Origin of the sequence: Paractinoplanes rhizophilus, from assembly GCF_042664765.1 — a bacterium.
Taxonomy (GTDB): Bacteria; Actinomycetota; Actinomycetes; order Mycobacteriales; family Micromonosporaceae; genus Actinoplanes; species Actinoplanes rhizophilus.
Genome location: NZ_JBHTBJ010000008.1, coordinates 55,200 through 112,870, shown reverse-complemented (window position 1 = coordinate 112,870; position 57,671 = coordinate 55,200). Strand labels below are relative to the sequence as shown.

Here is a 57,671-nt window from a genome sequence, read left to right as displayed (position 1 = left end):
CGCCATCGCTGATCGTCTCGGCATCGGCCACCGGCTCGTACGTGACCCGATCCCCCACCAGCCACAGATCCCGGACCTCACCGTCGGGCAGCACCGCCCCACGCACATGAAACGCCATGCGTAAGTCCTACCCGATCGAAGGTCCCTCCCGCTCGGCGAGGCGGTACTCGTTGAGCAGCTTGGTCAGGGCCGGCACATCGACGGTCGCCGGGAACGGCACGTCGGTCGAGAAGACCTTGTTCGTGCTGGTCACGATCTCGTACTGCTTGTCCTCGCCGAGCCGGAACTCGGTCAGGACCACACCGCCGCGGAAAGTTGGATCGACGACCCAGTAGCTTTCGACCCCCGCGCCGGCGAAGACCTTTGCCTTCGCGTGCATGTCCCGGAAATGAGACGTCGGCGAGATGACCTCGGCGAGAAGCAACGCGCCCGAGATCGGCGCCGGGCTACGCAGACCGCCTGCCATCCGAGCCACCACCACGTCCGTGCGCGGCTCGTTCAGCGGGTCGACCTCGAGCGACACGTCGATCACGGCTCGATAGCCGGATGGACAATGTGGACGCAGGGCGCTGACCAACTCGTGGCAGACGTCCCGATGAAAGACAGTGGGGGACGGCAAGAGGAGCCTTCCGTCGATCAACTCGTAACGAAGATCCTTCGGAAGGCTCGCCAGGTCGTCGACGGTCCAGTCCTGCTTCTCATCCAGCAGGCTCGGCAGCTGCAGGGCCGCGGTCATCGGGACCTCCTCAGGGGGTGTCACGAGACTACCCTACCCATGACTAGATCACCAGTCGCCCTCAGCGCTTGTCGTCGTCGTCCTTCTTGGGCTTCATCAGCTTGTTGAAGTCGAGGTTGGGCAGCTTGAAACCGCCCGGCGCGCCGCCGCCCAGGGCGTTCGGGTCGAAGCCGGGCGGGAGCTGCGGCATGCCGCCGGGGAAGCCCGCGGGCAGGCCGCCACCGCCGGCGCCGGCGCGGGGGCGGGACGAGCCGCCCTTCGTACCCTTGCGCTTGTTCTTCGGGCTCTTGGTGGCCTTGCGGCGGGCGCCGGGCAGGCCCATCATGCCGCCCATCTGCTTCATCATCTTCTGCGCGTCGGCGAAGCGGTTGAGCAGCTGGTTGACGTCCATCACCGTGACGCCCGAGCCGTTGGCGATGCGGGCGCGGCGGGAGCCGTTGATGATTTTGGGGTTGGTGCGCTCGCCGGGAGTCATCGACCGGATGATCGCGGTGACCCGGTCGAAGTGGGAGTCGTCGAGCTCGTCGAGCTGGGACTTCATCTGTCCCATGCCGGGCATCATGCCGAGAATGTTGGCGATCGGGCCCATCCGGCGCACGGCGATCAGCTGCTCGAGGAAGTCCTCCAGGGTGAACTGCTCGCCACCGAGCAGCTTGGAGGTCATCTTCTCCTTCTGCTCGTCGTCGAAGGCCTGCTCGGCCTGCTCGATGAGGGTGAGCACGTCGCCCATGCCGAGGATGCGGCTGGCCATCCGGTCGGGGTGGAAGAGGTCGAAGTCCTCGAGCTTCTCACCGGTCGACGCGAAGAGGATGGGCTCGCCGGTGACGTGCCGGACCGAGAGCGCGGCGCCGCCGCGGGCGTCGCCGTCGAGCTTGGAAAGCACCACGCCGGTGATGCCGACGCCGTCGCGGAACGCCTCGGCGGTCTGCACCGCGTCCTGGCCGACCATGGCGTCGATGACGAAGATGACCTCGTCGGGGTTGACCGCGGCGCGGATGTCGCGGGCCTGCTGCATCATCTCGGCGTCGATGCCGAGGCGGCCGGCGGTGTCGACGATGACGATGTCCTTGGCGTGGCGCTCCGCGTACCCGATCGAGTCCTTCGCCACCTGGACCGGGTCGCCGACGCCGTTGCCGGGCTGCGGAGCGTAGACCTCGACGCCGGCCCGGCCGCCGAGCACCTGGAGCTGGTTGACCGCGTTGGGCCGCTGCAGGTCGGCCGCGACGAGCAGCGGCTGATGCCCCTGGCCCGCGAGCCAGCGGGACAGCTTGCCGGCCAGCGTGGTCTTACCGGAACCCTGCAGGCCGGCCAGCATGATCACGGTCGGCGGGGTCTTGGCGAACTGGAGCCGCCGGCCCTCGCCGCCGAGGATGTTGATGAGCTCCTCGTGGACGATCTTGATGATCTGCTGGGCCGGGTTGAGCGCCTGGGAGACCTCGGCGCCGCGGGCCCGCTCCTTGACGTTGAAGACGAACGCCTTGACCACGGGCAGCGCGACGTCCGCCTCGAGCAGCGCGAGACGGATCTCGCGAGCGGTGGCGTCGATGTCGGCATCGGTGAGCCGGCCCTTGCCGCGGAGCTTGGTGAAAATCCCGGACAGGCGGTCACTCAAAGTGTCAAACACGTGCGACTTCCCCGGTGGTCAGAATGAAAGCGATGGCCCCAAGCCTAGCCGCCCGGGTGGACGCTCACCGGTTGCGCATGCGGTACGTCTTCTGAGCGGCCTCGATGCGCCGCTGGGTGCGGGTGCCGGGCGCGATCGACTTCTTGACCCGGCCGTAGACGTAGAGGCCGCCGCCGACCACGAGCGCGCCCACGATCAGGTAGAACAGCGCCGGCCCGAGCAGCGAGGAAACCACCCAGCCCACCACGATCACGCCGGCGAGAAGAGCCACCAGAAACGCCACAGCCTTGCCCATCGGGTCCTCCCCCAAGATGCCTGGACCTCCACCATGCCTCAGCGGGGCAACTCTGCCCATAGGCGGTAACCCTGAGCGCACCCGTAGGGGTCGGTATCGCCGGTTTTCGCACGTCACTGCCGGCAAAAGACGTATACCGGCGATATCAGGCGTCACCCCGACACCGCAACCTGGAGTTCCGGAGCCGCGTTGAGGGTCACAGACCCTCGACGGACCCCGGCGGAAGGACGACGGCGTGCCTCTACGGCGGATCCTGCGACACACCCCCTGGCCGGTGCGGCGGCGGATGATGGCCGTGGCCCAGCACAAGCTGCTGCGCTATCTGCCGGCCGATCGCCGTCTGGCGACGGCACGGCGGGTGGTTCCGCTGGAAGGTGCCGCCCATCGAAGGTCTGTCACGGCCCGCGTCACCGACCGGGCAACACCGGCGGGTGTACGGCGGGAGAACCTCGACCGGGTGGTGACCGCGCTCGCCATGGCGGGCATCGAGTGGTTCCGGGTGCCGGTCGAATCGCTCACGGGCTCGGCCGTGGCCGTACGCGAAGAGGACCGCGACCGGGTGATCGAGCTGCTCGAAACGCTGAGCGCGAGTGACGCCGGGCTGCTCGAAGTGATCCGGCCGGACGGCCGGCCCGGCCGGCGCGGCCGGCGGCAGGCCTCGGTGCTGCGGCTGAGCCGGCCGGTGACCGACCCGGGCCGGACCTTGATGTACGGCCCGGAGTACGGCTGCGAGATCGAGTTCTGGCGGACCGTGGACGGCAACCTGGTCGGGCCGCGCAGCAACCCGGTCTCCGATGTGGTTCCGGCCGGCGAGCCCTTCGTGGACGCGCCCGAGGCGGTCTTCGGATCGTTCAGCTCGCCCGCCGACCCGGCCTCCTACCGCACCCGCGAGATCTTCACGATGGTCAGCCCGGACCGGGTCGCCTTCCCGATCGACGTGGTCTACACCTGGGTGGACGGCAACGACCCGGCCTGGCTCGAGCGCAAGGCCGCCGCGCTGCGCGAGAACGGCTGGGTGACCGAGGTCAGCGGGCAGGCCGCCAACGACTCGCGGTTCGCCTCGCGCGACGAGCTGCGGTACTCGCTGCGAGCGCTGCACTCGTTCGCGCCCTGGGTGCGGCACATCTACCTGGTCACCGACGATCAGGTGCCGGCCTGGCTGGACACCACCCGGGCGGACCTCACGGTGGTGAGCCACCGCGAGATCTTCGGCGACACCGGGCGGCTGCCGACCTTCAACTCGCAGGCCATCGAGTCGCGGCTGCACCGGATCCCAGGGCTGGCCGAGCACTTCCTGTACCTCAACGACGACGTCTTCCTGGCCCGCCCGGTGCCGCCGGAGATGTTCTTCACGCCGGGCGGGCTGACCCGGTTCTTCCCGTCGGCGGCGCTGGTCGACTCGGCGCCCCGGCAGGACACCGACCCGCCGGCGAACTCGGCCGGCAAGAACAACCGGAAGCTGATCCAGCAGGCGTTCGGGCGGGTGCTGACCCGCAAGATGAAGCACACGCCGCACCCGTCGCGGCGCAGCGTGCTGGCCGAGATCGAGCTGCGGTTCGCCGAGCACGTGACCGCCACGGCGAGCCATCAGTTCCGGCATCCCGAGGACGTCTCGCTGCTGTCGTCGCTGCAGCAGTACTACTCGTACCTGACCGGGCGGGCCGCGCCCGGCGAGATCCGATACATGTACACGGACCTGGCCGACCCGGCCACGCCGATGCGGCTGGCGCGGGTGCTGCACGACCGGCACATGGACGCGTTCTGCCTCAACGACACCGACTCGTCGCCGTCCGCCGTCGCCGAGCAGGCCGCCTTGCTGGCCGAGTTCCTGCCGGCGTACCTGCCGTTCCCGTCGCCGTACGAGCTGGCCACCCCGCGGGCGCTCGAGGCGCCCCGGCAGGTCGTGGCCCGGCAGAGCTCGCGCTTGCCGGAGCAGGCGCATTCCGACATCCCGCTCCCGTCCGCGTAGCCCCCCTCGAGAGGATTTATCATGGAATTTGATGTTGTAGTGCTCGGATTGGGCTATGTGGGGCTTCCGCTCGCCCAGCAGGCCACCCGGGCCGGCCTGCGGGTGCTGGGCTTCGACGTCGACGCCCGCGTGGTCGACTCGCTGGCGGCCGGCCGCTCGCACGTCGACGATCTCTCCGACGCCGAGGTCGCCGAGATGCTGGCCGGCGGCTTCCGCGCCACCACCGACGAGTCGCTGATCGCGTCGGCCGGCACCGCGGTCATCTGCGTGCCCACCCCGCTCGCCGAGGGCGACGGCCCCGACCTGCGCGCCGTCGTCGGCGCCACCGAGGCGATCGGCCGCAACCTGAGTCCCGGCATGCTGGTCGTCCTCGAGTCGACGACCTACCCCGGCACCACCGACGAGGTCGTCCGGCCAATGCTCGAGAAGCTCTCCGGCCGCACCGCCGGCATCGATTTCCACCTGGCCTTCTCGCCCGAGCGGATCGACCCCGGCAACGAGCGCTTCGGCCCGCGCAACACGCCCAAGGTGGTCGGCGGCCACACCCGCCAGTGCGCCGACCGGGCCGCGGAGTTCTACGGCCGGTTCGTGGACACCGTCGTGCGCACCCGGGGCACCCGCGAGGCGGAGACGGCGAAACTGCTGGAGAACACGTACCGGCACGTCAACATCGCGCTGGTCAACGAGATGGCCCGGTTCTGCCACGAGCTCGACATCGACCTGTGGGACGTCATCCGGGCCGCCGCCACCAAGCCGTTCGGCTTCCAGGCCTTCTATCCCGGGCCGGGCGTGGGCGGGCACTGCATCCCGATCGACCCCAACTACCTGTCGCACAACGTCCGCAGCAAGCTCGGCTACCCGTTCCGCTTCGTCGAGCTGGCCCAGGAGATCAACGCGACCATGCCCGGGTACGTGGCCCGCCGCGCCCAGAACCTGCTCAACGCGGACGGCCAAGCGGTGCACGGCGCCACGGTCCTGCTGCTCGGCGTCACCTACAAGGCGAACATCGCCGACCAGCGCGAGTCGCCGGCCACGCCGCTGGCCCGCCATCTGGCCCAGTTGGGCGCGACAGTGCTCTACCACGACCCGTACGTGCCGTCCTGGACCGCCGGCGACGTCGAGGTGACCCGCACCGACGACCTCGAGGGCGCGGCCGCCGCGGCCGACCTGGTGATCCTGGTGCAGCACCACCGCGAGTACGACGCCGACCACCTGGCCCGGATCGCGAAGCGCTTCTTCGACACCCGCGGCGTGACGACGGCTCGCGAGGCGCACCGTCTCTGACCTTGTGGACAGCGGCGGGGAAATGTCGTACCCGAGTGCTTTGCTGGCCCCACCCGAACGGGTGGGGCCGGTTGCGGTCACGTGAGCGGATCGCGAAAAGTCCAGCGTGAGTTCAGCGTGTAGTTCAGCGCCGGGATCGCCACCAGCGCCACCGCCTGCACCAGCGGATAGGGTGCCGCCAGCACCTCGGTGCCGAGCCAGAGCACCACGGTGTTGAGCGCGAGCGCCGCCGTGGTCACCGTGAGAAATTTGCCGCCGGCCACTGCATGGCCGGCGTTCGAGCGGAAAACCCAGGACCGCTGCAACACGTACGAGACCACGATGCTCGCCACGAATCCGGCCGTGGACGCCGCCACCGGCCGGACGTGCAGGCCCTCGGCCAGCGCCAGCCCGACCCCGAAATGGGTGAGGGCGCTGGCGCCGCCGCTGACGGCGTAGCGGAGAAGCCGGGCGATCACTTGCGCTCGGCCACCAGCTGCTCGGGCACGTCGGCGACGGCCCGCGCCGACTTCTCCTGCACGAGATACCGTGGCCGGGCCCGCACCTCCTCGTGGATCCGGGCCAGGTACTCCCCGATCACGCCCAGCCCGAGCAGCACGAACGTGCCCATCACGAGCAGCAGCAGGATGACGGTCGGGAAGCCGGCCACCGACCCGCCGCGCAGCCACTTGATGAGCGTCTGCGCCCCCAGCAGCACCGCGAAGGCCGCGAAGGCCAGCCCGCCCAGCGTCACCAGGTGCAGCGGCGCCGAGGTGAACGAGGTGAGCCCGTTGACCGCGAGCCGGAACAGCGACCGGACCGTCCAGCGGGACGCGCCGCCCTCCCGGTGGTCGATGTCCACCTCGATCGTGCTGCGCCGGAACCCGATCCAGCTGGACGTGCCGCGGAAGAACGAGGAATGCTCGGGCATCCGCAGCAGCGCGTCCAGCGCCGGCCGCGACAGCAGCCGGAAATCGGTGGCGTCGACCAGGTCGACCTGGGTGAGCCGGGTGAACGCCCGGTTGAACAGCTTGCCGCCGAGCCGGCCGACCAGTCCCTGCCCGGTGCGGTTGCGCTTGACCGCCTCGACCACGTGCGCGCCGTCCCGCCAGCGTTGCACCATCGCCGGGATCGCCGACGGCGGGTGCTGCAGGTCGGAATCGATGACCACGACCGCGTCCCCGGCCGCGTGCTCGAGCCCGGCCAGCACGGCCGGTTCCTTGCCGAAGTTGCGGGAGAGCTGGATGCCGCGTACCCGCTCGTCGGCCAGCGAGTGCCGGACGATGCGGTCCCACGAGTCGTCGGTCGAGCCATCGTCGACCAGCACCAGCTCGTAGCGCAGGCGAGCGTCGCCGAGCACCTGGCCGAGCCGGCGCACGAAGCGGTCGACGCCCGGACCCTCGTTGTAGATCGGCGCCACCACCGACAACAGCGGGCTCATCGCGGCGCCTCCTGGCAGGCCGGCGCCACCACCTACCGCCGCCGGGCTCATCGCGGCGCCTCGCTGCAGAAGCGGCGCCCGGCCAGCTGCCGGGTCGCCCGGTCGAGACTCATGTCGAAGCGCTCCACTTCCCGCCGGTCGGCCACCCCGTGGTGGTTTCCGGCCGAGCTCCGGATGAAGGCGGCGCGCAGGGCACAGCGGCGGGAATCGCCCGCCGGCGTCCGGTCGAAGCCGGCCACCTCCTGCGCGATCCGGTCATAGAGGTACGGGTACCGGCCGCGGTCGCTCGCGTCCCGGAAGTCCTTGTTGGCCGCCGCCGAGACGGTGCCGGCCACCACGAGCACCGCCAGCGCCACGACGACGAAGCGCCGCCAGAAGGCGAGCACGAGTACGCTGCCGGCGACCGTGGTCAGCCCGCTGTCCCGCCAACCCTGGCCCCACCGGCCCGCGGCCGCCGCGGTCTGGACATCGGCGTTGAGCGCGGCGAGGGTTCCGGCGAGCACCAGCAGCACCGCCGCGACGCCGGCCAGCGCCAGCGCCTGCCCCCGGTCGAGGCCCGGCAGGCCGCGCAATCCACCAAGGGTTCGCCAGGCCAGCAGCGCCAGCGCGACGAACGCGAGCGCCGGCAGCGCCGCGGCCACGTGCGGGAACTCCCCGCCGGTGGCGCGCTGCCACATCAGCGGCGGCAGCCACGAGACGAGCCGGTCGGGCAGGGCGGCGGCCGCTCCGCCGTACGCGATGTCGGAACCCACGTAGCAGCCACCGCCCGCGCAGCGTTCCCGGATGATCAGCCGGACCGGCACGAAGACCGGCAGGAAGCCCACCCAGAGCAGCCCGGCGAAGCGGATCGGCGCGCTGCGCAGCAGCGCCCGCCGGCCGAGGCCGAGCACCAGCCGGCCACGCAGCAGCACGGCCACGGTGGCGAGCGGTACGGCCAGGTAGGCCAACTCGTTGAAGGCGGCCAGCCCCGCCCCGGCCAGCACCACGAGCACGCCCGCGCGGCGCGCCCGGCAGGCCCAGGCCGCGATCGCGAGCACCAGCGCGCTGGTGGTCAGGTAGAGCCCGCCGAAGAGCACGGTCGTGCTGAGCCGGCCGGCCGCGACCAGCCCGGCCGCGATCGCGAACGGCAGCAGCGCCGAGACCACCGAGGGCGGCCCGCCGAACAACCGCGCCCGCCGGGCGGTGACCGCCTCGACGAGCACCACCGCCGCGATCGTCAGCACGATCGCGGCCGCGAACGAGACGACCCGCAGCCCGATGGTGGCCGGCAGGCCGAGCAGGCCGGTGAGCGCGAACGCGGCGACGTCCAGCGACCACTCCAGCATCCGGCCGAGCGGGCGGAAGTTCCCCCGGTCCAGGTACTGCGGCACCGACGTGACCGCCTCGGTGACCAGCCGCCACGGGTGGGCGACCCACCGGCCGCCACCGTTGTAGACGTTGAACCGGTGGTCGGCCGAGAAGGTCAGCGTGACCAGCGGCGCCAGCACCACGAGCGGCGCGAGCACGCAGCGCCACAGCAGCGCCCGCCACGGCCGGCGCGGGGCCGGCGCATCCGGCGAAGACCCCGCCGGGGCGGTCTGCCGCGGCACCTCGATGATCTCGGTCGTCACGAAAAAGCAACGACCGCGCCGAGTCGAAAGTTGCGAGCGGCGCGTTGGGTGGAGGTGCGCAACGTAGCGGACCTGGCCGTCCTCGAACCCGTCGCGCCCGGTCGCGACCAGGCGCCGGTCGACACCCAGCCCTCGTTCCGGCCGGACATCGAGGGGTTGCGCGCGGTGGCCGTGCTCCTCGTGGTGGCCGCGCACGCCGGCGTGCCCGGGCTGTCCGGCGGCTACGTGGGCGTGGACGTCTTCTTCGTCATCTCCGGCTTCCTCATCACGTCGCTGCTGCTGCGCGAGGCCGGCCGGCGCGGGCGCATCTCGGTGCTGGGCTTCTATCGGCGCCGCGCGGTCCGGCTGCTGCCCGCGGCCGCCGTCGTCCTGGTCGCCACGCTCATCGCGGCCCGCATCTGGCTGCCCACGGTGCGGCTCGGCGAATACTGCCGGGACGCGCTGTCGGCCGCCGCGTACGTCGCGAACTTGCGCTTCGCCGCGATCGGCACCGACTACCTGAGCGCCGACCGGCCGCCCTCGCCGTTCCAGCACTTCTGGTCGCTCGCCGTCGAGGAGCAGTTCTATCTGGTCTGGCCGCTGCTGATCCTGGCCGCCGCGCACCTGTGGCGGCGGCGTCGTCCGCTGGCGACGGTGCTGGCCGTGCTCGTGGTTGTCTCGTTCGTGCTGAGCGTCACCGAGACGGCCCGCTCGGCGCCGTGGGCGTACTTCGGCCCGCACACCCGCGCGTGGGAGCTCGGCGCGGGCGCGCTGCTGGCCCTGGGCATCGTGCGCCTGCACCGGACGCCGAAGGCCCTCGCGTGGGCCGGCCTGGCTGCGATCGTGGTGGCGGCCGTAGTTTTCGACGACGCCACCGCCTACCCCGGATGGCGCGCCCTGCTTCCGGTCGCCGGCGCGGTGGCGGTGATCGCGGCCGGCGGCAACCGGCTCCTCGAGCTCCGTCCGATGCAGACGGTCGGGCGCCTGTCGTACGGCTGGTATCTCTGGCACTGGCCGGTGCTGCTGATCGTGCCGATCGGCAGCGGCGTGGCCAAGGCGCTCCTGGCGCTGGGCCTGGCCTGGGCGACCTACCGCTGGGTCGAGAACCCGCTGCGGCACCGGCCCGCGCTACGAGCCGCGGGTCTGAGCTTCGGCGCGGCCCTGTCCGCCACCGTCGGGGTCGTCGCGGTGACGCTCGCCCTGCTGCCGCACGCCGTGCCGGCCGGCGCCCGCCGCGCCGACCTCCGCCAGACGCTCGCCTCGTCGGCGCACCCCGCACAGGATCTGGCCGCGGCGATCGAGGCGAGCCGCCGCCTCGGCCCGCTGCCCGCGAACCTGACTCCCGCCCTCACCAGGGCCGCCCGCGACCGCCCTCGCGTCTGGACCGACGGCTGCCACGCCGACGTCCCGGTCACCACCGCGCCCGCGGGCTGCTTCTATGGCGACCCGGCCGGCACCGAGACGGTCGTCCTCTTCGGCGATTCCCACGCGGCCCAGTGGTTTCCCGCGCTCGACCGGCTCGCCACCGAGCGCCGCTGGCGGCTGGTCGAGCTCACCAAGACCTCCTGCTCGGCCGCCGACGTGCCGCTCTGGCACGACACCCTCAAGCGCGAATACACCGAGTGCACCGCGTTCCACCGCTCGGCGATCGCCCGCATCACCGCGCTGCGCCCGGCCCTCGTCGTCGTCGGCTCAAGCTTCAACTACCGCCCCGCCCACCCGGCCGCCGATCTTGCCGGCCAGTGGCGCGCCGCCTGGGACCGCACCTTCGCCGAGCTCCGCGGCAGCGGCGCGCGGGTGGCCGCCATCGCCGACACCCCCTACATGGGCGGCTCGGTCCCCGAATGCCTCGCCGAGCCCGCGAACGCCGGCCACGCCGCCAACTGCACCCGCAGCCGGCGATCGACGGTGCGTGGCCCGGAGCAACGCCGGGTCTTCTTCGGGTACGACGTGATCGACCCGACCCCGTGGTTCTGCACCGACGCGTGCCCCGCGGTCATCGGCAACCTGCTCGTCTACCGCGACTCCAACCACATGACTACTACGTACGCGCGCGCCCTCGCCCCGCTGTTGGGGGCGCGCCTGCGCTGAGCTGATCCGTAGATAACGTCGACGACGTGAGACATGGCAGGACTTTGCAGGTCAGCGGGTTGTAGAGGCCCTGCCAGCTTGTTCGCCAAGCCCAAAGGGGTCTGCGAAGCCGTGCTCGTACTTGCCTAACCACCACCATCGGGTGACAGACGCGCTACCCCATTTACACAGCCCCACGGCAGCCCCGAAGGGGCGCGGACAATTTTGCTCTGCTCACCCGTGGGCAGCGTCCACGTCACGCCATCGCTGTGGACATTCCCCGATTTCTGTCGTACCCAGGTGGTCTACTCGGCCCCACCCAGTGCCGGGGCGGGGGATGGACTGTGGGCGGCTGCGGAGATCGATTAGCTGCTTGGTTTCGGAGGTCGAAGTTCGCAGGGCTCCGCCCCGCACCCCGGCCATCGCTGCGGAGATCTCTCTGGCGATGGTTGCGGTGGGGGCGTGGGTGATCTCGTTGCGCCGACACCGGAAGGCGATCACACCGGTGGCTGGGGTGCAAGCACACCCCGCTTGCACCCCAGCCACCGGCGCGATATTGCCGAGGGTGCCGTCGCAAGGAGATCACCCACTCAGGCGGGGGCTGTGGGGCGGCATTGCAAGCCGGATACCCTCCGGCCCGTCGCGCTGAGGCCGCGGGATCCCGCGATGTGGTGGGTTCTTCCAGTCCGTAGGAGGCCGTCCTGCATGCCGGCGGCGCGTCCCGGGAACTGGGCGAGCGGTCCATTTCATGAGATCACTAACCGTAAATATCGGGTATGTCGGGAGCAGTTGATGTCGGGCGGCCGAAGAATGGTGAGTATCTGCTTAACCCACACCGGAAATCATCAAGATCTCGCGTTGTCCCGCTGCCGGCGCGGGCTGAGGCTGGGCAGGCAGCCGGGCCGCGCGCCGACTGCGGTTGTGGACCAGACGGCGTATGCAGCGCATGGGTGAGCAGAGCAAACGGGTCAGCGCAGCAGGTCGGCCAGGGTCGGCGGCTGGGCGCGGTCGACGATCACCGTGCGGGCGGTCTCGTGGTCGCGGTAGAGGCGGGACAAGCGCTGGGTCAGCACGTCGTCCCACGGCTTGTCCGGGCGGTGCCGCTCCCAGGTGGCCCGGTCCGGCAGGTACTCGATGAGCACGCCTAGGTCCCGCAGCAGCGCGAACGACGGGCAGTCGGTGACCACGACCGGGCGGTGGTCGGGGCTGACCAGCAGGCGCTGCCGCAGGGTCAGCACGAACTCGCGGACCGCCGCGATGTCCAGCCCGATCGCCACGTACAGGTGGGCGGGCGGACGCTGGGCGGCGGCGGGCGCGCGCCGTACCTCCGAGGGCCGGCCGCCGGGCCGGCGGCGACGCATCCGCCGCACCACCGCGCGGGTCAGGCGCGGCACCGTGTGCACCGGGTCCTTCACGAGCGACACCAGGCCGAGGCCGAGCCGGTAGGACTCGCTCTGGCGCAGCCGCTCCAGGCGCTTGCGCTCGCGGTCGCGCTCCTTGCGCGCGGTCTCGGCGTTCTCCTGCTCCTCGGCGAGCCGCACCTCGAGCGAGCGCATCCGGCCGGCCATGGCGGCCAGCTCCCAGCGGGCCCGCTCAGGCGCGTCCAGCACCACCCGGTGCGACGGGATCTTGACCTCGTGCACGTCAGCCTCCGTGTCGGCGGGGCCGCAGCCCGCTCAGCCACGCGGCGGCGGGGCCGCCGCCGTTCTCGAACGCCAGTTCCTGGCAGCGGTGCGCCAGGCCGGCCCGCACCTCGGGGCGCGCGGCCTGGTCGAGCACCTCCTCGAGCTCGCCGGTCGACGGATCCTCGACGGCCAGCGCCACGCCGGTGGCGGCGGCGAAGCGGGCCCGGCCGATCTGGTCGTCGAGCCGGGTGGACGCGTTGGGCAGGAACACGGTGGGCACGGCGAAGCCGATCTGCTCGTGGAACGAGTTGTAGCCGGACGCGCTGACCGCGAGGTCGAAGGCGCGCAGGTAGCGGCTCACCGGGTAGAGCTTGACCGCCTTGGCGCCGGCCACCCGCGGCAGCGGCGTGGTGGCGATCGTCGACTCGGCCAGCACCAGCTGGAAGCCACGCTCGGTGAGGTGCTGGCAGATCCGGGCGACCGGCGACGAGATGTCGTTGATGTTCCCGGCCCCGAGCTGGATCAGCGCGGCGGGCCGCTCGTCCAGCTCCAGGAAGGCGCGCGCCGCGGACCGGGTGAGCAGCTCGCTGTCGTCGAGGAAGGTGATCGGCTCGACCTGCACGGCGTTGGGCCGGTCGGCGACGGTCGGGCCCTCGTCGACGACCGCCGCGAACTCGCCGGGCTCGAGGATGTGGTCGAAGACCTTGCCCTCGGTGATCCAGTCCCCGCCGACGCCCCGCTGCCACATGGCCCGGCGCACCCACACCCAGACGATGCCGGGATGGTCGCGGACCGCCTCGACGATCCCGGCGTGCGGCAGGCAGTCGACCGCGACCACGGCCGGCTCGTGCAGGTCGATGAGGTGGGCCAGGCGGTCGCGCAGCAGCGCGGTCCAGCGCGGCTGCGCGGCCTGCAGCACCTTGCGGGACGGGATGTACTCGGTGAGGAACCCCTCGCCGTGGGCGACCGAGGCGGCGTACGACTGGGTGGCGATCACCGCGGTGTGGTCGGCGGGCAGCCGGCGGGCGATCGCCATCAGCCGGGAGAGGTGACCCATCCCGGCGCCGTTGTCGCTGACCATCAGCACCCGGCGCGCGGCGGGCGGAGCCGGGCGCACCGCCGGCCCGGCGGGCGGGGAGATCTTCGGCCGGATGCCCAGGGCGGCCAGGCGGGTCAGGTGCGACTGGTGCCCGTAGCGGTGCTCGGCGAACTCGCGGGCGCGGCTCGCCACCGCGCGGTAGCGGGCCGGGTCGGCGTACAGGTCGCGGACCAGGCCGGCCACCCCGGCCGGGGTGGTGTAAAGCGCGGCGTCGGCGAAGGTGGGCCGGAAATGCTCGCCGATGATCACCGGTACGCCGCTGGCCATCGCCTCGAGGATCGTCCGGCCGAACGCCTCGACCAGGTCGGGGTCGTGGAAGTAGACGAAGAAGTCGATGGTGCGCAGGAACTCCTCGGGCGACTCGGCGCCGAACGGGACCACATCCCAGTTCTCCGGCCGGTGCCCGATCCGCCGTACGGCGATGTCGCCGCCGCCCAGCACCCGCACGCGGCACGACTCGGCCGGATAGGCCTGCAGGATCTCGTCCGGGTCGAGCGGCCACTTCACCGGGTCGCCGCGCCCGTGCCGGCCGATCACCGGCACGTCGCCGACGAAGCCGTCCCGGTCGCGCCACCAGTGCGCCACGTCGATGATCTCGTGCCAGTCGGCGCCGGCGAGCCGGGCGTCCGGTTCGACCTGCCGCACCTGGTCGCGCACCTGGGAGCTGATCGGCGCCCACTCCACCCGGGGACCGAAGTAGCGGTGCACCCGGTCGCGGACGGCCGCGAAGTCGTAGTAGCGGTAGGGGTTGCCCGCGTCGCCCGGCGGCTGGTTGATGACCATGACGGTCCGCTCGGCGCGCACCACCGGCACCACCGACAGGTCCGCGGTGAAGATCCGGGGCTGGCGTACGAGCAGCAGCTTGCACCGCACCGGTTCGTCGTCCCGGGCCAGCGTGGCCACGCCGTCGCGCAGCAGGTCGCTGATCCGCGGGCTGAACGGCAGCGCCTTGGGCTGGTGCGGCGACGGCACGTGCACGAGCACCGTGGACAGGGCCGCCTCGGCCTGGGCGTGCACCTCGGCGGCGATGCTGGCCGAGGTGCCGCCGGGATAGCGGAAGTCCGACAGGATCGCCACGTCGTAAGTGGTCGCGGGCACGTTGTGGATCTCCCTTGGTCGGCGCATTCGGCTCCCGAACACCCAACGAGAGACCGGCGTGCACCGTGACGGCAACCGGCGGCCGGTAGCCAACCGTCCGGCAACCCAGAGGCCCCGGCAAGGCAACCGCCGCGGCGTCAAGCGGGCTCGTCCGGGGCCGAACTTGGTCGGTGAACGCGGCGGTAGCAGCCGCGAGCCCACCACCGAAAGGCAGCTCACTCGATGCGTACCAAGATCTCCCGGCGTCTGGCCCTGATCGCGATGATCCCCGCCACCCTGCTCGGCCTGGTCATGGTGGCCGCACCGGCGAGCGCCGCGGTGGTGAGCGAGGCCAAGCTGCAGGGCGACGTCGCCTACCTGACCAACAAGCAGCGCCTGCTGCACGGCTGCAAGTCGATCCACATCGACGCCCGGCTGACCAAAGCCGCCCGCGCGCACAGCGGCTACATGGCCAAGACCGGCGCGTTCAGCCACACCGGCGCCGGCCGCTCGACGTTCGTCAGCCGGGTCAAGGCCGCGCACTACCCGCGGCCGGCCGGCGAGAACATCGCGTACGGCTTCCGCACCGGCGTCGACGTCGTGAAGGCGTGGATGGCCTCGCCGGGGCACCGCGCCAACATCCTCAACTGCAAGGCCAAGACCATCGGCGTCGGCGCCGTCTACGCGAGGTCCGGCAACGTGTACTACACCCAGGAGTTCGGCTACTGAGCTACTGCGGAGTCAGCTGGCGCACCATGCGCCGGTAGGAAAGAACCGCGTGCCGGCCGGGGGCCTCACCTTCTTGGGTGAGGCCCTCGATCGTCTCCATCCACCGGCGCAGCGCCGCCTGCTCGTCGTGCCGGTGCGCGTCGTCGAAGACCACCGTCGCCGCGTCGGCGAGCTTGTCCTCCAGCACGCGCATTGCCGGGTACCGGGCGTCCGGCCCGGTCTTCTCCGGCGGCCCGTCGATCAGCAGCAGGTCCACCTCGCGCAGGTCGGCCAGCGCGTCGGTGTCGTACCAGGGGAAGCTGCGGCCGTCGAGCAGCACCGGGCGCAGCGGGGCGTCGCGCACCTCGGCCACCTCGGTGAGCCCGTGCGCGGCCAGCGCGGCCCTGGTCTTCTCGGCGTAGCCGGGATCGTGGTCGAGCGAGACCAGCCGGCCCCCGGTCTTCTCCAGCGCGTAGGCGATCCAGACCGTGGACGTGCCGCTGCCCAGCTCCAGCACGAGCCGGGGCCGGCGGGTGCGGACCAGCTGCACCAGGTCGAGCAGGTCGGTGGGGTTCAGCGCGAACCCGCCGGACGTCGGCATCGGCGCCCGCGGCGTGAAGCCCTGGAACAACTGCACCAGCGCCTCGATCTCGCCGGTCTGCGCGCGCAGCAGCCGATCGGTGCCGTTGGCCGCGGCCTTCTGCTGCGCGGCCAGCGTGTCCACCAGCTCCCGGTGCCGGTCGCCCGCGGTGAGCAGCATCTCCTCCACCGCGCCGAGCAGCCGGCGCTGGGTGTGGTCGAGCACCTGCCGCACGTCGCGCTGCGCGGCCCGGTGCGCCCCGAGCAGCCCGGTCAGCCGGCGGGCGAGCAGGAGCAGGCCGCCGAGCACCCCGCACAGGAAGACGCCGAGGACGGTGAGCGCGAGGCCGAGGTGCCCGGTGAGGGCGCTCGCGGCGTCGGCGGCGCAGAGGACGGCCGCGGCGGCCAGCAGGCCCGCCTGACGGCGGTTGAGTTTCCGCAATCGGCTCATCATCACACCTCGTCAACGCCCGCACCCTCAGCGGGTTACGGGACAGAACGGCTGCCCGGCGCGCTGCCGCGCCGCGGCGTCGAACGCCTTGTCGAACCGGCGGGCCAGGGTCGTGCCGCCGGGGTTGAGCGCGAAGAACTCGGCGCGCAGCGCGCAGCGGCGGGCCGCGCCGGCCGGGGTCCGGTCGAAGTCGGCGACCGCCAAGGCGAGGCGGTCGTCGAGCCGCGCGACCGGCGACTCCTGCACGGTGTCCCGGAAGCGCTTGTTGGTCGTGGCGGAGACCGCGGCCCCGGCCACCAGCAGGGCGATCAGGGCGCCCAGCAGCGGCCGGCGCGGGCGGGCCAGGTGGGCGGCGGCCACGGTCAGCAGGGCGCCGCCGGGCGCGACGACGGCGGTGTCCCGCCAGCCCTGTCCCCAGCGGTGCGCAGCGACGAGCTGCTGCACGTCGGCGCTGAGCGAGGCCAGTGCCGCGCCCAGCACGACCAGGGTCAGGGCGACCGTCGCCAGGGCGGTGGCGGCCGGGCGGCCGACCGTCCCGAGGCGGCGCAGGTCGCGGGTGGCGACCCAGCCGAGGGCGGCGAGGGCGGCCAGCGCGAGACCGAGCACCACGGCGGAGAGCTCGCCGCCCCCGCGTACCGCGCTCTGCCACTGCAGCGGCGGCAGCCAGGCGATGACGCGTACGGGAAAGGCTTCTGCCACCGCGGAGCTCACGGCGATGTCGGAGCCGTGGTAGCACGGGCCTTCGCCGCAGTAGCGCTGAATGACCACCCGGACCGCGACGAAGACCGGCAGGAAACCCACCCACAGCAGGCCCAGCGCGCGGGCCGGCGGGGACGCGAGAACGGTCCGCCAGTCCCGGCCCAGCACCCATCGGCCGCGGGCCGCCACCACGACCGTGGCCAGCGGCAGGGCGAGGTAGGTGAGCTCGTTGAACGCGGCCAGCGCCGCCCCGCCCGCCAGCAGCGGCCCGATCTGCCATCCGCGAAGCCTCGCCAGGCGCGGCACCGCGGCCGCGATCAGCAGGACCAGCGCGGCGGTCGTGAAGTAGAGGCCGCCGAAGAGCACCACCGGGCTGGACCGGCCGGCCGCCACCAGGACCGCGCCGACCGCGAACGGCGTTACGGCGGCCACTGTGGACGGTGGCGCGCGGAACAGCCGGCCGCCGGACACCACGCTCTCGGCCAGCACCAGCACGGCCACCCCGAGCAGCATCGCCGCCGCCAGCGACACCGCGCGCAGGCCCACGTTCGCGGGCAGGCCGAACACGTCGCCCAGCGCGTACGCGGCCAGGTCGGCCAGCTTCTCCAGCATCCGGCCGAGCGGCCGGAAGTTGCCGTTGCGCAGGTAGCCCGGCAGCGACTCGAGCGTGTGCGGCACGATCCGCGCGGGGTCGTCCCGGAACAGCCCGCCGTGCCAGTACACGTTGTACTTGTGGTCGGCGGTCGGGGCGAGGGCGATCAGCGGGGCGAGCACGACCATCGGCACGAGCGCGGCGCGCGTCAGGGCGCGACGCCACAACGCGCCGATCGGTGGTCCCTCGACGACGAAGCGCATCGCGATGCGGGGTTTCGGAATGACCGCGGTCATACGGCGGCCAACGAGGCCGCACCGGGTCAGTTACTCAGCAGGCGGGCCAGCGTGGGCGGATCGCGCGGGTCGACCACCACCGCGCCGCACGCCCGATGGTCCCGGCAGAGCTGGGCGATCCGGCCCGCGAGCAGCGCCTCCCAGTCGGCGCCGGGATCGTGCCGGCGCCAGGTCTCCGGGTCCGGCAGGTACTCGAGCACCACGCCCGGCACCTGCAGGCCGCGCAGCGCCGGCTGGTCGGTCACCATGACCGGCAGATGGTCGCCGTCCACCACGATCCGCTGCCGCAGCGCGCGCACGAGCCCGTGCGACGCGTCCCGGTCCAGCCCGACCGCGACGTAGACCCGGGCCGGCACCGGTCCGGCGGGCAGCCCGCGGCGCGGCGCGGCGGGCCGGCCCCGGCGGATCCGCCGCAGGACGGCGATCGGGTCGGTGAGGGCCCGGCCGATCCGGTACGCACGGCTGCCCCGCAGCGCCGCCATCAGCCGCCGATGCCGATCCCGTTCCTCGAGCGCGGCGTCCCGCTCGGCCTCGACCGAGCGCAGTCGCCCGGTGAGGGTGGCCACCTCCCAGCGGGCCAGCGCGAGGTCATCGGCTTCCGGCACGGTCCACCTCCTCGTGCCGCCCGCGGCAGAACCCGGCGAGCCACGCGGCGGCGTCCGCGGCGCCGTTGCCGAAGGACAGCTCGGCGCAGCGCCGGCTCAGCGCCTCGCGCGCCGCGGGGTCGGCGAGCTTCGCCAGCTCGACCCCGGCCGCCTCGTCGTCGGTGGCGTAGCGGGCCGCCCCGGCCGCCGCCGCGAACCGGGCCCGGGCCAGCTCGTCGTCCCAGGCGGCCGGGTCGGGCACGAACACGGTCGGCACCCGCGCGCCGAGCAGCTCGTGGAAGCTCGTGTAGTCGGCCCGGGAGACGGCGACGGTGACGTCCTCGAGGCCGGCGTCCCCGGCCGGCGCGAAGCCCGGCAGGTCGGCGTCGACGCCCCGGCACAGCAGCGTCGGCTCGCCGGGGCGTCGCACGATCCGGGCCGGCAGGTCGGTGATCGGGTCCACGGTGGACACCCCGTGCCGGGAGGTGGTGGTCCAGCCCTCGTCGCCGGCCGCCGCGAACTCGCCGGGTTCGAGGATGCCGGCGAAGGACAACCCGCGGGCGGCCCACTCGCCGCCGGTCCCGCGCCGCCACATGGCCGGGCGCAGCCACAGCCACCGGGTCGCCGGGGTCTGCTCGATCGCGCCGAGGATCCCGTCGTGCGGCAGGCCGCCGACCAGCACCGCGCGCGGGCCGTACAGCTCGACGAGGTGGCGCAGCCGGTCGCGGACGAAGGCGGGCCAGCGGGCCGGCGGCACCCCGAGGTCGGCGGCGCCGGGGAGGTACTCGGTGAGCAGGCCGGCCGCGTGCGCCTCGGCGACGCTCGCGGTGCCGACCACGACCGCCTCGAGGTCGCGCGGCAGGCGGCGGGCGATGGCCGTGAAGCGGGCCACGTCGTCGCCGACCATCAGGACCCGGCGACTCCTGCGGACGATGCGGGCCGGTCGCGCCGGCGTCTTCGGCAAACCGCGCGGCATCACGCCCAGCGAGGCCAGCCGGGCGATGTGCGAGGCGCTGCCGAAGTTGTCGGTGACGAACCGCCGGGCCCGCTCGACCTGGGCGTCGTACGCGTCCCGGTCGTGATGCAGCCGCCGCACCACCTCCCGTACCCCGGCCGGCTCGCAGTAGATCGCCGCCTCGCCGAAGACGGCCCGGAAATGCGGCCCGACGATGACCGGCACCCCGCTGGCCATCGCCTCGAGGATGGTCCGCCCGAACGCCTCCTTCCAGACCGGGTCGTGGAAGTAGACGAAGAAGTCGAGCCCGGCCAGGAAGTCCCGGGGCGACTCGGCGCCGAACTCGATCACCTCCCATGAGCGCGGCGTCCGGCCGAGCCGGTGCACGCCGATCTCGCCGCCGCCGAGGATGCGCACCTTGAAGTCCGGCGAGTCCGGGTAGGCCTGCAGCAGCTCACCCGGGTCGCGCGGCCATTTCACCGGGTCCGGCCGGCCGTGCCGGCCGATCACCGGCACGTCGCCCGGCTCGCGGCGGTGCTCGGCCCGCCAGTCGGCGACGTCGATGATCTCGTGCCAATCGGTGTCCGGCAGCGCCGCCGAGGGCGCGACCTGCAGCACGTTGTCGCGCACCTGGGTGCTGATCGGCGCCCACACGGCCGCGCCGCCGAAGAGCCGCTCGACCCGCTCGCGCACCTCGTCGAAGACGTAGTAGCACTGGGCGTGCCGCTCGTCGCCGGGCGGCTGGTTGAGCACGACGATGGTGTGCCCGGCCCGGATCCGGGGCACGGCGGCCGGCTCCTCGGTGAAGATCCGGGGCTGGCGGATCAGCAGCACCCGGGCGGTGATCTCGGCGCCGTCGTCGTGCGCGAGGTCGGCCAGGCCCTCGCGCAGGCAGGCGACGATCCGTTCCTGGAACGGCCGGGCGTGCTTGAGGTGCGGCGACGGCAGGTGGCAGAGCACGGTGGACAGTCCGGCGGCGGCCTGGGCGCGCACCTCGGCCACGATGCTCGCCGAATTGCCGCCCGGGTACCGCAGATCGGACAGGATCGCGACGTCGTACTGGGGCACGCGGGGACAAACGATGGGAACCAAGGGGGCGATACGGACAATTCACCCGAGTCTCTCGGTCGTTAAGAACATCGAGACGCTAGGAGGACTCGATGCCGGAACCGCACCCGCTCGCCGTCGCCGCCCTGCAGGCCCGATCGGTCGCCGCCCGCGCGCCGCTGGCCCGCGCCGCCGCGGCGGCCGGGGATCCCTGGGCGGAGGGCGAGCTGGCCCGGGTGATCGCGTTGCAGGACCTGCGCCCGGACGACCGGGCCGAGGCCCTGGCGATCCTGGCCCGGTTGCGGTGCGCCGGGACCATCGCGCCCGCGCATCAGGGGCTGCACTGCCAGCTGGCGTACGCGGTCGGCGACCACACCCTGGCCCGGACGCTGCTGTCGGAGTACCCCGGCGTCGCCGAGCCCATCCGCACGGCGGTCGAGCTCGATCTGCGCCCCGGCGACTGGGCCGGGCGGTTCGCGGCCCTGCTGCCGCACCCCGCGGTCCGGGTCGCCGAGGGCCCCGGCCCCGCGCTCGACCGGCTGGTCACCGGCGCCGCCCAGCGCATCGGCCACCCCGCCCGGATCACCACCGTCGTCACCACCTGGCGGCCCGGCCAGGCGCTGCTCACCGCCGTGCGCTCGCTGGCCGCGCAGACCTGGACCAACCACGAGATCCTGCTGATCGACGACGGCTCGCCGGCCGAGTTCGACCCGGTGCTGCGGGCCGCGACCGCGCTCGACCCGCGGGTGCGACTGATCCGGATGGTCGCCAACGGCGGCACCTACGTGGCCCGCAACGCCGGGCTGGACGCCGCCACCGGCGACTTCGTCACGTTCCAGGACTCCGACGACTGGTCGCACCCGCTGCGGCTGGAGCGCCAGGTCGCGCCGCTGCTCGCCGACGAGGCGATCTTCTCGACCACCTCGACCGGCATGCGGGTCACCCCCGAGCTGGTGCTCACCCGGGTCGGCGTGGAGCAGACCCGGTCGTACAACCTGTCGTCGCTGATGATCCGGCGGGCCGCCGCGCTGAACCGGGTCGGCTACCTCGACCCGGTGCGCAAGGGCGCCGACGCCGAGTACGTCGAGCGGGCCCGCGCCGTCTTCGGCCGACCCGCCACCGCACATCTCGGCGGCGCCCCGCTGGCCCTGATCCGGCTCGGCGACGACTCGCTCTCCAGCGCCGACTACCGGCCCGGCTGGATGCACCCGGCCCGCCGCTCGTACCTGTCGGCGTTCCAGGCCTGGCACACCAAGATCAAGAACGACAAGGCCGATCCCAAGGCGGCCCGGGCGTTCGCCGCGCCGCGCCGGATCCGCGGCGAGAGCGGCCCGCGCGCGTACGACGTGGTGCTGGCCGGGGACTGGACCACGGCCGGGGGCGCCGGGGCGGCCGGCATCGGGCAGCTGCGGGCGCTGCGGGACAAGAAGCTGCGCGCCGCCCTGCTGCACCTCGACGTGCTGGCCCACCTGCGCCAGGGCCCGCGCAACCTGGACCCGGCCGTGCAGGATCTGATCAACTCGGGCGAGCTGACCCAGGTCGAGCTCACCGACGACGTCCGCGCCCGGCTGGTGGTGGCCCGCTCGGCCCGGGTGCTGCAGCACGCGCCCGACCTGCCCAGCGGGATCCGCGCCCAGCGGGTGGTGATCGAGTCGGCCACCGTCTCGCGCTCGGCCGCCGCGTCCAGCCGCCGGTTGTTCGGCCGCCGGCCGCTCTGGGCGCCGGCCGGGCCGGACGGCCGCCGCCTGCTCACCGCCGCGCTGGCCGAGGACCCGCTGGCCGACGGCGCGCCGGGCGACCAGCTCACGGCGGTCGACCTGCCGGGCACGGTCGACCCGGCGCAGTGGCGGCTCGACCGGCGCGGGCCGCGGGCGGACCGGCCGGTGGTGGGCCGCCGCTGCCGGGGCGGGCGGGCCGAGTGGCAGCGGCTGCGCGGCGAGATCCCGGACGGCGCCCGGGTCGACGTACGCCTGCTCGACGCCGACGGCACCGCACCCCGCTCGTTCGGCCGGGCCGGCGCGCCGCGCTCCTGGCTCGTCTACGGCCCAGCCGAGGTGAGCCTCCGCTCGTTCCTCTACCAGGTCGACTTCTACCTGCACCTGCCTCGCCCGGACGCGCCCGCCGACCCGGATCCCGACCTGCTGGCCGCGCTGGCCTCCGGCTGCGTGGTGCTGCTGCCCTACCGCTACGCCGCGACCTTCGGCGACGCCGCCGTCTACTGCGAGGCGAACGAGGTGCCGGAGACGGTGCGGCTGCTGCACGCGGACCGGGCCTCGCTGCGGGCGCAGGCGTCCCGCGGCCCCGAGTTCGTCCGCCGCCACCATCCCCACGAGGTGTACGCCGACCGGGCGGCCCAGTTGGCAACCCAAGGGCACCCGGCCCGCGGGTAAACCGGGCGGGCGCACGGCCGATCTGAGCAGGCGTACGACCGATCGGCCGGCCCCCGCCGGCAGATGCCGCGGGAGGATCCCCTGACTCCGCGGCCCCGCGACCCCGCCGTCCCCCGCGGCGGGGTCGCGCTTCTATGTGGCGGACGTGGTCCGGCGGCCCGCGAGCGCCGTCCAGCGGCCGGCGAGCTTGCGGTCCTCGGCGAGGCCGAACCCGCCCTGCCGCGGCGCCACCCGGGTGGGCGCCTCGTCGACCACCACGGTGCCCTCGTCCGCGAGGCGGCGGCCCAGCACGTGCAGCGCCGGGGACACCGCGTCCGGGCCGGGTGCTGCGGTGCCGTCCACCACGAGCAGGTCGATGTCCTGCAGGCCGTCCAGCGCGTCGACGTCGTACCAGTCAACGGTTTTGCCCTCGACGGACAGCTCGGCCAGCGGCACGTGCCGGACCTCGACGGCCGTGAGGCCGTGCTCGCGCAACGCCGCCTCGGCCTGATCCGCCCGGGCCCGATCGTGATCCACGACGACCAGCCGCCCGCCGGACGGGGCCAGCGCGTAACCGAGCCACACCGCCGCCGGCCCACTGCCCAGCGCCACGGTCAGCGCCGGGCGGCGGCTCGACGCGACGGTGTGCAGGCCGAGCAGGTCGCTGGGGTTGAGCGCGCCGCCGGTCGGCATCGGGGCGCGCGGCGTGACCCGCTGGAAGAGCTGGAACAGCGCCTCGATCTCCCGGCTCTGCTCGCGCAGCAGCAGCTCGGCGCCGCGCCCGGTGAGACGCTCGGCCCGCGACAGCGACTCGGTGAGCTCCTGATGACGGTCGCCGGCGGCCAGCCGTTCCTTCTCCACCGCGGCGATCACCCGGCGCTGCAGCTGCTCGACGAGCAGCCGCAGGTCGCGCACGGCCTCGCGGTTGGCGCGGCCGACGCCGGCCACCCGCCGGGTCAGGTGGATCACCCCGGCCGGCACCGCCACCAGCAGCAACGCGAGCAGGCTGGTGGCGAGCGCGGCCCGGCCCGCGGCCGAGGCCACCGCGACCCCGGCGCCGATCGCCGCCGCGAGCACCAACCCGGCAACCTGCCGGCGAGGGAGCCCCAGAACGGCCCTGACCAGCTTCTTCAGCTTGGTTTTCACCCGTCCGGCCACCCCGCCACCCTGGAAACGACTAAAGGCACACTCCGCCTAACGCGGGCGAAACGGCCACCGTTACGGGAAGCATCTCCATGATCCGCTCGACGAAGCCGGCCGGATCATGCGCGCGGGCGACCACCGCACGGGCCCGGCGACTCTGCTCGGCGAACAGCGCCGGGTCGGCCCGGTACCGCGCGATCAGCGGCCCGGCCTCCGACCGGCCGCAGTAGACGGCGGCGTCCCCGTACAGCCCGGCATACCGCTCGGGCATCACCACCACGCAGCCCATCGCAGCCGCCTCCATCGCCGGCCGCGAATACCACTCGGCGCTCTCCGGCGGCGGGAAGTGCAGGTAGAAGTCGAGCTGGTGGAGGAAGGCGCGCGGACCCAGGTCGCTCGCCTCGTAACCGAGCCAGGTGCGGCGCAGCGGCGCCTCGATCGAGCCGCGAGGCCGGTCGGGCAGGCGCACCCGCAGGTCGGCGTCGGGCAGGCGGCGGCAGACCGAGAGCGATTCGCCCAGGTCCGGCGGCCAGTTGGCGGCGTCGCAGAGATCGGTGCCGGCGAGCGGCGGGCCGGGGGCGGCTCCGGCTCGCTCCGCGACCCATCCGCCGGGCGCCAGCGCGGTGGGCCAGTCACGCATTTCCCGGGTACGGACGAAAGCCCGCACCCCCGGATCCTGCGGCACCCAGCCGGGGTCCGCGCCGAAGAGCCGGCGCGCCGCCTCGCTGCAGGTCTCCTGGTCGTAGCGCCGGTCGTGCCCGTCGCTGCGCACCGGCGCCCGGTCGGCGACCACCACGGTCCGTCCGCCGCGGACCCGGCTCTGCTGACCGAGCGCGAACTGCAGCACCGCCGCCTGCCGCACGACGATCAGGCCGGCCTCGACCGGGTCCGGCAACGCGACCCGGTCCACCACGCCGTCGTTGATCATGTCCTGCACCGGCGCGCACAGCGGCTGCCGCTTGAGATGGACCGCGCGGTACGACTCCAGTTGCAGCACCGCGACCCGCAGCCCGGCCGCGGCCAGCGCCCGCAGCTCGTCGATCGCGGTGCGCTGGGCGCTCTCCAGGAACCGCCAGTCCGCCACCATGACGACGTCGTACGACTTCTCCGAAACGTCGCCCAGGAGGTGACCGGGCGCCGGGAAGGGCCGCCCCGACCCGTCGGCCGGCCGTACCGGCGACGCCGTCCCGTCCGCGATCCGCTGGTGCCACCGCAGGTACGCCGAGCTGTACGCCACCCGCGCCGGGTGCATCCAGTTCGGCTTGATCTCCGAGCGGGACAGCGAGTTCGCGCTCAGCCGGATCAGCGCCAGCGGCGGCCCGTCGACGTGCCGCACCCGCCGCGCCCCGAACGCGGCCTGGATCCGACCGATGTACTCGCTGTCGGCGGCCTTGCGCACCCGATCGAACCAGCCGACCCGGCCGAGCACCGCGGTGCGGCGGAACACCAGCGACGACGGGTTGAACCGGCCGCTGCGCACCCCGGGCCGGCTGAGCATGAGCTGGTCGGTCACGGCCAGCCCGTCCGAGGTGGTGGCGACCAGCCGGCGGTCCTCGAGCATCGGCCGCACCTGCAGCTCGAGCCGGCGCGGGTGGGACCAGTCGTCGGAGTCCTGGAACGCCGCGAACTCGCCGCCGGCCGCGTCCAGCCCGGCGTTGCGGGCCGCGTACGTGCCGGCGTTGACGGCGAGCTTGACCAGCCGGATCCGGTCGCCGAGCGCGGCCGCGGCCCGCAGCACCTCGTCGTACTCCGGCGGCGACGCGTCATCGACCAGCACGATCTCCACGTTGGCCCAGCTCTGGGCGAGGATCGACCGGACCGCCGTGAGCAGTCCCCGGTCCGGCCGGTAGGACGTCACCACCACCGACACCCGGTGCGCGGCCTCGACCCGCTCGACGGCCGGCGCGGCCAGCCGGTCGAACGGCACGCCCTCGCCCGCGCCCACGGTCGGCCCGGGCGCCGGCAGCATCGCCTGGAAGGCCCGCGACCAGGGCTCCGGCTCCCCGTAGCCGGCGAACGGGTTGATCAGGTCGGCCCGCAGGCAGGCCAGCGCCGGGTCGTTGATCTTGCGGTATCCCCGCAGCAGCTCGCGGGCCCGATCGGGCCCCTCGTCGGCCAGCGCCAGCTGAACGTGCAGCGCCTGGTTGGCCGGATTGAGCGCCCGGCCGCCGACCGCGCGCCGGATCAGCTCGTAGACCGCGAGCGCGTCGACCCGGTCGGTGGGCAGCAGCTCCTGCTGCGCGAGCGTCTGCGCCACCGCGGCCAGCAACGGCGGATTCACCCGCCGGCGGATCTTCCGCAGCCACCGCCGGTCGCCGGCCCGGGCCGCGGTCAGCAGCTCGTCGAGCGTGCCGGCGTCGCCCAGCGCCGCTCGCGCCTGCAGCTGCCGGGCGGCCAGCGAGCGGTTGCGGGTGACGGTGGCGGTCAGCGCCAGCCGCAGCCGCGGGCCGATCGCCCGGATGTGATCATCGAGCAGACCGGATAGGTGGGATTCCACGCCCCGACCAACGGCGACGGCGCTCTTTGGTTACACCGCGGCCAGCCTCTTTGGTCACACCGCGGCCAGCACGGCCGCCTCGACCCGATCCCGTTCGGCCTGGTCGGCCCACGTCCCGACCAGATAGAACGCGTCCACCACGTCACCGCCGAGGGTGGAGATCCGGGCCGCGCGCACCTCGGCGCCGGCCTCGTCGAGCGCGCTCGCCACCCGGTAGAGCAGCCCGGGCGAGTCGGCCGCGCGCAGCTCCAGCACCGCCGCGTCGGTCGCCGCGTCACGCTGCCAGACCACTCGCGGCGAGGCGGTGCCGCCGCGGGCGCTCATCGCCCGGGCCCGCACCCGCTGGGTGACCGAGACGTCCCCGCCCGCGACCCGGCGCAAATCGGCGGCGAGCGCCAGCGGGTCGTACGGCGAGCCGTAGCGCGGCTGGGTGAGGAACTCGACGATGGCCCGGCCGCCGACCGTGGACGTGTTCGCGCCGGCCACGTCGAGCCGGTGCAGGGCCAGGCACGCGGCGACCTGGCCGAGCAGGCCGCGCCGGTCGGCGGCGGCCACCGCCACCCGGTCGCCGTCCAGGTGCACGGCCGGCAGGTCGCCGTCGAGCAGCTCGGGGTCGGGCGCCGGCGGCTCGGGCAGCTCGCCGGTGTCCAGCGCGGCGTGCGCCCGCTCGACCAGCTCGGCCATTAGCCGGCCCTTCCAGTCCGACCAGGCGGCCGGGCCGGTGGCGCGCGAGTCGGCGCGGGACAGCGCGTGCAGCAGATCGAGGGTGGCCGGGTCGCCGACCTGGCCGGCCACGGTCGAGATGGTCACCGGGTCGCTCAGGTCGCGCCGGGTGGCCACCTCGGGCAGCAGCAGGTGCAGGCGCACCAGCTTCTCGATCGTGGCGACGTCGGCCGGCGGCAGGCCGATCCGGGTGGCGATCTCGGCGGCGATCGGGGCGCCGACGACGCTGTGATCCCCGGGCAGGCCCTTGCCGACGTCATGCAGGAAGGCGCCGATCAGCAGCAGGTCGGGCCGATCCACCTCGCGGGCGTACGCGGTGGCCTCGTAGGCGGCCTGCACCAGGTGCCGGTCGAGGGTGAAGCGGTGCACCGGGTGGTGCTGCGGCAGGCTGCGCATCCGGGCCCACTCGGGCAGCCAGGCGTCGATCAGCCCGTACCGGTCGCAGGCCTCCCAGGTGGGCAGCAGGCCGGGCCCGGAGCCGAGCAGCGAGACCAGCGCGGCGCGGGCGGCCGGCGGCCAGGGGTTGGGCAGCGGCGGGCTGAACGCGGCGAGCCACTCGCTGGTGGCGCGGGCGATCGGCAGCCGCACGGTGGCGGCCGCGGCGGCCACGCGCAGCGAGAGGGCCGGGTCGGGCACCGGCCCGATGGCGGTACGCGCCAGCACCAGCTCGCCGTCCTGCTCGACCACGTCGCGGGCGACCGGGCGGCGGATCGGCAACCCGCCCGCGGCCCCGCGCCGGCGGCCGGCGGTGAGCCGGTCGACCGCCCGCCAGGCGTCGTCGACCGCGTGCGCGACGGTGCGCGCGTCGCCGGCCACCCGGCGCAGCAGCGCGTCCCCGTCGTCGAGCTCGAGCAGCTCGCCGACCGCGCCGCGCTCCTGGGCGACCAGCCGGTCGACCCGGCGGGCGACGGCGAGGTGCAGGGCGTCCCGGGTGTCCAGCAGCCGCAGGTTGGCGGCGCGCACCGCGGGGCGCATGGTGTCGGCGACGCCGGCCCGGCCGATGCCGCGCAGGATCGTGACGTCGCGCAGCCCGCCGGCCGCCTCCTTGAGGTCGCCCTCGAGCAGGAAGGCGAGCTCGCCGTGGCTCGCCCAGCGGGCGGCGGTGAGCTCCTTGAGCTGCGGCATCAGGCGTACGGCGGTGCGCCGCCACTGGTCGCCGGCGGCCGCGATCAGCTCGCCGGAGAGGGCGGCGTCGCCGGCGATGTGCCGGGCGTCGAGCAGGCCGAGGGCGACCTTCACGTCGTCGTGCGCCACCGACAGCGCCTCCGGCAGCGTGCGCACGGAGTGGTCGAGGCCGAGCCGGGCGTCCCAGATCGGATACCAGAGGCCGGAGGCGATCCGGTCGATCCCGGCGGTGCCGTTGTGCAGCAGCACCAGGTCGAGATCGCTGTACGGCGCGCAGTCGCGCCGGCCGAGCCCGCCCACCGCGACCAGGCTCACCCCGGGCAGGTGGGCCGGGAAGACCTGGGTGAGCCAGGCGTCGAGCGCCGCCGCCCGGTCGGCCCGGGCGGCAGCGCCGATGTGATCGCGTAGTTTGTCGAGCGAACCGCCGACCGGCACCGACGGCGGGGCCGGCGGCTCGCTGGACATGTCGGTCATCCTCAGAGCGCGTCGAGGCCGCGCTCGCCGGTACGGACCCGGACGACCTCCTCGACGGCGGTCACCCAGACCTTCCCGTCGCCGATCTTGCCGGTCCGCGCCGAGGTGACGACGGCGTCGACGATCTTGTCAACGTCGATCTCGTCGGTAACCACCTCGACCTTGATCTTGGGCAGGAACTCCACCGTGTACTCGGCGCCCCGGTACACCTCGGTGTGGCCCTTCTGCCGCCCGTACCCCTGCACCTCGCTCACGGTCAGGCCGGTCACGCCAAGGGCGTGCAGCGCCTCTTTCACCGCGTCGAGCTGGTACGGCTTGATGACCGCGGTCACCAGCTTCATGCTCAGTCCCTCTCTCGGAGCAGTCATACGGGTATCTAACCGGCAACCTTCTGGCTGACGTCCGCCTTGCCGTCGGCGTCGACCTGCTTCCCGGCGCCGAGGCCGGCCATCGCGAACGCGCTGCCGCCCGAGCCGCCGGCCGGGGTGAAGTCGTACGCGGTCTCACCGTGGTCGGCGATGTCGATGCCGCCGACCTCGGCCTCCTCGCTGACCCGGAAGACCTTGAGGGCCTTGAGGACCAGGGCGAGGATCGCGGCGATCGCGAACGAGTAGATGGTGACCGAGATGCTGCCGACGAACTGCCGGCCGAGCTGGGTGGCGCCGCCCCCGTAGAACAGGCCCTCGCTCGCCCCGAGCCCGTCGGTGATCGCGCTGTTCACCTGGGTGGTGGCGAAGAAGCCGATGGCCAGCGAGCCGACCCATCCGCCGACGAAGTGGACGCCGACCACGTCGAGCGAGTCGTCGTAGCCGAGCCGGTACTTGAGGCCGACGGCGAGCGCGCAGGCCGCGCCGGCGATGATGCCGATCAGGGCGGCCGGCAGCGGGGCGACGAAGCCACAGGCCGGGGTGATGGCGACCAGGCCGGCGACCGCGCCGGAGGACGCGCCGACCAGGGTCGGCTTGCCGTCGCGCAGCCACTCCACGATGCACCAGCCGCAGAGCGCGGCGGCCGTGGCGAGCTGCGTGTTCACGAAGGCGACCGCGGTGGTGCTGTCGACGGTCAGCTCGGAGCCGGCGTTGAAGCCGAACCAGCCGAACCACAGCAGGCCGGCGCCGAGGGCGACGAACGGGACGTTGTGCGGGCGCATGTTCTCCCGCGGCCAGCCGATGCGCTTGCCCAGCACCAGCGCGACGCCGAGAGCGGCCGCACCGGCGTTGATGTGCACCGCGGTGCCACCGGCGAAGTCGAGCGCGTGCAGGTTGGCGCCGATCCAGCCGCCGCCCCAGACCCAGTGCGCGACCGGGACGTAGACCAGCGTGAACCAGCCGAACGCGAACAGCACCCAGCCGCCGAACTTGAGGCGGTCGGAGAGGGCGCCGCTGATCAGCGCGACGGTGATGATGGCGAACATCATCTGGAACGCCATGAAGACGTACGTGGGGATGCCGGTCTCGCCCCAGATCTCCGAAGTCCAGGTCGTGCCCGAGCCCCAGTACTGCGTGAAGCTGCCGAAGAACTTGTTCAGGCCGTCGCTGCCGTTCGAGCCGAACGCCAGCGTGAAGCCGTACAGGGCCCACAGGACGGAGATGAGCCCGATCGACGAGAAGCTCATCATCATCATGTTCAACATGCCCTTGTTCCGGTTGAGGCCACCGTAGAACAGCGCCAGACCGGGGGTCATAAGCAGAACGAGCGCAGACGACAGGAGCAACCAGGCGGTATTGCCGGTATCGATCTCCACGCTGCCTCCTCTCGGATTATTGGTGTCCTCCCACACGACCCACAGGGCAGCGTCGCCAGTCGGCCGGTTCGGGCAGAAGACTTCCGGTCGGAGGTTTCACGCACGGTCTACGCGCGATTTCCGGCGCGTGACGGGTTGTTTCGTACGTGTGAAGAAACTCTCACAGGCACGGCGCCGAACCCGCCGAAATAGGGTCAATACCCCTAACGAAGCGCGTATTCGAGAGTGTGGCGCTCGTAATCGAGCAGCCGCAGGTCGCGCATCGGGCGGCGCAGGTGGCCCTTGTGCACGATCCGCACGAAGGCCGGGTCGCCGGCCGCCGCCATCCGCCGGATGCCCTCGACGTGGTCGACGATCCGCTTGCGGATGGTGCGGACCAGCCGGTGCCGGTCGCGCGGGATCAGCCCGTACGCGTCCGCGAACAGCCGCAGCCGGCGCGGCCGGTTCGGCCGCTTCCAGCCCAGGGTGTACGAGTCGCGGTCGCTGAACAGCGGCACCCAGGTCCACGCCGCGTAGGCCACGTCGTAGATGCGGGCGCCCGGCGAGGCCAGGTCGAAGTCGATCAGGGCGAGCGTGCCGTCCGGCCGCCAGACCACGTTGTGCGGGGCCGCGTCGTGGTGGCAGATCACCTCGGTGTCCGGCGGGGGCGGCCCGAACGAGCGCCACACCGCGTTCGGCGGCGGGACGAAGCCGTACTGCGCGTCGTGGAACATGCGCAGCATGGTCGCGACGGTGACCAGCGCCTCCTCGGTCACCCAGTGCGGGGCCAGCGGGTACTCACCGCACTCGCCGTCGAGGTACGACAGGACCTCGCGGCCCTTCTCGTCCACGCCGAGCGCGTGCGGCGACCCGGTGAAGCCCACCCGCTCGAGGTGGTTGAGCAGCGCGTGCACGGCCGGCGTCCACGGCCCGGTGTTCCGCCGGACGGTGTCGCCGACCCTCGAGACCGTGCTGACGTTGCCGCCGTGCAGCGGAATCTCCCGCACCGGCTCCTGCGCCACCCACGGCCCCCTCAGGTCGGACAACTCAGCTTCCGAGCCTAACCGTCGGAGCCAAGCAGCGCCTCGACGAACGCGGCCGGCTCGAACGGCGCCAGGTCGTCCGGACCCTCGCCGAGACCCACCAGCTTGACGGGAATCCCCAGCTTGCGCTGCACGGCGATGACGATGCCGCCCTTCGCCGTGCCGTCGAGCTTGGTGAGCACGACCCCGGTCACATCCACCACTTCAGTGAACACGCGGGCCTGCTCCAGACCGTTCTGCCCGGTCGTGGCGTCCAGGATCAGCAGGGTCTCGTCGACCGGGCCGTGCTTCTCCACCACCCGCTTGACCTTGCCGAGCTCGTCCATGAGGCCGACCTTGTTCTGCAGCCGGCCGGCCGTGTCGATCACCACGGTGTCCACGCCGGTCTCGATGCCCAGCTTGACCGCGTCGAACGCCACGCTCGCCGGGTCGCCGCCCTCGGGGCCGCGCACGGTCTCAGCGCCCACCCGCTCGCCCCAGGTCTGCAGCTGGTCGGCCGCGGCGGCGCGGAAGGTGTCGGCCGCGCCGAACAGCACGGTCCGCCCGTCGGCGATCAGCACCCGGCCGATCTTGCCGCAGGTCGTGGTCTTGCCGGCGCCGTTCACGCCGACCACCAGCAGCACCGCCGGGCGGCCGTCGTGCGGCGTGGTCTTGAGGCTACGGTCGAAGCCCGGCTCCAGCGCCTCGGTCAGCTCCTCGGCCAGCTGCGCGCGGACCTCGGCCACCGTGCGGGTGCCGAGCACCCGTACCCGCTCGCGCAGCCGGGCGACGATCACCTGGGTGGCCTCGACGCCGACGTCCGCCGAGATCAGGCTGTCCTCGATCTCCTCCCAGGCGTCCTCGTCGAGGTGGTCGCGGGAGAGCACGCTGAGCAGGCCACGGCCCAGGACGCTCTGCGAGCGGGACAGCCGGGCCCGCAGCCGCACGAGGCGGCCGGCCGTCGGCTCGGGCTTCTCGATCTCCTTGACCGGCGGGGCCTCGACCAGCGGCGGCAGCTCCTCGTCGGCCTCCGCGGGCACGATCAGCTCCGGCGCCTCGGCCTCCGCCTCGGCCGGCGGGCGCTCGAGAGTGGTCGTCGGCGCCCCGCCCACCGGCGGCAGCTCACGGCGGCGCACCCGGGGCACGACCAGACCGACGACGCCGGCCACCAGGACGACGAGCAGGATGACTGCGGCGACCACGTATTCCATGGCTCAAATCCTGACAGACGAGCCGTCCGCGCGTGGCGTGGGCCGGGCAGTGGCGAGATCCGGCACATCTGGCGGAGGATGAGGGCCCCTGATCGGAAGGCTCCGCGTCCAGTGACCGCACATCTGCTCATCGGCCCTCTCCTGCGGCGCGTCGTCGGCACCCGAGCCACGATCTGGGTGGAAACGACGGCGCCGGCCACCGTCCGGGTCGAGGTCGAGGGGGGCGGCGCCGGCTCCGCGGCGACATTTTCCGCGTACGGGCATCACTACGCGCTCGTGATCGTGTCGGGGCTGGTCCCGGACACGGCCGGCGCCTACCGGGTCTTCCTCGACGACCGTCAGGTGTGGCCCGCGGCCGGCTCGCCGTACCCGCCATCGGTGATCCGCACGCGCGCCGCGGAAGCGGACGACGGCCCGGTCCGATTGATCTTCGGGTCGTGTCGCGAAGCGACGCCGCACTCCACGGCCCGGCGCCTGCCGCCCGACGCCCTGGACGCCTACGCCCGCCGCATGATGGCCGGCGGTCCCGTCCCCGACCTGGTCGTCCTGCTGGGCGATCAGGTGTACGCCGACAACACCTCGGCCAAGGTCAAGCGCTTCCTGCGCCGCCGCCGGGCGGCCGGCCACCAGGGCCCGCAGGACCAGGTGGTGACGTTCGACGAGTACACGAAGCTGTACCTGGAATCGTGGCGCGATCCGGAGATCCGCTGGCTGCTCTCCACCGTGCCCAGCGTGATGATCTTCGACGACCACGAGCTGATCGACGACTGGAACACGTCGCTCTCCTGGCGCGAGGACATGGCCGCCCAGCCCTGGTGGATCGAGCGGATCACCGGCGGCCTGGCCTCGTACTGGGTCTACCAGCACGTGGGCAACCTCTCGCCCGACGATCTCGAGGCCGACCCGCTCTACCCCAAGGTGACCGCCGCCGAGGATGCCACCGTCCTGCTGCACGACTTCGGCCGCACGGTCGACACCGCGAGCGTCGACCGGTACCGGTGGAGCTTCGCCCTCGACCTCGGCCGCACCCGCCTGGTGATGCTCGACAACCGCTGCAACCGGGTCCTGGTCCCGGGCGGCCGCGAGATGCTGCCGGCGAGTGAGTGGAAGTGGTTCGTCGACCAGGCGCACGGCGACTACGACCACCTGGTGGTCGGCTCGTCGCTCCCGTGGCTGATGCCGCCCGCCATCCACCACCTCGAGGCGTGGAACGAGCGCCGCGCCGACTCGTCCTCGCCCCGGGTCGCGGCCCGCGCCGAGAAGATCCGGCGGACGTTCGACCTGGAGCACTGGGCCGCGTTCGGCCGCTCCTTCGCCGCGCTGGGCGAGCTGTTCCGGCACCTGGCCGCGGGCTCGTCCGAGGGCGGCCGCGTCGGCAACGGCCCCGCGTACAACGCCCCCGCGACGATCAGCGTCCTCTCCGGCGACGTGCACCACTCGTACGTCGCCCGGGCCGAGCTCGGCACGACGACCCCGGTCATGCAGCTGACCTGCTCGCCGGTGCACAACCAGGTGCCGGCCCCGATGCGCCCGCTGATGCGGTTCAGCTGGTCCCGGGTGGCCGCCAAGGGCGTGCGGGGCCTGGCCCGCGCGGCCGGCGTGTCACGCCCCGCGTGGCGCTGGACCCGCCTGGCCGGCCCGTACTTCGGCAACGCGGTGAGCACCCTGCGGCTGGCCGGCCGCACCGCCACGGTCACGGTCGAGGGCACGACCAAGGAGGGCGAGCTCTTTTCGGTGGCCGAGGTGACGTATCCCCGGCAAGATGACCACCGATGACTACCTGGACCGCACCCACACCCCGACGCGAGAGCGAGCCCTTCACCGGCCCCGAGCGGCCGATGCTGCAGGGCTGGCTCGACTGGCACCGGCAGACCCTGCTGACCAAGTGCGCCGGCCTGACCGCCGACCAGCTGAAGACGGCCGCCGTCGAGCCGTCCAACCTCACGCTGCTCGGCCTGGTCCGCCACATGACCGAGGTCGAGCGCAGCTGGTTCCGCAGGCGCGCCGCCGGCCAGACCCTCCCCGACGACCTCTACAGCTCCGCCGACAACGTCGACGGCGACTTCGACAACGTGGCCGACGCCGACGCCGAGGCCGACCTGAAGGCGTTCGAGGCCGAGCTTCCCCTGGCCGACCAGGCGGTGGCCGGCCTTCCGCTCGAGCACGAGTTCATCTCGAGCCGCGGCAACACCCTGAGCCTGCGCTGGGTCTACCTCCACATGATCGAGGAGTACGCCCGCCACAACGGCCACGCCGACCTGATCCGCGAGCGCATAGACGGCGCCACCGGCGACTGACCCCACATCCCGCTCCCGGCGCCCCTCCCGCGCTGCGCTCTTCCGCGCTGCGCTCTTCCCCGCTGCGCTCCCTCCCTCGCGGGCGCGTTGCGATCTTGATGAGCTGCCGTTCGCGCAGCGCTGCAATTCACCATTGATGAATTGCAGCAGGGTGTGAATGGGAGCAGGTGTGAGCGATGCCCAAGGTGGGCGGGGCCGCCGGTCCAAGTTGAAGACTTCCCGCTGACTCCGAACGCCGAATCATCAAGATCTGGCAGCACCCAGCGCCGGTGGCGCTCGGCTACTCCGGGAGGCCGAGGGCCTTCTTGAGCAGCTCGACGTGGTGCGGGCCGGTCCATCGGTAGGCGGACAGGCCCGCCGCCCGGGCGCCGCGGACGACGCGGTCGTCGTCGTCCACGAACAGGACGTGCTCGGGCTTGGTCTCGATCAGGCGGCACGCCTCGGTGAAGAACTCCGGCGCCGGCTTGTGGACCTTCAGCTCCCACGAGCTGATCACGACGTCGACCTCGGCGGTCAGGCCCAGCGAGTCGAGGTCGGGGCGCAGCCGGTCGGTGGCGTTGGTGGCGATGCCCACCTTGCGGCCGCCGGCCCGCACCTCGCGGACGAACGCCAGCGCCTCGGGGTCGGCCTCGCCCCGGTACGACTGCCAGCGCGCGACGGCCTCGGCCGCCTTCGCCTCTTCCAGGGGAAGACGATCGGCGACCAGGCGCATCCACTCGGCGTCGCTGATCTCGCCGGCCACGGCGGGGCGGTAGATGTCCCACGACATCGCCGTCTCCAGCAGCGCGGCCGGCTTGAGGCCGTACTCGACCTCGACGGCGATCATCGGGGCCGGGTCCCAGCGGCGCAGCACGCCGTCCAGGTCGATGAGCAGGGCCTGGGCGCGCTCGCGCGACATGTGGCTAGTCCTCTACTTCCTTCTTGAGGCGCTGGCTGATCACCTGGGTGACGCCGGATCGCATGGTGACGCCGTACAGCGCGTCGGCGACCTCCATGGTCCGCTTCTGGTGCGTGATGATCAGCAGCTGGCTGCGCTCCCGCAGCTGCTCGAAGAGCGTAATCAACCGGCCCAGGTTGACGTCGTCGAGGGCGGCCTCGACCTCGTCCATGATGTAGAAGGGCGAGGGGCGGGCGCGGAAGATCGCGCACAGCATGGCCACCGCGGTCAGCGAGCGCTCGCCGCCGGAGAGCAGCGACAGCCTCTTGATCTTCTTGCCCGGCGGGCGGGCCTCGACCTCGACGCCGGTGGTCAGCATGTCCTCCGGGTCGGTGAGCACGAGCCGGCCCTCGCCGCCGGGGAACAGCACCTGGAAGACGAGCTGGAACTCCCTGGCCGTGTCCTCGAACGCCGACGTGAACACCTCGAGGATCCGGTCGTCGACGTCCTTGACCACGGTGAGCAGGTCTTTGCGGGTGGCTTTGAGGTCTTCCAGCTGGTCGGAGAGGAACTTGAAGCGCTCCTCGAGGGCGGCGAACTCCTCCAGCGCCAGCGGGTTGACCTTGCCGAGCAATTGGAGGTCGCGCTCCGCCTTGTTGGCGCGCTTCTCCTGGGTCGGCCGATGAAAAGGAGCGGGCTCGGGTACGGGTTTGCCGTCCTTCTCCGCCTGGGCGGTCTCGGCGGCGCTCGGCGGCACGAGCTGGTCGGGCCCGTACTCGCTGATCAGCGTGTCCACGTCGAGCGAGAAGTCCTCGGCGGCCTTGGCCTCGAGCTGCTCGATGCGCATCCGCTGCTCGGCCCGGGCCATCTCGTCGCGGTGCACCTCGCTGGTGAGCCGCTCCAGCTCGGCGCCGAGGCGCTTGGCGCTCGCGCGTACCTCTTGGAGCTCGGCCTCGCGGGCGGTGCGCGCCTGGGCCAGCTCGTCGCGGGCCTCGACCGCCGCGGCCAGCGACACCTCGACCCGCCGCATGGCGGTGGCCGCGCCGAGGGCGACCGCCTTGGCGATCTCGGCGCCGCGGGCCCGGGCGGCCCGGCGGGCCGCGGCCCGTTCGCGGGCCTGCCGCTCGGCGTTGGCCTGGCGCATGAGCGAATCGGCGCGGCCCGCGATCGACGAGACCCGCTCCTCCGCCGTACGCACGGCCAAGCGCACTTCCATCTCGTTCTGCCGGGACTGCGGGACCAGCGCGGCCAGCCGGTCGCGTTCCTCGGTGGAGGGTTCCTCGTCGAGCGGGGTGGACTCGGCCAGCGACAGCCGCTCCTCCAGCTCGGCCAGGCGCATCAGGTCGGTCTCGCGGGCGCCCTCGGCCTTCTGCCGCGCGGCGCCGAGACGCTCGCTCTCGGCCTTGGCCGAGCGGGCGGCCGCCCCGAGCTCGGCCAGCCGGCGGGCGGCGGCGTTGCGCTCGCCCTCGGCCGCGCGCTTGGCGGCGGCCGCGACGTTCACCGCCTCCTTGCGCTCGGCGGCCTCGGCCCGCGCGTCGACCAGCTGGGCCTTGACCTCGCGGATCGTCTCCTCGGCCGCGGCCCGGCCGGCCTTCGCCTCGTCGACGGCGGCCTGCACCTCGATGTAGCTGGTGGCCTTGCCGGAGCCGCCGGCCGCCGCGAACGCGCCGAGCACGTCGCCGTCGGGCGTCACGGCGCGCAGCTCGGCGTTCCGCGCGACGACCGCCGCCGCGGCGGCGAGGTCGGGCACCAGCACCACGTCGCGCAGGGCCCGGTTGAGCGCCGGGCGGACCTGCTCGGGACAGTCGATCACCTCGGGCGCCCAGATGGCGCCGCCGGGCAGCTGCGGGCGCAGCGACTCGAGCGAGCCGCGCATGCCGGGCGCCGCGGGCGAGGCCACGACGAGCGCGGCGCGGCCGGCGTCGGCGATCTTGAGCGAGCGCATCGCCTCGATCGCCTCGTCCACACCGGAGAGCGCCACCGCGTCGGCGAGCGTGCCCAGCGCGGCCGCGACCGCCGCCTCGTAGCCGCTGCGGACGGTGAGCATCGAGGCGAGGCTGCCGAGCATGCCGGGCACCTCGCCGGACTTCGCGAGCAGCGCGCCCGCGCCGTCCTTGCGCCGCAGGCCGAGCGCCAGGGCCTCCTCGCGCGCCTTCCAGCTGGCCGCGTCCTTCTCCGCGGCCCGCTCGGCGTCGCTCAGCTCGCGCACCACCGCGTTGGCCCGGTCGAGCGCGGCCACCGCCTCGGCGTGCCGCTCGTCGAGCTCGACGTTGTCGCGGTCGGCCTCGGTGGACTCCGCGGCGACCGCGTCCACCTCGGCCTGAGCGGCCTCGGCGCGCATCAGGGCGTCGGTGTGGGCCGCGGCGAGGCGCTCGATCTCCTCGGCCGCCCCTTCCGTACGAGCCCGGGCGGCGTTGACGTTTCCGGTGAGCTTGGCCAGCCCCTCGCGGCGATCGGCGATCGCCTTGGCCGCCGCCCGCAGCGCGCCCTCGGCCGCCGCCAGCTCCCGCTCGAGCTCCTGCCGGTGCTCGACCGCCTCGGCCAGCCGCATCTGGTCCTCGGTGAGGGCCTCGCGCAGCTCCTCCTCCTGCTCGCGCACCCGCTCGGCCTCGGCGACCAGCTGATCGGGGTCGCGGCCGGGCCGCTCGTCGTCCGGGGTGGCGGCGAGGTGCCGCAGCCGCTCGCTGGCGAGTTGCTCGGTCGAGCGGAAGCGCTCCTGCAGCGCGGACAGCTTGTACCAGGTGTCCTGGGCCGCCTGCAGCAGCGGAGCGTCCTCGGCGTGCGCGAACTCGAGGTCGGCGAGCAGCCGCTGGATCTCCCGGTTCTCCTGCTCGACCTGTTCGCGGCGCTCCCGCATCGCCGACTCGTCGGCGATCTCCTTGTCCAACGTGGTGCGCAGCGTGTGCAAGTCGTCGGCGAGCAGCCGGAGCCGGGCGTCGCGCAGGTCGGCCTGGATGCCGGCGGCGCGGCGGGCCACCTCGGCCTGCTTGCCCAGCGGCTTGAGCTGGCGGCGCAGCTCGGCGGTGAGGTCGGTCAGCCGGTTGAGGTTGACCTGCATGGCGTCCAGCTTGCGGATCGCCTTTTCCTTGCGCTTGCGATGTTTCAGTACGCCCGCGGCCTCCTCGATGAAGGCGCGGCGGTCCTCGGGCTTGGCGTGCAGCATCGCGTCGAGCCGGCCCTGGCCCACGATGATGTGCATCTCGCGGCCGATGCCCGAGTCGCTCAGCAGTTCCTGGATGTCGAGCAGGCGGCAGGCGTTGCCGTTGATCTCGTACTCGCTGGCGCCGTCGCGGAACATGCGGCGGGTGATCGAGACCTCGGTGTACTCGATCGGCAGGGCGCCGTCGTTGTTGTCGATCGTGAGCGTCACCTCGGCGCGGCCCAGCGGCGCCCGGCCGGCGGTGCCGGCGAAGATGACGTCCTCCATCTTGCCGCCGCGCAGCGCCTTGGCGCCCTGCTCGCCGAGGACCCAGGCGATGGCGTCGACGACGTTGGACTTGCCGGAGCCGTTGGGGCCCACCACACAGGTGATGCCCGGCTCCAGGCGCAGCGTCGTGGCGGAGGCGAAGGACTTGAAGCCCTTGACCGTCAGGCTCTTGAGGTGCACGGATCTCCGAGGGTCGGCAACAGTGGTGCTGGGTGCAGGCTACCCGTAGGCCGGGCGCGCGGCCCGGCACGCCGCGCTCGGCAGGGGCGTCGCCCTGCAAATCGGACAAAAAGATGCGCGCCGCCACGGCGTGGAGGCGCGCTGTTCGGAATGCGTTTTGGGTGCTGAGGGGGGAGTCGGCCACCGGGTGCCGGCGGCCGGTGGAACTCAGGTCAGCGCCGGCTCGGTCAGCCGCAGGATGTCGTCCGCTTCCGCGGCGGCAGCCGCGAGACGATCATTCTCCGCCCGCAGGCGGGTGACCTCGAACTCCAGAGCCTGCACCCTGGAACGCAGTCGGGTGACCTCGTCGAGCAGGCGCCGATCGGGCGCCGCACCTACGTGGCCGAAGAGGGCCTTCGCCATGGTGACTCCTTGAGAAGCACTGCTTCTTCTTGGGTGTTGTTGAAACCGCGCGCTCTCACCGCGCGCCCAGCGTGCGCCAGCTCCATGCACACGGGCACGCGTGGGCACAGAATCGTGCACCCTCGAAACGTGCTAGGTGCAGATGGCTCACGCCTAGCCGGAGTGGAAACCCGAAGCTGGGCACCCCAAAACCAGGCATGATTGGGCGCGACTGGCGACACCTCCATAGTCCGCCGATACCCACGCTCCGTCAAGCCGTGCGGCCGTCGTCCCGGTGCCAGGCTCAGTGAATCTTGCCACCTTGACAGTCTCCACCAGCGCTTACGTTTCCCTTGGCCGCTCCGGCCCCCGATGCGCCGGTGCGTACGGTCAGTTTTCGCGCGGCCGGCCCGGGTGGCAAGAGACCGCCGCTGCCGATCCGGGCCATGAGGCGGCACGGAGTCGACCCGTCGGGCAAGCCCGCGCCCGCCTGCTGCCAACCGGCGCCGGGCGTCGGTGGCGAGGCATCCGGCGCCACCCATTCGGAGGGTTTTGGGTGATCCCCCTTGTCCAGTGATTTTCCTATCTTTCGGACAATTCCGGCGGCAAATCGGATAAAAGTCGCGTAATTCTGTCGCCTACCCGACAGGCTCTCGTAACTTTCCCGGGCTGTCTCGTTGCCTCCTTCGTGAAATCGACCCCGTCGCACGAGCGCGTCTGCCTGCTCACCGGCGGCGGGTACCCGTACCGGCGGGACGCGCTGAGCGGGTGGTGCCGGACCCTGGTCCAGGGGCTGCGCCGCTTCCGCTTCGACCTGCTGACCGTCACGGACCGCGAACCGCCGTCCGCACCCGCGTACCCGCTGCCGCTCAATGTCGGCTCGGCCTCGGCCGTGCAGATCAACCGCGAGCCCGCCCGCGAGCGCCGCCGCGGCGACAGCAACGAGAGCGGCCGGGGCGCGGCCCACCTGCTCTGCCGCGGGCTGCTCGACGCGGACCGGTTCGCGGCCGGGCTGCGCGGCCTGGCCGAGCTCGCCACCGAGCGGCCCGACCCGCTGACCGGGGTGCCCCTCGCCGACCTGCTCATGGACGCCTGGCGGATCGGGCCGGACGCGCCGGACGACCCGCCGCTGCCCCGGCTCGGCCACCGCGACGCCCGCACGGCCGCCACGCTGCTCAAACACGCGCTCGGCGCGCTGGTCGTGCCGCTGCCGGAGACCGACCTCATCCATTGCGTGGGCGGGACGACGCCGCTGCTGGCCGCGCTGGCCGGCCGGTGGCGGACCGGGGCGCCGCTGCTGCTCACCGAGGCCCGGGCGCCGGTGGCCCGGCACCGGCCGGCCGAGGATCGGCTGTCGCCCGCGGTGCGCGCGGTGCTGCGCCGGTTCCGGGCCGCGGTCGCCCGCATCGGGTACGCCGAGGCGGGGCTGATCGCGCCGCTGAGCGCGTACCACCACGGCCACGCGCTGCGGCACGGCGCCGAGGCGGCCCGGCTCGTGCAGGTGCCGGCCGGGGTGGACCCGTCGGAGTATCCGGGCGCGGCCGAGCCGGCCAGCGAGCCGGCCGTGGTCTGGGCGGGCAGCGGCGGGCCGGACAGCGGGCTCGCTCCGCTGCTGGCCGCGTTCGAGCAGGTGGCCGCGGCCCAGCCCGGGACGGTGCTGCACCTGGTCGGCGTCACGCCCGCGCACGTGGACTTCTGTGCGGAGCAGATCGAGCGCACCGGGCTGGGCCGGGCGGTGCGGCTGCATCCGCTGCCGGCCGATCCCCGCGACCGGTACACCGCCGGGCACGTCGTGGCGCACGTGCCGGGGCCGGCCGACCCGCCGTACCGGCTGATCGAGGCCATGATGTCGGGCCGCGCGGTGGTCGGGGTCGACGTCGGGCCGGCCGCCGAGACGCTGGGCGACGCCGGCGTGCTGGTCCAGCCGGACGACCCGGCCGAGCTGGCGATCGCCATCGTCGGGCTGCTCCGCGCGCCGGCCCGGCGCCGCCAGCTGGGCGACGCGGCGCGGCGGCGGGCGCTGCTGCACTTCACCACCGACCGCGTGGTACGGGTGTACGGCGCGCTCTACACCGATCTGGCGGCGCTTCCGCCGGCGCCGGCCTTCGAGCTCGCCCTCGCCGTCCCGGCGCCCCGGGCGGCCCTCCCGGCCACCCTGCGCTGGCTGACCCCGGCCGGCGCGTCCCCCGCCGACGCCACTTGGGCGAACGCCACCCGGGCCGAGGGCGGTGGGACCGACGACGCCGGAGCCCACGCCGCCCGAGCCGACGACGCCCACGCCCACGCCGCCCAAGCCGACGGCACGCATGCGCACGCTGCACGAGCCGACGACGACGCGGGTGGGCGACGCGGTCGGCACGCGGCGAGAACGGCGCCGCCGGCCCCTGGCGGCCCGTTGCCCGGCGGCTCCGAGGATCCCTTCGCGGCCATGCCGCCTCCCGGCCACGTCGCCGATCCGGCGGCGATCGCCCTGGACGTCTTCCCGCCCCGGCCGGGCCACGAGGCACCGGCGGGCCAGCAAGAGCGAGCAGGCCAAGCGCTAGCGGGCCAAGCGCTGGCGGGCCAAGCGCGAGCCGGCCAACACGAGCGATCCGGCCGAGAAGAGCGAGCCGGCCAACACGAGCGAGCCGGCCGAGAAGAGCTGGCGGGCCGACACGAGCGAGCGGGTCGGGAAGCGCCGGGCGAGGTTGTGGGCGAGCCCGAGAAAGCGCTCGCCGGTGCGTCGCCGGCGTGGCCCATGTTCCGGAAGGGTGGTAACGAGCTGTGACGGTCACTCCCCGACGAGCGGCCAGCACGTCGCGCGCGACGCGCACCCGGGTCCGCCGGGCGGGTGCCGCGGGCGCGGGCCGGCATGCTACCGCCGTACGCGTCAACCGGCCGCGGCATGCCGCGGAGCCGCCACCGGACCTCGGCGAAATCGCCGCACCTGCCCTGGATTCCGCCCGCCGGGGCGCGCGACGTGCCCCGGCCCGGCGCGCCTACCTCGGCGCCGCCTTCCTCCGCTGCGCGCTGTATCTCGCGCCGCTGAGCGTGGCCATCGCCGCCGGTGGATCGCTCGGTCAGGTCGCCTGGCCGGTGCCGCTGACGACGCTGCTGCTCGGCTGGACCGCCGCTCAGGCGCTGACCTGCGCGGGGGTGACGGTGGCCCGGCGCGCCGGCGTCTCGGCCGCGTGCCGGCTCGTCGCGGCCGGCTTCGGCGCGGTGGCGGGACTCTGGTGCGCCCTGGTGTGGATCGCGCCCGCCCCGCTGCTCGGACCGCACCGCGGGCTGGCCCTGGTCGTCGGGCTGGGCGGGCTGGCCACGCTCGCGACCGTCACCGCGACGCTGGTCACCCGGGCCGAGGCCGCGGTCGTGCGCTGGTGCGTGCCGTGCTGGCTGCTCGCCGCCGCCACCCTCGCCGGGACGGCCGGTGCGCCGGTGTCCGGACTGCCGATCGGCACGCTGCTTCCGGCGGCGATCGTGGTGGCGCTGGTCCGCGCGTTCCGCCCGGCGATGCTGCCGGGAAGCCGCCGGCGGTTCCGGCTCACCGGGCCCGAGGTGCGGCGCGCCGGCGGCTACCTGGTCATCGGCGCCTCCCAGGCGATCTGCGTGGGCCTGATCTGGCGGGCCGGGCCGTCCGGCTCGACCGCGCCGTTCTGGCTTCCGCTGCTGCTGGCGGTGCCGATCCTGGAGGCCCTGATCGGGTGGAACACCGAGGCCGGGCACGATCCGGGCGCGCGCCGCGGCGTCACCGCCGTCACCCTGGCCGGGCTGCTCCCGCCGCTGGCCATCGGCGGCGCGCTGGCGCTGGCCGCCGACGAGACCGCCGCCACCGAGGAGGTGCTCGCGCTCGCCGGTGGCACTCTGCTCGGCGGCGTCTTCGCCATCACGTACCTGCTCGCCGCCCGCGGCCGCACCGGCATCGCCGCCGCCGTCGCGATCGCGCCGCCGCTGCTCACCCCCGCGCTGAAGACATTGGCCGCCGGCCTGCTGCCGGATGCCGTCGGCGCGCTGGCCGTCACCCACGTGGCCGGCCTGCTCGCCGTCGCCCTGACCGCCCGCGACCATCGGAGAGCACCGTGAAGACCCTGTTCCCCCCGTACGCGCACCCGTCGCCCGAGCTGGCCCTGGACGCCGAGACCTGGATCGTCCGGGACCTGCCCGGCGAGCGCCGCACCCTGCACCAGTCGCTGGGCCGCATCGACCTCGACTGGGGCAGCCGGTCGCTGGCCGACGTGCTGGCCGACGTGGACGCCTGGCGGGCCGACGGCGTCGAGGGGTTGTTCCTCGACCGCGCGCCGGCCGGGTCGGGCGGGGTCGGGCCGGTCGCGCTGACCGTCCGGCTGGCCGCCCGGCGCGGGCTGCACCGGGTGGTGCTGAACCCGGGGGTGCCCACCCATCCGCTCTACCGGGATCTGGGCGTGCGGATCTGCACCTTCGAGGGGCCGTGGTCGGCCTATCAGAGCTGGGACGGCGACGGGGTACGCCCGGGCGACGGGCACATCGTGCACGGGGTGCCGCCGGCGCTGCTGACCGCGGCCCGCCGGTTGATGGGCCGGCGGGGCGCCGGATTCGGGCTCGCCACCGACGCGAGCCCGTACGTCAGCGCGTACGTGGGCGGGGCTGGCACCGAGGGCAACTGAACGAGCTGCGGTTCATGAACTGCTCGCGGCGGATCGGGGTGCCGCAGCGGTGGCACGGCTCGCCCTCCCGGCCGTACGCGTCGAGCGACCGGTCGAAGTAGCCGCTCTCGCCGTTCACGTTCACATAGAGCGCGTCGAAGCTTGTCCCGCCGGCCACGATGGCTTCGCCGAGCACGTCGCGGACGTGCGCGAGCAGCCGCCGCGCGGCCGGCCGGGTCAGCTGGTCGGTGGCCCGGTTGCCGTGCAGCTGGGCCCGCCAGAGCGCCTCGTCGGCGTAGATGTTGCCCACCCCGCTGATCAGCGTCTGGTCGAGCAGCGCCCGCTTGACCTCGGTGTGCTTGCCGCGCAGCCGGGCCACGAACGCCTCGTCGTCGAAGAGCGGGTCCATCGGGTCACGGGCGATGTGGGCGATCTCGCCGGGCAGCTCGGCGCCGCCCTCGGAGACCGACAGGCCGCCGAACGTCCGCTGGTCGACGAAGCGCAGCTGCGGCCCGCCGTCGGTGAACGTGAACCGGACCCGCAGGTGCTTCTCGTCCTCGGCGTCGGCCGGCCGCATCAGCAGCTGGCCGCTCATCCCAAGGTGGCCGATGATCGCGTCGCCGGAGTCGAGCGGCAGCCACAGGTATTTGCCGCGGCGGGCGACGTCGAGGATGGTCCGGCCGGTCAGCATGGCGATGAAGTGCGCGTCGCCGGGCAGGTGGCGGCGGATCGCGCGGGGGTGGTGCACCTCGACGGCCGCGATGGTCCGGCCGGCCACCCACTTGGCCAGGCCCTGCCGGACGGTCTCGACCTCGGGCAGCTCGGGCACGTTGGCCTCCTCTAGCGGGCAGAGCCCTTACAACGTGTAGGGCCAGACGACGACCAGGTAGGCGCCGTACCACAGGCCGAACGCCGCCCACGCCGCGATCGACAGCACCGCGACCCGGGGACGGGCGCGGGCGGCCGCGACGGCGGCGGGAAGCAGCGTCAAGAGTACGGGCAACAGCAGGCGCGGCTTCGAGTGGTAGAAGCCGGCCTGGCCGTACACCAGCACCATGGCCACGATCCCGTAGACCGCCAGCGGCAGCCACGGCTTCCCGGCCAGCGCGACCCCGGCCGCGGCCAGCGCCACCAGCAGGATCAGCGCCACGCTCACCGGAACCCAGCTGTCGCCCGAGCCGAGCGTCCGGCCCAGGAAGGTCAGCGTGCTCCGGCCGAAGTCGAACGACGTGCCCCAGCCGGCGGTCTGGATGCGGAACCAGGCGCTCGGGTCGCCGACCCGCCAGCCCACCCAGGCCAGGAACAGCGGCACGCCGGCGAGCGCCACCGCGGCCGCGCCGAGCGGCTGCCACACCTTCCGGCGGGACTCGCGGACCGCCATGATCGCGGCGACGGCCAGGGCGAGCCCGGCGGCGGCGCCGGTCGGCCGGGTGAGCGCCGCGCCCAGGCCGAGCAGCCCGGCAGCCCACCAGACCTGGCGGTGCGCCGCGACCAGCATGCCGGCCACCAGGCCGAGGAAAAGCGCTTCCGAGTACGCCATGGACAGCACCACCGACGCCGGCGCGCTGCAGCAGATCGCGACCAGCGCCCAGCCGGCCCGCTTGTCGTACAGCGTCGTGCCGAGCAGGTGCAGCGCGACCGCGGCGCCGATCGAGGCGATCCAGCTGACCGTGATCGCGGCGGTCTCGGGGCTGAGGCCGAGCGCGTCGGCGCCCCGGATGAGCATCGGATAGAGCGGGAAGAAGGCGAGCCCGTTGCCTTGCAGCTGACCGTCGGGATCGTACGTGTAGCCGTGCGGGTAGCCGTTCACCGCGACGCGCAGGAACCAGCCGGCGTCCCAGACCAGCAGCTGGCCGCGCAGCGTGCGGTCGCTGTGCGAGGCGTGCCCGAGCCAGGCCAGCATGATCAGCTGCCCGATCCGGGTCAGCGCGAAGATCGCGACGGCGGTGAGCACGCCCTGCCAGGCGCCGGCCAGGTCCCACAGGCGAGGTCGCCGCTCGACGCGCTCTGCCACGGCCAGGCTCACTGCTGTTCGGGCTTCTCGTCCCCGGTCGCTTCCTGGCCCCGCTCGTTCAGCGTGCGCCAGGCGGCCGCGGCGGCCCGCTGCTCGGCCTGCTTCTTGCTGCGGCCGTCCGAGCCGCCGTACCGCTCGCCGGCCACCACCACCCAGGCCGTGAAGGTCTTGGCGTGGTCGGGCCCGGAGTCCTCGATCAGGTAGTCGGGCACGCCCAGGCCGAGGGCCGCGGTCAGCTCCTGCAGGCTGGTCTTCCAGTCGAGCGCCGCGCCGCGTCCGGCCGACTCGGCCATCAGCGGGTCGAACAGCCGGTGGATCACCTCGCCCGCCACGTCCAGGCCGTGCTCGAGGTAGATCGCGCCGAGCAGCGCCTCGAGGGTGTCGGCGAGGATGCTGGCCTTGTCGCGCCCGCCGGTGGTCTCCTCGCCCTTGCCGAGCAGCAGGTGCGGGCCGAGCCCCTGCGGCCCGAGACCCCGGGCCACGTCGGCGAGCGCGTGCATGTTGACCACGCTGGCGCGCAGCTTGGCGAGCTGGCCCTCGGGCAGGTCCGGGTGGTTGTGGTACAGCGCCGACGTGATCACCACGCCGAGCACCGAGTCGCCGAGGAACTCCAGCCGCTCGTTCGTCGGCAGACCACCATTCTCGTACGCGTACGAGCGGTGAGTGAGCGCCCGCTCGAGCAGGGCCGGCTCGAAGGGGACGCCGAACGCCTCCTCGAGCGGTAGGGTCGACGGCCGGCGACGCTTGTCACTCATGGGGTCACCTCGTTGTGCGGGATCAAATCGGCCATCGCCGCGACGGCGGAGCGACGATGCATCCGCGCGGCGAACGCTATGCCATCGGCCAGGTCGCCGCCGGACGCGGCCCCGTGGCAGACGACGACGGTGCCGGCGACCCCGAGCAGCAGGGCCGCCCGGGGTGGGACGGCAGCGGGGTCCCCGCCGGGCGGGCCGAGCCGCGCGTACGCGGTCTCCAGGCCCTTGAGCAGGATATTTCCGGTGAAGCCATCGGTCACCACGACGTCGGCCGCCGTGCCGGTCACCACGTCGTGGCCCTCGACCAGCCCGGCATACCGGGCGCCGGCCGGCAGGTCGGTCTCGGCGAACAGCTGCGGGACGGCGCGGCGAAGCCGGTCGCCCTTGCCGCGCTCGGTGCCGATGGTCAGCAGGCCGACCCGGGGCTCGGTCACCCCGTGCGCGACGGCGGCGTAGGCGGCGCCGAGGCGGGCATGCGTGATCAGGGTGTGCTCGTCCGGGTCGACCGCGGAGCCGACGTCGAGCAGCACGAGGCGGCCGGCGGCGGTGGGCAGCACCGCGGCGAGCGGCGGGCGGCGGACCGCGGGCCAGCGGCCGAGGGCGCGAGCGGACGAGACCACGATCGCGGCGGTGTTGCCGGCCGACACGACGGCGTCGGCCAGGCCGTCCGCGACGGCGCGCAGCGAGGCGCGGGCCGCGTCGTCGGGGTGCAGCTCCACGGCCGGCATGGGCAGGGTGCCCACCCGGTCGCGCTGGGCCGGTTCGACGGCAGCCAGAACCGCGTCGGCGGCATCGTGCGGGCCGACCAGAATCAGGTGGAGGGACGGATCGTCCTGGAAGGCGCGCAGAGCGCCGTCAACCACGACGGCGGGAGCGTGGTCCCCGCCGAGGAGGTCGACGGCGATCCGCGCGGTCACCGGCTCCGTGGAGGGAGCCGGCGAACCGGTGGCTCGCCGTTGCCCAGGTGCGACCCGCCCGACAATCGGGCGCGTCACTCCGCGAGGCTCAGACCTCGAGGACCTGACGACCGTTGTAGGTGCCGCAGACCGAGCAGGCCGTGTGCGGCAGCTTCGGCGACTTGCACTGCGGGCACGCCTGGGTCGCGACCGCGGTCGCCTTCCAGTTCGCCCGGCGGGACCGGGTGTTGCTGCGCGACATCTTGCGCTTGGGGACGGCCACGGTAGCTACTCCTCGTTACTTGTGAGATTGCGCAAAGCGGCCCAGCGCGGATCGACGTCCTCGTGGCTGTGATCGGCCGGAAGGTCGTCGAAATGCACCCCGCACTCGGGGCACAGGCCGGGGCAGTCGGGACGGCAGAGCGGGTTGGTCGGCAGTGTGAGCACCACCGCGTCCAGTACCGCCGGCTCGAGGTCGATCAGGTCGCCCTGCATGCGGCCCACCTCGTCCTCGTCGGTCGTCTCCTCCGTGGTGCTGTCCTCGTACGCGAACAGCTCCGCGAGGGGGACGTCGAAGGACTCGCCGATCTCGTTGAGGCAGCGGCCGCACTCGCCGGTGAGCGAGCCGCGGACCCGGCCCGAGACGTACACCCCCTCGGAGACCGACGTGAGCACGAGATCGAGCTCGACGTCCGACTTCTCGGGGACCCTGATCAGCTCCACGCCGAAGTCCGGTGGCGCCGCGATCACCCGTTTCAGGGCACGCGTCGCACCAGGCTGCCGTGGAAGTTTCGTCGTGTCGAGGACGAACGGCTGCCTGGGGTCGAGGTGACTCTGCGGTGACTTGGGCATCATGAACTCTCAGCCATGGGAAGGCCGACGAAAAAGGTTACCTGACCAGGGCCCGTAGCGTCGAATCGGGTGTTAACTGTGCTGGCTGCGCTCGATCGCGCGTGCGCCGCTGGAGGTTGATGAGTTCGACCGGCGATCGACGACGGCTTCGCCGGCGGCGATTGCGGGCCAAACTCATCAACGCGGCAACGCGCTCCTCGCTAGAAGGGCAGCGGGCGCTCGGTGTCCTCGCCCTGGAAGGTGCCGATCTCCCGGAGCGCGTGCATCTTGTCGCGGCCACGCTCTATCGAGGCTAGCGCGCGCGTCAGGAACTGCTCGAAGTTGGCCAGCGCGGTGTCGACGTAGTCGTCGACCTCCTCGCGCAGCCGCTGGGCCTCGGTGCGGGCCTCGGCGATGATCCGGGCGCCCTCGTGCTCGGCCGAGACGGTGATCTCGTTGACCGAGACCAGGCGGGCGTGTTCGGTCTCACCCTCGCTGATGATCCGGTCGGCCTCCCGGCGGCCGGCCTCGATGATCCGGTCGCGCTCGTCGAGAACGGCGGCCGCCTTGCGGATCTCGGACGGCAGCGAGGAGCGCAGGGCGTCCAGCATGTCGATCATTTCGGCCCGGTCGTACATGAAGTTCTGCCGCGACATCGGGACGGAGCGCGCTTCTTGAACACGTTCGATGATCTCGTCGATGCTGTCGAGCGCATCCATCGGTGACTTCACCCCTGTCATCTCTCACCCACGCAGCGTGGTGCGATCACGTTACTGCGTCCCCGCCGTCCCGGTTTCCGGCGCGCCGAGAGCTCAGTTCTGCTTCAGACGCGTGATCAACCGCTCGCCGACGAAGTCGGGCACGTACGCCGATGCGTCGCCGCCCCACTTCACCACGTCTTTGACGAGGCTGGACGACAGGAAGGAGTAGAGCGGGTTCGTCGGCATGAACAGCGTCTCCACGCCGGACAAACCGATGTTCATCTGCGCCATCTGCAACTCGTAGTCGAAGTCGCTGACGGCGCGCAGCCCCTTGATGACCACCGCCGCGCCCTGCGATCGGCAGAAGTCCACCAGCAGCCCGTGGAACGAGGCGACCCGGACGTTGCCGTAGCCGGCCGTCGCCTCGCGGAGCATCTCGAGACGCTCGTCGATGGTGAACAGGCCGGTCTTCGACTGGTTGATCAGCACTCCGATGATCACTTCATCGAACAGCCGGCTGGCCCGCCCGACGATGTCGAGGTGACCGTTGGTGACCGGGTCGAAGGAGCCGGGACAGACAGCTCGTCTCATGATCGGCGACCGTACCAAAGCGTCGTCTCCCCATAGCGTCGGCTGCGATCGGCTGTGATGCCATCCACCCAGCTCAACGGATCGCCCCGGCGGGATCGCTCGATCGCGACCACGGCGTCCGGCGCGAGCCATCCGCCGGCCAGCAGCGCCTCCTGGAGCTCCACGATCTCGTGGTCGCCGACCGCGTACGGCGGGTCGGCGAAGACCACGTCGTACGGTCCGCCCTCGGGCGGGCCGGCGAGCACCTGCGACACCTTCCCGGTGATCAGCCGGGCGGCCGCGCCGACGCGGAGCGCCACGATGTTGTCGCGGATCGTGCGGGCCGCGCGGGCGTCCGATTCGACCAGAAGCGCGTGACTCGCCCCGCGGGACAGGGCCTCCAGACCAACCGCCCCAGAACCGGCATAAAGGTCGACGAACCGCGCTCCAGACAGGTCGGTCATCGACTCCAGGGCGCTGAAGACCGCCTCACGCACACGGTCCGAAGTGGGCCGGGTCAGGGCGCCGGCCGGGGCGACCAGCCGCCGTCCGCCGTGGGCACCGGCAATGATCCTGGTCATGCGCCCGCACCGGGGTCATCGAATCGCACGACTCGAAGCTACCCAAACACTTACCGACCGCAATCAGGGAGTGAACAATTCCCCTTCGACCGGACACGCTCGGCGATCTTCCCGCCCCGTTCGGTAGATGGAAGATCACGGATCCGTATCAACAGCCTTAGCCCTCCCTGAGGCATTCCCCAGATCCATCTAAGTCGCTAGGGTCGACCCCCGTTGCACGTAGTTACGGCTGCGTGTCGACGACGTGGGGAGGCGTCGTCGACGGTCTCGCCCCCGTTCCGGCGATGGCCCGCCGCTTCCTTGCCGGCCCCCTGATTCCCCAACACAGGAGAAGGCGTGAAACTGAAGTCCTCATTGCACCGCGCCGCGATCGTTCTCGCCGGCTCGGTGCTCGGCCTGGCCGGCGTCGTGGCGGTCGCCGGACCCGCCAGCGCCCACACCGCCAACGTCACCGGCGAAACCGTGTGCGTCGATGGTAAGAACCAGGTCACCTGGACCCTTACGAACGACTGGTGGGACACCAGCGGCGCCAAGGTCGAGCATCTGAACATCTCGGCCGGCGAGGTCCCGGTCAAGGTCGGCGACCCGAGCGTGAAGCTGACCAACGGCACGGTGCTGCTGGCCGGCAACAACAAAAACCCGTCCCAGGTCCAGTACACCCAGATCGTGGACCAGGCCCAGGCCGACAAGGTCAAGCTTTCCTTCATCGCCGTCTGGAAAGACCACACCGACTACAACAACTCGGCGACGGTCCAGCTGATCAAGCGCTGTGCCCCGCCCGCGCCGAAGTGTGTCGATGCCGCCCACGCGACGTTCAACCACACGTTCGTGGTGGACAAGAGCGGCGCCACCACGGTCATCAACCTCAGCGACCGGGCGCGGCTCTGCGAGGGCGTCGAGGTGCCGATCACCGCGGTGTCGTACTACGCGCCCAAGCCGCAGTTCGACGTGCCGCAGTACCTGTTCGACAAGGACAGCGGCTCGATCTCGAACACCGAGCGCACGCTGACCCTGCACGTCGACCTCCCGCCGTGCTACACGCAGGCCGACACGTTCTTCGGTACCGAGAAGGACATCATCGACACCATCACCGCGAACGGCCCGCGCTACGGCGACAAGAAGCTCGGCTCGCGCGGCCTGCCCGGCAAGCTGTCGAAGGGCCCGCAGGCCTGGTACAACGGCGGCGACCGGTCCTGCGTCACCCCGGCCAGCACCTCGGTCCCGTCCTGCGACGGCAGCCAGGCGATCAACCTGTCGAACGGCGGCAAGTACGAGCAGACCTTCACCGTCAAGTACGGCGACCAGGTCAAGACCGTTGCTGTTGCCCCCGGCAAGGGTGAGACCGTGACCGTCCCGGCCGGCGCCGGCACCGTGACCGTCAGCGCGGAGGGCATGGCGGACCAGACCTACAACTGGACCGCTCCCGAGGACTGCGCGCTGCCGACCGCGACCGTCGTGAACACCTGCGAGGAGGTCACGGTCACCGTGACCAACCCCGAGGGTGTCATCCCGGCCGAGGCCACCGTGGGCTACGGCGACGAGACCAAGAAGCTGACCGTCGCGGCCGGCGCCTCGGAGAAGGCCACCTTCAAGGCCGGCACGGCGACCTACGCGACGATCAAGATCGCCGGGATCGAGAAAGAGATCAAGGCGGCGCTGGAGAAGCTGACCTGCTCGACCCCGACCGCCAACGGTGGGGGCGGCGGCGGTGAGGGCGGCCCGACGCTGCCGATCACCGGTGCCGCGGGTGGCACCATCGCCGGCATCGCGGCCCTGCTGCTCATCGCCGGTGGCGTGATGTTCTTCGTGTCCCGCCGTCGCAAGGTGAAGTTCACCGCCTGACCGCGGGCCTGACCCGAAAGGGCGCGTCGACCATCCGGTCGGCGCGCCCTTTTCACGCACGCGGCGGGAACGAACTCAGCGGGCGACCACGCAGAGACGCGCTCAGCGGGGCGGCGAGAAGGAGCCGTCCTCGTTGGGCTGGTAATCGTGGACCGCGACGACGGCGGCGGTCGGCAGGGGCGCGTAGAGGTGCGGGAACTGCTTGCCGTCGGGGTGGGGCGGGTCGCCGTCCTCCCACCTCAGCGGGACCGGCAGGCGGTCCTCGGCGATCTCGAGCAGGAGCAGGTCGGTGCGGCCGCGGAAGAGGGCCGTCGCCGGCAGGTGCACCAGCTCCTCGGTCGAGCAATGGATGTAGCCCTGGGTGGCGAGCGTGTCGCCCTCGTAGACGCCCTCGGCCAGCGCGGCCGCCCAGACGTCGCGGGGGCAGATGTGCAGGATCATCCCTTCTCCAGGTACTCGGCGCGTTCCTCGTCGACCAGCGCGGCCACCGAGGCGGCCAGCGCGGGATGGCGGGACAGGTCGGGGTCGTCGCCGATCAAGGCCGCCGCCTCCTGGCGGGCATCGGTGATCAGCTTGGCGTCATGCAACAGCGACAGCAACCGCAGGTGGGAGTGGCGGCCGGACTGGGACGCGCCCAGCACGTCGCCCTCGCGGCGCTGCTCGAGGTCGATCTCGGAAAGCCGGAAGCCGTCGGTGGTGGACGCCACCGCGTCCAGGCGCTCGCGGGCCGCCGTGCCCTCGACCGACTCGGTGACAAGCAGGCAGATGCCGGCGGCCGAACCGCGGCCCACCCGGCCGCGCAGCTGATGGAGCTGGGAGACGCCGAACCGGTCGGCATCCATGATGATCATGACGGTGGCGTTGGGCACGTCGACGCCGACCTCGATCACCGTGGTGGCGACCAGGACGTCGAGGTCGCCGGCCGCGAACTTGCGCATCACCGCGTCCTTCTCGTCGGACGGGAGCTTGCCGTGCAGCACCCCGATCCGCAGGCCGTGCAGCGGGCCCTCGGCCAGTAGCGGCGCGACCTCGGTGACGGCGAGGGGCGGTCGGCGAGCCGGTTCATCGTCGGGTGGCTCTTCCTCCTCGTCGCTCGCTCCCGCGCCGATGCGCGGGCACACCACGTACGCCTGATGGCCCGCCCGCACCTCTTCGCGCAACCTCTTCCACGCCCGGTCGAGAAAGGCCGGCTTTTCCGGCGGCACCACGTGCGACGCGATCGGCGACCGGCCGCGCGGCAGCTGCGTCAACGTGGAGGTCTCGAGATCGCCGTAGACCGTCATGGCGACCGTGCGCGGGATCGGCGTCGCCGTCATCACCAGCACGTGCGGCGGGCGGGCCGCCTTGGCGCGCAGCGCGTCCCGCTGCTCGACGCCGAACCGGTGCTGCTCGTCGACGACCACCAGGCCGAGGTCTTTGAAGTCGACACCCTCGTAGAGCAGGGCGTGCGTGCCCACCACGACGCCGGCCGTGCCGTCGGCGACCTTGGCCAGCGCGGCCCGCCGGGCGGCCGCGCCGAGCGAACCGGTGATCAGGGTGAGCTGGGTGCCGCCCGGGTCGCCGTCGATCTCGCCGGCCCGGCCCAGCGCGCCGAGCTGGGCGCTGATGCCGCGGTAGTGCTGGGTGGCCAGCACCTCGGTGGGCGCGAGCAGGGCCGCCTGGCCGCCGGCCTCGACGACCTGCAGCATCGCGCGCACCGAGACCAGCGTCTTGCCCGAGCCGACCTCGCCCTGCAGCAGGCGGTGCATGGGGTGCGGCTCGGACAGGTCGGCGGCGATCTCCTCGCCGACCTGGCGCTGGCCGTCGGTCAACTCGTACGGCAGGCTCGCGTCGAATTTCGCGAGGATGCCGCCCTCGGACCGGGGCCGGGCCGTGCCCGGTGCGGCGGCCGCGCGCGCCCGGCGCTGCACCAGGGTGAGCTGAACGGCGAACGCCTCGTCCCACTTCAGCCGGTATTTCGCCGAGTACAGCGCCTCCTTGGAGCTGGGGCGGTGGATCTCGCGCAGGGCCGTCCCGATGCCGACCAGGTTGCGGTTGGCCCGCACGGCCGGCGGCAGCGGGTCGGCCGGCGGCTCGAACGTGTCGAGCAGCGTACGCACGCACTTGGCGATCACCCACGTCGGCACGGCCTGGGCGGCCGGATAGACCGGGATGAGGGCGCCGGCGAACTCCTCGATCTCCTCGGCCGCCTCGTCCTGCGTCGCGTCGGCGCGGAGCAGTTGATAGGCCGGGCCGTTGAGCTGCCGTTTGCCGCGGAAATCGGTGATCTTGCCGGCGAACAGGCCCCACACGCCCCGGCGCAGCTCTCGCTCGCGCCAGGCCTGGTTGAAGAACGTGCAGGTGAGCGTCGCCCCCGAGCCGTCGCCGATGGTCACCTCGAGCATGTTGCCCCGGCGGGCCCGCATCGGTTTCACATTGACCGCCTGCACCTGGGCCAGCAGGGTCACCTGCTCGCCGATCAGCAGGTGGCGCATGTCGGTGTGCTCGCCGCGCTCGTCGTACCGCCGGGGGAAGTGGTAGATCAGGTCGCCGGCCGTGTGCAGGTCGAGGTGGCTCGCCAGCGCCTTGGCGGTGCGGTCGCCCAGGACCTTGCGCAGTGGGGTGTCGGTGGTGGTCCGGTCGCTCATTCCACTCCAACCAGCAGGTGATACCGGGGCTGGCCGCCCGCGTAGCAGGCGAGCTCGACGAACGGCCAGGCGTGCGTGACGTGCTCGCGCAGCGTGCCCTCCAGAGCGGCCGGGGCGTCGGCGCCGAGCACCAGTGTGGCCAGCTCGCCGCCGCCGCCGAGCATGCGGTCGAGCAGGCGGCGGCTCACGTCCTCGAGGTCGCCGCCGATCACGTGCACCTCGCCGTCGACCAGGCCGAGCAGGTCGCCGGCCCGGCAGGGACCGGCCACCGTGAGCGAGTCACGCTGCGCGGTGCAGACCTCGCCGTAGCGGCAGGCGCCGGCGGCCTCGGCCATGGCGATGACATCGTCGGCGAACGGGCGGGCCGGATCGCGCACGGCCAGGGCGGCGAGCGCCTGCACCGGCGAGCGGGTCGGGACCACGCTGACGCGCACCCCGGCGGCCTCGGCCTCGCGGGCGGCGCCGGTGGCGACGGCATGCGTGTTCGCGTCGTTGGGCAGCAGGACCACGCTGCCGGCGCCGGAGCCGGTGATCGCGTCGAGCATCTCGCGCACCGACGGATTGCGCCCGACCACGGTGGCGCCCTCGGCCGCGAAGAGCGCGGTGAGCCCGTCGCCGGCCGCGACCACGACGGCGCCCCGGGGCTCGGACGGCCCGGGCGCCGCCACGGCCACTTGCGGAAGGACCGGCGCCGCCCGGCGCGGCCCGGCCTCCGGCGGGGCGCCGTGAGCCGGCTCGAGGGGGGTGACGCTGATGCGATGCGGCCGCCCGGCGGCCACTCCGGCCTCGACGGCCGGGCCGATCCCCTCGGCGCTCACGTGGACGTGCACATTCCACACGCCGTCGCCGGACCCGGCCACCACCAGCGAGTCGCCGAGCCGGCCCAGCGTCTCGCGGAGACCGCCGACGTCGGCGGCGTCGAGCAGATATTGCACCTCGTAACCGAACTGCGTTGACTCGCCGGACGCGGGCGGCTCGACCGGGCCGAGGGCCGGGGGCGCGGTCGACGTCAGGGCGTCGACCAGCGCGTCGAGCAGCAGGACCAGGCCGCGCCCGCCGGCGTCCACCACCCCGGCCCGGGCCAGGACCGGGAGCTGCTGCGGGGTGCGGGCCAGCGCCTCGGAGGCGGACCGCGCCGCCGCTCGCGCCACCGCCACCAGGTCGTCGGAGCTGATCCGCCCGGCGCCCTCGGCCGCCGCCGCCACGACGGACAGCACCGTGCCCTCGACCGGGCGGGCCACCGCCGCATAGGCCGCCTCGGACGCCGAGCGCAGCGCCCGGGCCAGCTCGCCGCCGCGCACCGCGACCGAGCCGGCCAGGCTGTCGGCCATGCCGCGCAGGATCTGGGAGACGATCACCCCGGAGTTGCCCCGGGCGCCGAGCAGGGCGCCCCGGGCCATGCGGCGCAGGGCGCTGCCGTGCGCCGGCGTGTCGAGCGCCTCGCCGGTCACCGCGGCCGCCTCGTCGAGGGCCTGCTGGGCGGCGGTGAGGGTGAGCACGAGGTTGGTGCCGGTGTCGCCGTCGGGGACGGGATAGACGTTCAGCTCGTCGATCTCGTGCTGGTGGGCGCGGAGCGCGGCCAGCCCACCACCGCACCAGCGGCGGACCGCAGCGGCGTCGAGGGTCTCCAGCACGCGAAAATCGTACTAACGCCCCCTGACATTGTCGGGAGACCGCACCCTGACCGGGGGTGATTGGCTGTTGCGGCGCGCCATCGGGTAACCTTGCCGGGTTGCCTTGGCGATGGTTCGCGGGGCTGCCTTGACGATCTAGAAGACAACCTCAGGAGTACCCCGTGGCTAGCGTGTGCGACGTCTGTGGCAAGGGACCGGGCTTCGGCCACAACGTGTCCCACTCGCACCGGCGGACCAACCGCCGCTGGAACCCGAACATCCAGTCGGTGCGCACCCCGGCCGGTGGCGGCACCACCAAGAAGCTCAAGGTCTGCACCTCGTGCATCAAGGCCGGCAAGGTCGTCCGCGCCTGACCTGAGCTCCACCACACTTCAGCCGCCGGGCCGCAAAGCCCGGCGGCTATTTGTGTGTCGGAGCGTCAGGTGTCAGAGGTTCTTGGCGAAGGACAGCACGCCCTCCTCGCCCTTGTAG

The 57,671-nt window shown here is 73.1% G+C and carries 48 protein-coding genes (2 of these 48 cut by a window edge); 12 read left to right on the top strand and 36 right to left on the bottom strand.

What is annotated here, in order from left to right; all coding sequences use genetic code 11:
• The 4 genes from ACFQS1_RS14220 to ACFQS1_RS14205 form a co-directional block, all read right to left on the bottom strand.
• A protein-coding gene (locus ACFQS1_RS14220) for an amidohydrolase family protein (protein ID WP_378967936.1) crosses the window boundary here: on the bottom strand, positions 1-118 show its 5' portion. 959 nt of this gene lie to the left of the window's left edge; only the first 118 of its 1,077 coding nucleotides appear in the window; the start codon lies at positions 116-118; its stop codon lies off the left edge, out of view.
• 9 nt (positions 119-127) lie between these two features.
• Entirely contained in the window at positions 128-760 is a 633-nt protein-coding gene (locus tag ACFQS1_RS14215; protein ID WP_378967934.1) for a Uma2 family endonuclease, read from the bottom strand.
• A 37-nt stretch (positions 761-797) separates the two neighbouring features.
• Positions 798-2,360 carry a signal recognition particle protein gene (ffh, locus tag ACFQS1_RS14210; protein WP_378967932.1) on the bottom strand — a complete coding sequence of 521 codons (1,563 nt, stop codon included), beginning with the start codon at positions 2,358-2,360 and terminating at the stop codon, positions 798-800.
• Positions 2,361-2,424: 64 nt separating this feature from the next.
• A complete protein-coding gene (locus ACFQS1_RS14205) occupies positions 2,425-2,655 on the bottom strand; it encodes a hypothetical protein (protein WP_378967929.1) in 231 nt (76 codons plus the stop codon).
• A gap of 235 nt (positions 2,656-2,890) precedes the next feature.
• Between ACFQS1_RS14205 and ACFQS1_RS14200 the strand changes: the two genes are divergently transcribed.
• Positions 2,891-4,624: a stealth family protein gene (locus ACFQS1_RS14200; protein ID WP_378967927.1), complete on the top strand. Its 1,734-nt coding sequence runs from the start codon at positions 2,891-2,893 to the stop codon at positions 4,622-4,624.
• A gap of 21 nt (positions 4,625-4,645) precedes the next feature.
• Entirely contained in the window at positions 4,646-5,908 is a 1,263-nt protein-coding gene (locus tag ACFQS1_RS14195) for a nucleotide sugar dehydrogenase (RefSeq protein ID WP_378967925.1), read from the top strand.
• A gap of 77 nt (positions 5,909-5,985) precedes the next feature.
• Here the strand turns inward: ACFQS1_RS14195 and ACFQS1_RS14190 are convergent, their stop codons facing one another.
• Genes ACFQS1_RS14190 through ACFQS1_RS14180 form a run of 3 tightly spaced genes read right to left on the bottom strand, consistent with a single transcriptional unit; the run spans position 5,986 to position 8,938 of the window.
• The gene (locus tag ACFQS1_RS14190) at positions 5,986-6,366 is read right to left on the bottom strand and encodes a GtrA family protein (RefSeq protein WP_378967923.1); all 381 of its coding nucleotides are present in this window, start codon (positions 6,364-6,366) and stop codon (positions 5,986-5,988) included.
• Entirely contained in the window at positions 6,363-7,328 is a 966-nt protein-coding gene (locus ACFQS1_RS14185; RefSeq protein ID WP_378967921.1) for a glycosyltransferase family 2 protein, read from the bottom strand. Before ACFQS1_RS14185 ends, ACFQS1_RS14190 begins: the two co-directional genes overlap by 4 nt.
• Positions 7,329-7,375: 47 nt before the next feature.
• Positions 7,376-8,938, bottom strand: coding sequence for a hypothetical protein (locus ACFQS1_RS14180; RefSeq protein ID WP_378967919.1), 1,563 nt, complete (start codon positions 8,936-8,938; stop codon positions 7,376-7,378).
• A gap of 54 nt (positions 8,939-8,992) precedes the next feature.
• Here ACFQS1_RS14180 and ACFQS1_RS14175 point away from each other — a divergent pair, with 54 nt between their 5' ends.
• Positions 8,993-11,008, top strand: coding sequence for an acyltransferase family protein (locus ACFQS1_RS14175; RefSeq protein WP_378967917.1), 2,016 nt, complete (start codon positions 8,993-8,995; stop codon positions 11,006-11,008).
• Between the two features lie 947 nt (positions 11,009-11,955).
• On the opposite strand, the gene ACFQS1_RS14170 is transcribed toward ACFQS1_RS14175, so the two are convergent.
• Positions 11,956-12,630, bottom strand: a complete 675-nt coding sequence (locus ACFQS1_RS14170) for a hypothetical protein (RefSeq protein ID WP_378967915.1) — start codon at positions 12,628-12,630, stop codon at positions 11,956-11,958.
• A gap of 1 nt (position 12,631) precedes the next feature.
• A complete protein-coding gene (locus ACFQS1_RS14165; RefSeq protein WP_378967913.1) occupies positions 12,632-14,809 on the bottom strand; it encodes a glycosyl transferase in 2,178 nt (725 codons plus the stop codon).
• A 222-nt stretch (positions 14,810-15,031) separates the two neighbouring features.
• Between ACFQS1_RS14165 and ACFQS1_RS14160 the strand changes: the two genes are divergently transcribed.
• Complete coding sequence (locus ACFQS1_RS14160) at positions 15,032-15,517, top strand: CAP domain-containing protein (protein ID WP_378967911.1); 486 nt, start codon at positions 15,032-15,034, stop codon at positions 15,515-15,517.
• Between the two features lies 1 nt (position 15,518).
• Here the strand turns inward: ACFQS1_RS14160 and ACFQS1_RS14155 are convergent, their stop codons facing one another.
• Genes ACFQS1_RS14155 through ACFQS1_RS14140 form a run of 4 tightly spaced genes read right to left on the bottom strand, consistent with a single transcriptional unit; the run spans position 15,519 to position 20,720 of the window.
• Positions 15,519-16,526 carry an O-methyltransferase gene (locus ACFQS1_RS14155; RefSeq protein WP_378967909.1) on the bottom strand — a complete coding sequence of 336 codons (1,008 nt, stop codon included), beginning with the start codon at positions 16,524-16,526 and terminating at the stop codon, positions 15,519-15,521.
• 27 nt (positions 16,527-16,553) lie between these two features.
• Positions 16,554-18,113 carry a hypothetical protein gene (locus tag ACFQS1_RS14150; protein WP_378967906.1) on the bottom strand — a complete coding sequence of 520 codons (1,560 nt, stop codon included), beginning with the start codon at positions 18,111-18,113 and terminating at the stop codon, positions 16,554-16,556.
• Between the two features lie 26 nt (positions 18,114-18,139).
• Positions 18,140-18,718 (bottom strand): hypothetical protein, encoded by a 579-nt coding sequence (locus tag ACFQS1_RS14145; RefSeq protein ID WP_378967904.1) that lies wholly within the window; start codon positions 18,716-18,718, stop codon positions 18,140-18,142.
• Positions 18,702-20,720, bottom strand: a complete 2,019-nt coding sequence (locus tag ACFQS1_RS14140; protein ID WP_378967902.1) for a glycosyltransferase — start codon at positions 20,718-20,720, stop codon at positions 18,702-18,704. The genes ACFQS1_RS14145 and ACFQS1_RS14140 overlap by 17 nt, the downstream gene beginning before the upstream one ends.
• 92 nt (positions 20,721-20,812) lie before the next feature.
• Between ACFQS1_RS14140 and ACFQS1_RS14135 the strand changes: the two genes are divergently transcribed.
• The gene (locus ACFQS1_RS14135; RefSeq protein WP_378967900.1) at positions 20,813-23,089 is read left to right on the top strand and encodes a glycosyltransferase family 2 protein; all 2,277 of its coding nucleotides are present in this window, start codon (positions 20,813-20,815) and stop codon (positions 23,087-23,089) included.
• Positions 23,090-23,221: 132 nt separating this feature from the next.
• Here ACFQS1_RS14135 and ACFQS1_RS14130 read toward each other — a convergent pair whose 3' ends face one another.
• From ACFQS1_RS14130 to ftsY, 7 genes are all read right to left on the bottom strand, one after another.
• The gene (locus ACFQS1_RS14130) at positions 23,222-24,214 is read right to left on the bottom strand and encodes a class I SAM-dependent methyltransferase (protein WP_378967897.1); all 993 of its coding nucleotides are present in this window, start codon (positions 24,212-24,214) and stop codon (positions 23,222-23,224) included.
• 31 nt (positions 24,215-24,245) lie between these two features.
• Positions 24,246-26,708 (bottom strand): glycosyltransferase family 2 protein, encoded by a 2,463-nt coding sequence (locus ACFQS1_RS14125; protein WP_378967895.1) that lies wholly within the window; start codon positions 26,706-26,708, stop codon positions 24,246-24,248.
• Positions 26,709-26,762: 54 nt separating this feature from the next.
• A complete protein-coding gene (locus ACFQS1_RS14120) occupies positions 26,763-29,030 on the bottom strand; it encodes a [protein-PII] uridylyltransferase (protein WP_378967893.1) in 2,268 nt (755 codons plus the stop codon).
• 2 nt (positions 29,031-29,032) lie between these two features.
• Complete coding sequence (locus tag ACFQS1_RS14115; RefSeq protein WP_020517993.1) at positions 29,033-29,371, bottom strand: P-II family nitrogen regulator; 339 nt, start codon at positions 29,369-29,371, stop codon at positions 29,033-29,035.
• Positions 29,372-29,406: 35 nt separating this feature from the next.
• The gene (locus ACFQS1_RS14110; RefSeq protein ID WP_378967890.1) at positions 29,407-30,774 is read right to left on the bottom strand and encodes an ammonium transporter; all 1,368 of its coding nucleotides are present in this window, start codon (positions 30,772-30,774) and stop codon (positions 29,407-29,409) included.
• Between the two features lie 203 nt (positions 30,775-30,977).
• The gene (locus ACFQS1_RS14105; RefSeq protein ID WP_378968196.1) at positions 30,978-31,775 is read right to left on the bottom strand and encodes a phosphotransferase; all 798 of its coding nucleotides are present in this window, start codon (positions 31,773-31,775) and stop codon (positions 30,978-30,980) included.
• Positions 31,776-31,813: 38 nt separating this feature from the next.
• Entirely contained in the window at positions 31,814-32,986 is a 1,173-nt protein-coding gene (gene ftsY, locus ACFQS1_RS14100) for a signal recognition particle-docking protein FtsY (RefSeq protein ID WP_378967888.1), read from the bottom strand.
• A gap of 111 nt (positions 32,987-33,097) precedes the next feature.
• On the opposite strand from ftsY, the gene ACFQS1_RS14095 reads away from it, so the two are divergent.
• Positions 33,098-34,762: an alkaline phosphatase D family protein gene (locus ACFQS1_RS14095; RefSeq protein ID WP_378967886.1), complete on the top strand. Its 1,665-nt coding sequence runs from the start codon at positions 33,098-33,100 to the stop codon at positions 34,760-34,762.
• Positions 34,759-35,283, top strand: a complete 525-nt coding sequence (locus ACFQS1_RS14090) for a DinB family protein (RefSeq protein ID WP_378967884.1) — start codon at positions 34,759-34,761, stop codon at positions 35,281-35,283. The genes ACFQS1_RS14095 and ACFQS1_RS14090 overlap by 4 nt, the downstream gene beginning before the upstream one ends.
• Positions 35,284-35,563: 280 nt before the next feature.
• Here the strand turns inward: ACFQS1_RS14090 and ACFQS1_RS14085 are convergent, their stop codons facing one another.
• From ACFQS1_RS14085 to ACFQS1_RS14075, 3 genes are all read right to left on the bottom strand, one after another.
• A complete protein-coding gene (locus ACFQS1_RS14085; protein WP_378967882.1) occupies positions 35,564-36,181 on the bottom strand; it encodes an HAD family hydrolase in 618 nt (205 codons plus the stop codon).
• A 4-nt stretch (positions 36,182-36,185) separates the two neighbouring features.
• Entirely contained in the window at positions 36,186-39,767 is a 3,582-nt protein-coding gene (gene smc, locus ACFQS1_RS14080; protein ID WP_378967880.1) for a chromosome segregation protein SMC, read from the bottom strand.
• A 207-nt stretch (positions 39,768-39,974) separates the two neighbouring features.
• Positions 39,975-40,169: a hypothetical protein gene (locus ACFQS1_RS14075; protein ID WP_020518001.1), complete on the bottom strand. Its 195-nt coding sequence runs from the start codon at positions 40,167-40,169 to the stop codon at positions 39,975-39,977.
• Between the two features lie 667 nt (positions 40,170-40,836).
• Between ACFQS1_RS14075 and ACFQS1_RS14070 the strand changes: the two genes are divergently transcribed.
• The 3 genes from ACFQS1_RS14070 to ACFQS1_RS14060 are packed head-to-tail and all read left to right on the top strand — an operon-like array spanning position 40,837 to position 44,770.
• Complete coding sequence (locus tag ACFQS1_RS14070) at positions 40,837-42,915, top strand: DUF3492 domain-containing protein (RefSeq protein WP_378967878.1); 2,079 nt, start codon at positions 40,837-40,839, stop codon at positions 42,913-42,915.
• Positions 42,912-44,210, top strand: a complete 1,299-nt coding sequence (locus tag ACFQS1_RS14065) for a hypothetical protein (protein WP_378967876.1) — start codon at positions 42,912-42,914, stop codon at positions 44,208-44,210. The genes ACFQS1_RS14070 and ACFQS1_RS14065 overlap by 4 nt, the downstream gene beginning before the upstream one ends.
• Positions 44,207-44,770, top strand: coding sequence for a spherulation-specific family 4 protein (locus tag ACFQS1_RS14060; protein ID WP_378967874.1), 564 nt, complete (start codon positions 44,207-44,209; stop codon positions 44,768-44,770). Before ACFQS1_RS14065 ends, ACFQS1_RS14060 begins: the two co-directional genes overlap by 4 nt.
• Here the strand turns inward: ACFQS1_RS14060 and mutM are convergent.
• The 9 genes from mutM to rsmD form a co-directional block, all read right to left on the bottom strand.
• Entirely contained in the window at positions 44,730-45,578 is an 849-nt protein-coding gene (gene mutM / locus ACFQS1_RS14055; protein WP_378967871.1) for a bifunctional DNA-formamidopyrimidine glycosylase/DNA-(apurinic or apyrimidinic site) lyase, read from the bottom strand. The genes ACFQS1_RS14060 and mutM overlap by 41 nt on opposite strands.
• A 27-nt stretch (positions 45,579-45,605) precedes the next feature.
• Positions 45,606-46,763 carry a mannosyltransferase family protein gene (locus ACFQS1_RS14050; RefSeq protein WP_378967869.1) on the bottom strand — a complete coding sequence of 386 codons (1,158 nt, stop codon included), beginning with the start codon at positions 46,761-46,763 and terminating at the stop codon, positions 45,606-45,608.
• An 8-nt stretch (positions 46,764-46,771) separates the two neighbouring features.
• Positions 46,772-47,518, bottom strand: a complete 747-nt coding sequence (gene rnc / locus ACFQS1_RS14045; RefSeq protein ID WP_378967867.1) for a ribonuclease III — start codon at positions 47,516-47,518, stop codon at positions 46,772-46,774.
• Entirely contained in the window at positions 47,515-48,435 is a 921-nt protein-coding gene (locus tag ACFQS1_RS14040) for a phosphate acyltransferase PlsX (RefSeq protein ID WP_378967865.1), read from the bottom strand. Before ACFQS1_RS14040 ends, rnc begins: the two co-directional genes overlap by 4 nt.
• 88 nt (positions 48,436-48,523) lie before the next feature.
• Positions 48,524-48,697 (bottom strand): 50S ribosomal protein L32, encoded by a 174-nt coding sequence (gene rpmF / locus ACFQS1_RS14035; RefSeq protein WP_020518010.1) that lies wholly within the window; start codon positions 48,695-48,697, stop codon positions 48,524-48,526.
• A 5-nt stretch (positions 48,698-48,702) separates the two neighbouring features.
• The gene (locus tag ACFQS1_RS14030; protein WP_378968194.1) at positions 48,703-49,266 is read right to left on the bottom strand and encodes a YceD family protein; all 564 of its coding nucleotides are present in this window, start codon (positions 49,264-49,266) and stop codon (positions 48,703-48,705) included.
• A gap of 200 nt (positions 49,267-49,466) precedes the next feature.
• Complete coding sequence (locus ACFQS1_RS14025) at positions 49,467-49,964, bottom strand: SPFH domain-containing protein (protein ID WP_378967863.1); 498 nt, start codon at positions 49,962-49,964, stop codon at positions 49,467-49,469.
• A gap of 93 nt (positions 49,965-50,057) precedes the next feature.
• Entirely contained in the window at positions 50,058-50,537 is a 480-nt protein-coding gene (coaD, locus tag ACFQS1_RS14020) for a pantetheine-phosphate adenylyltransferase (RefSeq protein ID WP_378967861.1), read from the bottom strand.
• Positions 50,534-51,097, bottom strand: coding sequence for a 16S rRNA (guanine(966)-N(2))-methyltransferase RsmD (gene rsmD / locus ACFQS1_RS14015; protein ID WP_378967859.1), 564 nt, complete (start codon positions 51,095-51,097; stop codon positions 50,534-50,536). The genes coaD and rsmD overlap by 4 nt, the downstream gene beginning before the upstream one ends.
• A gap of 336 nt (positions 51,098-51,433) precedes the next feature.
• Between rsmD and ACFQS1_RS14010 the strand changes: the two genes are divergently transcribed.
• Complete coding sequence (locus tag ACFQS1_RS14010; RefSeq protein ID WP_378967856.1) at positions 51,434-52,939, top strand: LPXTG cell wall anchor domain-containing protein; 1,506 nt, start codon at positions 51,434-51,436, stop codon at positions 52,937-52,939.
• A 102-nt stretch (positions 52,940-53,041) separates the two neighbouring features.
• Here the strand turns inward: ACFQS1_RS14010 and ACFQS1_RS14005 are convergent, their stop codons facing one another.
• From ACFQS1_RS14005 to ACFQS1_RS13995, 3 genes are read right to left on the bottom strand one after another with little or no spacing between them, the layout of a single operon-like run.
• A complete protein-coding gene (locus ACFQS1_RS14005; RefSeq protein ID WP_378967854.1) occupies positions 53,042-53,380 on the bottom strand; it encodes a DUF952 domain-containing protein in 339 nt (112 codons plus the stop codon).
• Entirely contained in the window at positions 53,377-55,566 is a 2,190-nt protein-coding gene (gene recG / locus ACFQS1_RS14000; protein ID WP_378967852.1) for an ATP-dependent DNA helicase RecG, read from the bottom strand. The genes ACFQS1_RS14005 and recG overlap by 4 nt, the downstream gene beginning before the upstream one ends.
• Positions 55,563-57,200: a DAK2 domain-containing protein gene (locus ACFQS1_RS13995; protein WP_378967849.1), complete on the bottom strand. Its 1,638-nt coding sequence runs from the start codon at positions 57,198-57,200 to the stop codon at positions 55,563-55,565. The genes recG and ACFQS1_RS13995 overlap by 4 nt, the downstream gene beginning before the upstream one ends.
• A 161-nt stretch (positions 57,201-57,361) precedes the next feature.
• Between ACFQS1_RS13995 and rpmB the strand changes: the two genes are divergently transcribed.
• Positions 57,362-57,553, top strand: a complete 192-nt coding sequence (rpmB, locus tag ACFQS1_RS13990) for a 50S ribosomal protein L28 (RefSeq protein ID WP_026207002.1) — start codon at positions 57,362-57,364, stop codon at positions 57,551-57,553.
• A gap of 72 nt (positions 57,554-57,625) precedes the next feature.
• Here the strand turns inward: rpmB and ACFQS1_RS13985 are convergent, their stop codons facing one another.
• Positions 57,626-57,671, bottom strand: partial view of a GNAT family N-acetyltransferase gene (locus ACFQS1_RS13985; RefSeq protein WP_378967846.1) — the 3' end only. It continues 425 nt past the right edge of the window; only the last 46 of its 471 coding nucleotides appear in the window; its start codon lies off the right edge, out of view — the gene reads right to left on this strand; its stop codon occupies positions 57,626-57,628.

Excerpts from the sequence above, each read along its gene's own strand:
- ACFQS1_RS14205 (WP_378967929.1), bottom strand. The coding sequence starts at position 2,655 with ATGGGCAAGGCTGTGGCGTTTCTGGTGGCTCTTCTCGCCGGCGTGATC.
- ACFQS1_RS14195 (WP_378967925.1), top strand. The coding sequence starts at position 4,646 with ATGGAATTTGATGTTGTAGTGCTCGGATTGGGCTATGTGGGGCTTCCG.
- ACFQS1_RS14185 (WP_378967921.1), bottom strand. The coding sequence starts at position 7,328 with ATGAGCCCGCTGTTGTCGGTGGTGGCGCCGATCTACAACGAGGGTCCG.
- ACFQS1_RS14160 (WP_378967911.1), top strand. The coding sequence starts at position 15,032 with ATGCGTACCAAGATCTCCCGGCGTCTGGCCCTGATCGCGATGATCCCC.
- ACFQS1_RS14155 (WP_378967909.1), bottom strand. The coding sequence starts at position 16,526 with ATGAGCCGATTGCGGAAACTCAACCGCCGTCAGGCGGGCCTGCTGGCC.
- ACFQS1_RS14150 (WP_378967906.1), bottom strand. The coding sequence starts at position 18,113 with ATGACCGCGGTCATTCCGAAACCCCGCATCGCGATGCGCTTCGTCGTC.
- ACFQS1_RS14135 (WP_378967900.1), top strand. The coding sequence starts at position 20,813 with ATGCCGGAACCGCACCCGCTCGCCGTCGCCGCCCTGCAGGCCCGATCG.
- ACFQS1_RS14120 (WP_378967893.1), bottom strand. The coding sequence starts at position 29,030 with ATGACCGACATGTCCAGCGAGCCGCCGGCCCCGCCGTCGGTGCCGGTC.
- ACFQS1_RS14115 (WP_020517993.1), bottom strand. The coding sequence starts at position 29,371 with ATGAAGCTGGTGACCGCGGTCATCAAGCCGTACCAGCTCGACGCGGTG.
- ftsY (WP_378967888.1), bottom strand. The coding sequence starts at position 32,986 with ATGGAATACGTGGTCGCCGCAGTCATCCTGCTCGTCGTCCTGGTGGCC.
- ACFQS1_RS14090 (WP_378967884.1), top strand. The coding sequence starts at position 34,759 with ATGACTACCTGGACCGCACCCACACCCCGACGCGAGAGCGAGCCCTTC.
- ACFQS1_RS14085 (WP_378967882.1), bottom strand. The coding sequence starts at position 36,181 with ATGTCGCGCGAGCGCGCCCAGGCCCTGCTCATCGACCTGGACGGCGTG.
- ACFQS1_RS14075 (WP_020518001.1), bottom strand. The coding sequence starts at position 40,169 with ATGGCGAAGGCCCTCTTCGGCCACGTAGGTGCGGCGCCCGATCGGCGC.
- rnc (WP_378967867.1), bottom strand. The coding sequence starts at position 47,518 with ATGAGTGACAAGCGTCGCCGGCCGTCGACCCTACCGCTCGAGGAGGCG.
- ACFQS1_RS14030 (WP_378968194.1), bottom strand. The coding sequence starts at position 49,266 with ATGCCCAAGTCACCGCAGAGTCACCTCGACCCCAGGCAGCCGTTCGTC.
- ACFQS1_RS14025 (WP_378967863.1), bottom strand. The coding sequence starts at position 49,964 with ATGGATGCGCTCGACAGCATCGACGAGATCATCGAACGTGTTCAAGAA.
- coaD (WP_378967861.1), bottom strand. The coding sequence starts at position 50,537 with ATGAGACGAGCTGTCTGTCCCGGCTCCTTCGACCCGGTCACCAACGGT.
- rsmD (WP_378967859.1), bottom strand. The coding sequence starts at position 51,097 with ATGACCAGGATCATTGCCGGTGCCCACGGCGGACGGCGGCTGGTCGCC.
- ACFQS1_RS14005 (WP_378967854.1), bottom strand. The coding sequence starts at position 53,380 with ATGATCCTGCACATCTGCCCCCGCGACGTCTGGGCGGCCGCGCTGGCC.
- recG (WP_378967852.1), bottom strand. The coding sequence starts at position 55,566 with ATGAGCGACCGGACCACCACCGACACCCCACTGCGCAAGGTCCTGGGC.